At 30.9% G+C, this 57,671-nt stretch carries 63 protein-coding genes (2 of these 63 running past the window's edge); 38 read left to right on the forward strand and 25 right to left on the reverse strand.

Annotated elements, in window-relative coordinates:
- From H0I23_RS08480 to H0I23_RS08530, 11 genes are all read left to right on the forward strand, one after another.
- On the forward strand, positions 1-90 hold the final stretch of the coding sequence (locus tag H0I23_RS08480) for a shikimate dehydrogenase (protein WP_216782802.1). Its footprint begins 660 nt before the window's first position; 90 of the gene's 750 nt are visible here — the last part of the coding sequence; its start codon lies off the left edge, out of view; its stop codon occupies positions 88-90.
- A gap of 112 nt (positions 91-202) precedes the next feature.
- The gene (locus H0I23_RS08485) at positions 203-2,257 is read left to right on the forward strand and encodes a DUF349 domain-containing protein (protein WP_216782803.1); all 2,055 of its coding nucleotides are present in this window, start codon (positions 203-205) and stop codon (positions 2,255-2,257) included.
- Between the two features lie 27 nt (positions 2,258-2,284).
- Positions 2,285-2,773, forward strand: coding sequence for an ATP-binding protein (locus H0I23_RS08490; protein WP_216782804.1), 489 nt, complete (start codon positions 2,285-2,287; stop codon positions 2,771-2,773).
- A 156-nt stretch (positions 2,774-2,929) separates the two neighbouring features.
- Positions 2,930-4,261 carry a carboxypeptidase-like regulatory domain-containing protein gene (locus H0I23_RS08495; RefSeq protein ID WP_216782805.1) on the forward strand — a complete coding sequence of 444 codons (1,332 nt, stop codon included), beginning with the start codon at positions 2,930-2,932 and terminating at the stop codon, positions 4,259-4,261.
- A gap of 393 nt (positions 4,262-4,654) precedes the next feature.
- A complete protein-coding gene (locus tag H0I23_RS08500; protein ID WP_216782806.1) occupies positions 4,655-5,077 on the forward strand; it encodes an SMI1/KNR4 family protein in 423 nt (140 codons plus the stop codon).
- 226 nt (positions 5,078-5,303) lie between these two features.
- The gene (locus tag H0I23_RS08505; RefSeq protein WP_216782807.1) at positions 5,304-6,248 is read left to right on the forward strand and encodes a hypothetical protein; all 945 of its coding nucleotides are present in this window, start codon (positions 5,304-5,306) and stop codon (positions 6,246-6,248) included.
- A 223-nt stretch (positions 6,249-6,471) separates the two neighbouring features.
- The gene (locus H0I23_RS08510) at positions 6,472-7,041 is read left to right on the forward strand and encodes a Crp/Fnr family transcriptional regulator (protein WP_216782808.1); all 570 of its coding nucleotides are present in this window, start codon (positions 6,472-6,474) and stop codon (positions 7,039-7,041) included.
- Positions 7,042-7,102: 61 nt separating this feature from the next.
- Positions 7,103-8,116, forward strand: coding sequence for an NAD-dependent epimerase/dehydratase family protein (locus tag H0I23_RS08515; RefSeq protein WP_216782809.1), 1,014 nt, complete (start codon positions 7,103-7,105; stop codon positions 8,114-8,116).
- A 207-nt stretch (positions 8,117-8,323) separates the two neighbouring features.
- Entirely contained in the window at positions 8,324-9,166 is an 843-nt protein-coding gene (locus H0I23_RS08520) for an ankyrin repeat domain-containing protein (protein WP_216782810.1), read from the forward strand.
- Between the two features lie 243 nt (positions 9,167-9,409).
- Entirely contained in the window at positions 9,410-10,411 is a 1,002-nt protein-coding gene (locus H0I23_RS08525) for a hypothetical protein (protein ID WP_216782811.1), read from the forward strand.
- A 239-nt stretch (positions 10,412-10,650) separates the two neighbouring features.
- Positions 10,651-11,715: an ankyrin repeat domain-containing protein gene (locus tag H0I23_RS08530; RefSeq protein WP_216782812.1), complete on the forward strand. Its 1,065-nt coding sequence runs from the start codon at positions 10,651-10,653 to the stop codon at positions 11,713-11,715.
- A 57-nt stretch (positions 11,716-11,772) separates the two neighbouring features.
- On the opposite strand, the gene H0I23_RS08535 is transcribed toward H0I23_RS08530, so the two are convergent.
- Complete coding sequence (locus H0I23_RS08535) at positions 11,773-12,744, reverse strand: IS110 family transposase (RefSeq protein ID WP_216782813.1); 972 nt, start codon at positions 12,742-12,744, stop codon at positions 11,773-11,775.
- Positions 12,745-13,149: 405 nt separating this feature from the next.
- Between H0I23_RS08535 and H0I23_RS08540 the strand changes: the two genes are divergently transcribed.
- The 4 genes from H0I23_RS08540 (at position 13,150) to H0I23_RS08555 (ending at position 15,272) form a co-directional block, all read left to right on the forward strand.
- Positions 13,150-13,668, forward strand: coding sequence for a hypothetical protein (locus H0I23_RS08540; protein WP_216782814.1), 519 nt, complete (start codon positions 13,150-13,152; stop codon positions 13,666-13,668).
- A 199-nt stretch (positions 13,669-13,867) separates the two neighbouring features.
- On the forward strand, positions 13,868-14,722 hold the full coding sequence (locus H0I23_RS08545; protein WP_216782815.1) for a hypothetical protein: 855 nt from the start codon (positions 13,868-13,870) through the stop codon (positions 14,720-14,722).
- A 225-nt stretch (positions 14,723-14,947) separates the two neighbouring features.
- The gene (locus H0I23_RS08550) at positions 14,948-15,127 is read left to right on the forward strand and encodes a hypothetical protein (protein ID WP_216782816.1); all 180 of its coding nucleotides are present in this window, start codon (positions 14,948-14,950) and stop codon (positions 15,125-15,127) included.
- 7 nt (positions 15,128-15,134) lie between these two features.
- On the forward strand, positions 15,135-15,272 hold the full coding sequence (locus H0I23_RS08555) for a hypothetical protein (protein WP_216782817.1): 138 nt from the start codon (positions 15,135-15,137) through the stop codon (positions 15,270-15,272).
- 141 nt (positions 15,273-15,413) lie between these two features.
- On the opposite strand, the gene H0I23_RS08560 is transcribed toward H0I23_RS08555, so the two are convergent.
- Positions 15,414-16,457 carry an NAD(P)/FAD-dependent oxidoreductase gene (locus tag H0I23_RS08560; RefSeq protein WP_216782818.1) on the reverse strand — a complete coding sequence of 348 codons (1,044 nt, stop codon included), beginning with the start codon at positions 16,455-16,457 and terminating at the stop codon, positions 15,414-15,416.
- 574 nt (positions 16,458-17,031) lie between these two features.
- Between H0I23_RS08560 and H0I23_RS08565 the strand changes: the two genes are divergently transcribed.
- Positions 17,032-17,433: a hypothetical protein gene (locus H0I23_RS08565; RefSeq protein WP_216782819.1), complete on the forward strand. Its 402-nt coding sequence runs from the start codon at positions 17,032-17,034 to the stop codon at positions 17,431-17,433.
- Positions 17,434-17,580: 147 nt separating this feature from the next.
- Positions 17,581-18,018, forward strand: a complete 438-nt coding sequence (locus H0I23_RS08570) for a DUF3995 domain-containing protein (RefSeq protein ID WP_216782820.1) — start codon at positions 17,581-17,583, stop codon at positions 18,016-18,018.
- 621 nt (positions 18,019-18,639) lie between these two features.
- Here the strand turns inward: H0I23_RS08570 and H0I23_RS08575 are convergent.
- A complete protein-coding gene (locus tag H0I23_RS08575; RefSeq protein WP_216782821.1) occupies positions 18,640-19,281 on the reverse strand; it encodes a protein-L-isoaspartate(D-aspartate) O-methyltransferase in 642 nt (213 codons plus the stop codon).
- Positions 19,282-19,398: 117 nt separating this feature from the next.
- On the opposite strand from H0I23_RS08575, the gene H0I23_RS08580 reads away from it, so the two are divergent.
- From H0I23_RS08580 to H0I23_RS08615, 8 genes are all read left to right on the forward strand, one after another.
- Positions 19,399-20,358: a Gfo/Idh/MocA family protein gene (locus H0I23_RS08580; protein ID WP_216782822.1), complete on the forward strand. Its 960-nt coding sequence runs from the start codon at positions 19,399-19,401 to the stop codon at positions 20,356-20,358.
- Positions 20,359-20,367: 9 nt separating this feature from the next.
- A complete protein-coding gene (locus tag H0I23_RS08585; RefSeq protein WP_216782823.1) occupies positions 20,368-21,258 on the forward strand; it encodes a 3-hydroxyacyl-CoA dehydrogenase family protein in 891 nt (296 codons plus the stop codon).
- A 14-nt stretch (positions 21,259-21,272) separates the two neighbouring features.
- Positions 21,273-21,923: a YggS family pyridoxal phosphate-dependent enzyme gene (locus H0I23_RS08590; protein ID WP_216782824.1), complete on the forward strand. Its 651-nt coding sequence runs from the start codon at positions 21,273-21,275 to the stop codon at positions 21,921-21,923.
- A gap of 113 nt (positions 21,924-22,036) precedes the next feature.
- Positions 22,037-23,407, forward strand: a complete 1,371-nt coding sequence (locus tag H0I23_RS08595; protein WP_216782825.1) for an exonuclease domain-containing protein — start codon at positions 22,037-22,039, stop codon at positions 23,405-23,407.
- Between the two features lie 3 nt (positions 23,408-23,410).
- Complete coding sequence (locus tag H0I23_RS08600) at positions 23,411-24,265, forward strand: ion transporter (RefSeq protein ID WP_216782826.1); 855 nt, start codon at positions 23,411-23,413, stop codon at positions 24,263-24,265.
- Positions 24,265-25,173, forward strand: coding sequence for a tRNA (adenosine(37)-N6)-dimethylallyltransferase MiaA (miaA, locus tag H0I23_RS08605; RefSeq protein WP_216782827.1), 909 nt, complete (start codon positions 24,265-24,267; stop codon positions 25,171-25,173). The genes H0I23_RS08600 and miaA overlap by 1 nt, the downstream gene beginning before the upstream one ends.
- Positions 25,166-25,669 carry a gluconokinase gene (locus tag H0I23_RS08610; RefSeq protein ID WP_254073579.1) on the forward strand — a complete coding sequence of 168 codons (504 nt, stop codon included), beginning with the start codon at positions 25,166-25,168 and terminating at the stop codon, positions 25,667-25,669. Before miaA ends, H0I23_RS08610 begins: the two co-directional genes overlap by 8 nt.
- Positions 25,669-27,003: a GntP family permease gene (locus H0I23_RS08615; RefSeq protein ID WP_216782828.1), complete on the forward strand. Its 1,335-nt coding sequence runs from the start codon at positions 25,669-25,671 to the stop codon at positions 27,001-27,003. The genes H0I23_RS08610 and H0I23_RS08615 overlap by 1 nt, the downstream gene beginning before the upstream one ends.
- 56 nt (positions 27,004-27,059) lie before the next feature.
- Here H0I23_RS08615 and H0I23_RS08620 read toward each other — a convergent pair whose 3' ends face one another.
- The 13 genes from H0I23_RS08620 to H0I23_RS08680 form a co-directional block, all read right to left on the reverse strand.
- Entirely contained in the window at positions 27,060-27,776 is a 717-nt protein-coding gene (locus H0I23_RS08620) for a response regulator transcription factor (protein ID WP_216782829.1), read from the reverse strand.
- A 9-nt stretch (positions 27,777-27,785) separates the two neighbouring features.
- Positions 27,786-29,381 (reverse strand): sensor histidine kinase KdpD, encoded by a 1,596-nt coding sequence (locus H0I23_RS08625; RefSeq protein WP_216782830.1) that lies wholly within the window; start codon positions 29,379-29,381, stop codon positions 27,786-27,788.
- Positions 29,382-29,460: 79 nt separating this feature from the next.
- Entirely contained in the window at positions 29,461-30,048 is a 588-nt protein-coding gene (gene coaE, locus H0I23_RS08630; RefSeq protein WP_216782831.1) for a dephospho-CoA kinase, read from the reverse strand.
- Positions 30,045-31,004, reverse strand: coding sequence for a CdaR family protein (locus tag H0I23_RS08635; protein ID WP_216782832.1), 960 nt, complete (start codon positions 31,002-31,004; stop codon positions 30,045-30,047). Before H0I23_RS08635 ends, coaE begins: the two co-directional genes overlap by 4 nt.
- A gap of 9 nt (positions 31,005-31,013) precedes the next feature.
- Positions 31,014-32,018, reverse strand: coding sequence for a glycosyltransferase family 2 protein (locus H0I23_RS08640; RefSeq protein WP_216782833.1), 1,005 nt, complete (start codon positions 32,016-32,018; stop codon positions 31,014-31,016).
- A gap of 68 nt (positions 32,019-32,086) precedes the next feature.
- The gene (locus tag H0I23_RS08645) at positions 32,087-32,899 is read right to left on the reverse strand and encodes an enoyl-ACP reductase (protein ID WP_216782834.1); all 813 of its coding nucleotides are present in this window, start codon (positions 32,897-32,899) and stop codon (positions 32,087-32,089) included.
- A gap of 94 nt (positions 32,900-32,993) precedes the next feature.
- On the reverse strand, positions 32,994-34,649 hold the full coding sequence (gene recN, locus H0I23_RS08650; protein WP_216782835.1) for a DNA repair protein RecN: 1,656 nt from the start codon (positions 34,647-34,649) through the stop codon (positions 32,994-32,996).
- 119 nt (positions 34,650-34,768) lie between these two features.
- Positions 34,769-35,662 (reverse strand): DUF4835 family protein, encoded by an 894-nt coding sequence (locus H0I23_RS08655; protein ID WP_216782836.1) that lies wholly within the window; start codon positions 35,660-35,662, stop codon positions 34,769-34,771.
- The gene (coaBC, locus tag H0I23_RS08660; protein ID WP_216782837.1) at positions 35,655-36,860 is read right to left on the reverse strand and encodes a bifunctional phosphopantothenoylcysteine decarboxylase/phosphopantothenate--cysteine ligase CoaBC; all 1,206 of its coding nucleotides are present in this window, start codon (positions 36,858-36,860) and stop codon (positions 35,655-35,657) included. Before coaBC ends, H0I23_RS08655 begins: the two co-directional genes overlap by 8 nt.
- Positions 36,861-37,196 (reverse strand): DNA-directed RNA polymerase subunit omega, encoded by a 336-nt coding sequence (locus tag H0I23_RS08665; RefSeq protein WP_216782838.1) that lies wholly within the window; start codon positions 37,194-37,196, stop codon positions 36,861-36,863.
- Between the two features lie 13 nt (positions 37,197-37,209).
- Complete coding sequence (locus tag H0I23_RS08670; RefSeq protein ID WP_216782839.1) at positions 37,210-38,034, reverse strand: outer membrane protein assembly factor BamD; 825 nt, start codon at positions 38,032-38,034, stop codon at positions 37,210-37,212.
- A 129-nt stretch (positions 38,035-38,163) separates the two neighbouring features.
- Positions 38,164-39,054 (reverse strand): 4-hydroxy-tetrahydrodipicolinate synthase, encoded by an 891-nt coding sequence (gene dapA / locus H0I23_RS08675; protein WP_216782840.1) that lies wholly within the window; start codon positions 39,052-39,054, stop codon positions 38,164-38,166.
- Between the two features lie 2 nt (positions 39,055-39,056).
- Positions 39,057-39,593, reverse strand: coding sequence for a hypothetical protein (locus H0I23_RS08680; protein WP_216782841.1), 537 nt, complete (start codon positions 39,591-39,593; stop codon positions 39,057-39,059).
- 68 nt (positions 39,594-39,661) lie between these two features.
- Here H0I23_RS08680 and H0I23_RS08685 point away from each other — a divergent pair, with 68 nt between their 5' ends.
- From H0I23_RS08685 to H0I23_RS08700, 4 genes are all read left to right on the forward strand, one after another.
- Positions 39,662-40,429, forward strand: coding sequence for a 5'-nucleotidase C-terminal domain-containing protein (locus H0I23_RS08685; protein WP_216782842.1), 768 nt, complete (start codon positions 39,662-39,664; stop codon positions 40,427-40,429).
- 5 nt (positions 40,430-40,434) lie between these two features.
- On the forward strand, positions 40,435-41,343 hold the full coding sequence (locus H0I23_RS08690; RefSeq protein ID WP_216786053.1) for a bifunctional UDP-sugar hydrolase/5'-nucleotidase: 909 nt from the start codon (positions 40,435-40,437) through the stop codon (positions 41,341-41,343).
- Between the two features lie 14 nt (positions 41,344-41,357).
- A complete protein-coding gene (locus H0I23_RS08695; protein ID WP_216782843.1) occupies positions 41,358-41,804 on the forward strand; it encodes a GNAT family N-acetyltransferase in 447 nt (148 codons plus the stop codon).
- A 100-nt stretch (positions 41,805-41,904) separates the two neighbouring features.
- Positions 41,905-42,096 (forward strand): cold-shock protein, encoded by a 192-nt coding sequence (locus H0I23_RS08700; RefSeq protein WP_216782844.1) that lies wholly within the window; start codon positions 41,905-41,907, stop codon positions 42,094-42,096.
- A gap of 58 nt (positions 42,097-42,154) precedes the next feature.
- Here the strand turns inward: H0I23_RS08700 and H0I23_RS08705 are convergent, their stop codons facing one another.
- Positions 42,155-42,448 (reverse strand): hypothetical protein, encoded by a 294-nt coding sequence (locus tag H0I23_RS08705; RefSeq protein ID WP_216782845.1) that lies wholly within the window; start codon positions 42,446-42,448, stop codon positions 42,155-42,157.
- On the reverse strand, positions 42,448-43,683 hold the full coding sequence (locus H0I23_RS08710; RefSeq protein ID WP_216782846.1) for a sodium:proton antiporter: 1,236 nt from the start codon (positions 43,681-43,683) through the stop codon (positions 42,448-42,450). Before H0I23_RS08710 ends, H0I23_RS08705 begins: the two co-directional genes overlap by 1 nt.
- 161 nt (positions 43,684-43,844) lie before the next feature.
- Here H0I23_RS08710 and H0I23_RS08715 point away from each other — a divergent pair, with 161 nt between their 5' ends.
- The gene (locus H0I23_RS08715; protein ID WP_216782847.1) at positions 43,845-45,194 is read left to right on the forward strand and encodes a TrkH family potassium uptake protein; all 1,350 of its coding nucleotides are present in this window, start codon (positions 43,845-43,847) and stop codon (positions 45,192-45,194) included.
- Here the strand turns inward: H0I23_RS08715 and H0I23_RS08720 are convergent.
- Positions 45,183-46,187: a sugar kinase gene (locus tag H0I23_RS08720; RefSeq protein ID WP_216782848.1), complete on the reverse strand. Its 1,005-nt coding sequence runs from the start codon at positions 46,185-46,187 to the stop codon at positions 45,183-45,185. The two genes, H0I23_RS08715 and H0I23_RS08720, sit on opposite strands and share 12 nt — an antisense overlap.
- Positions 46,188-46,399: 212 nt before the next feature.
- Between H0I23_RS08720 and H0I23_RS08725 the strand changes: the two genes are divergently transcribed.
- Positions 46,400-46,567, forward strand: a complete 168-nt coding sequence (locus H0I23_RS08725) for a lmo0937 family membrane protein (protein ID WP_158979400.1) — start codon at positions 46,400-46,402, stop codon at positions 46,565-46,567.
- A gap of 81 nt (positions 46,568-46,648) precedes the next feature.
- Here H0I23_RS08725 and ligA read toward each other — a convergent pair whose 3' ends face one another.
- Genes ligA through H0I23_RS08740 form a run of 3 tightly spaced genes read right to left on the reverse strand, consistent with a single transcriptional unit; the run spans position 46,649 to position 50,046 of the window.
- On the reverse strand, positions 46,649-48,649 hold the full coding sequence (gene ligA / locus H0I23_RS08730; RefSeq protein WP_216782849.1) for an NAD-dependent DNA ligase LigA: 2,001 nt from the start codon (positions 48,647-48,649) through the stop codon (positions 46,649-46,651).
- 51 nt (positions 48,650-48,700) lie between these two features.
- Positions 48,701-49,552, reverse strand: a complete 852-nt coding sequence (gene prmC, locus H0I23_RS08735) for a peptide chain release factor N(5)-glutamine methyltransferase (RefSeq protein WP_216782850.1) — start codon at positions 49,550-49,552, stop codon at positions 48,701-48,703.
- Positions 49,553-49,557: 5 nt separating this feature from the next.
- Complete coding sequence (locus H0I23_RS08740) at positions 49,558-50,046, reverse strand: GNAT family N-acetyltransferase (protein WP_216782851.1); 489 nt, start codon at positions 50,044-50,046, stop codon at positions 49,558-49,560.
- Positions 50,047-50,089: 43 nt separating this feature from the next.
- Here H0I23_RS08740 and ribD point away from each other — a divergent pair, with 43 nt between their 5' ends.
- Genes ribD through H0I23_RS08760 form a run of 4 tightly spaced genes read left to right on the forward strand, consistent with a single transcriptional unit; the run spans position 50,090 to position 53,212 of the window.
- The gene (ribD, locus tag H0I23_RS08745) at positions 50,090-51,142 is read left to right on the forward strand and encodes a bifunctional diaminohydroxyphosphoribosylaminopyrimidine deaminase/5-amino-6-(5-phosphoribosylamino)uracil reductase RibD (RefSeq protein ID WP_216782852.1); all 1,053 of its coding nucleotides are present in this window, start codon (positions 50,090-50,092) and stop codon (positions 51,140-51,142) included.
- Positions 51,135-51,737, forward strand: a complete 603-nt coding sequence (locus H0I23_RS08750; RefSeq protein WP_216782853.1) for an HAD hydrolase-like protein — start codon at positions 51,135-51,137, stop codon at positions 51,735-51,737. The genes ribD and H0I23_RS08750 overlap by 8 nt, the downstream gene beginning before the upstream one ends.
- Positions 51,738-51,740: 3 nt before the next feature.
- Positions 51,741-52,601, forward strand: a complete 861-nt coding sequence (locus tag H0I23_RS08755; RefSeq protein ID WP_216782854.1) for a DMT family transporter — start codon at positions 51,741-51,743, stop codon at positions 52,599-52,601.
- A complete protein-coding gene (locus H0I23_RS08760) occupies positions 52,601-53,212 on the forward strand; it encodes a YigZ family protein (protein ID WP_216782855.1) in 612 nt (203 codons plus the stop codon). Before H0I23_RS08755 ends, H0I23_RS08760 begins: the two co-directional genes overlap by 1 nt.
- A 4-nt stretch (positions 53,213-53,216) precedes the next feature.
- On the opposite strand, the gene H0I23_RS08765 is transcribed toward H0I23_RS08760, so the two are convergent.
- Positions 53,217-53,633, reverse strand: coding sequence for a thioesterase family protein (locus H0I23_RS08765; protein ID WP_216782856.1), 417 nt, complete (start codon positions 53,631-53,633; stop codon positions 53,217-53,219).
- Between the two features lie 207 nt (positions 53,634-53,840).
- On the opposite strand from H0I23_RS08765, the gene dnaA reads away from it, so the two are divergent.
- From dnaA to H0I23_RS08780, 3 genes are read left to right on the forward strand one after another with little or no spacing between them, the layout of a single operon-like run.
- On the forward strand, positions 53,841-55,265 hold the full coding sequence (gene dnaA, locus H0I23_RS08770; RefSeq protein ID WP_216782857.1) for a chromosomal replication initiator protein DnaA: 1,425 nt from the start codon (positions 53,841-53,843) through the stop codon (positions 55,263-55,265).
- Between the two features lie 8 nt (positions 55,266-55,273).
- Positions 55,274-55,738, forward strand: a complete 465-nt coding sequence (locus H0I23_RS08775) for a low molecular weight protein-tyrosine-phosphatase (protein ID WP_216782858.1) — start codon at positions 55,274-55,276, stop codon at positions 55,736-55,738.
- 7 nt (positions 55,739-55,745) lie between these two features.
- Positions 55,746-56,462: an SAM-dependent methyltransferase gene (locus H0I23_RS08780; RefSeq protein WP_216782859.1), complete on the forward strand. Its 717-nt coding sequence runs from the start codon at positions 55,746-55,748 to the stop codon at positions 56,460-56,462.
- Between the two features lie 44 nt (positions 56,463-56,506).
- Here the strand turns inward: H0I23_RS08780 and H0I23_RS08785 are convergent, their stop codons facing one another.
- Positions 56,507-57,136 carry a hypothetical protein gene (locus H0I23_RS08785; RefSeq protein ID WP_216782860.1) on the reverse strand — a complete coding sequence of 210 codons (630 nt, stop codon included), beginning with the start codon at positions 57,134-57,136 and terminating at the stop codon, positions 56,507-56,509.
- A 147-nt stretch (positions 57,137-57,283) separates the two neighbouring features.
- Positions 57,284-57,671, reverse strand: partial view of an endolytic transglycosylase MltG gene (mltG, locus tag H0I23_RS08790; RefSeq protein WP_216782861.1) — the final stretch only. Its footprint extends 656 nt past the window's final position; the window shows 388 of its 1,044 coding nt (coding positions 657-1,044); its start codon lies off the right edge, out of view — the gene reads right to left on this strand; its stop codon occupies positions 57,284-57,286.

The raw sequence follows: 57,671 nt of genomic DNA on the forward strand, positions 1-57,671 counted from the left end.
GAAGGCGAAAAAAGAGGCGCTCAAATAAAAAATGGTGATAAAATGTTAGAATTACAGGCAGAAAAATCTTGGGAGATATGGAATAGCTAATACTTAAATATTTTTACACATTATTCTAAATAAGTTTAACATATTTTTTTGGTATTCACGAGGTTGTTACTATATTACCAATGAATTAGGCAAATAGCCAAATACGTACATAATGTTGGACGAGAAAGACGAAAAACTACCGTTGGGTAGTAGTGATGAAAACAATAGCGATACTACTGAAAAAACAGAAGAAACGACTATTGAAGAACAGACAGAATCTTCAAACGAAGAGGTTGCAAAAGACGATACTTCAGAAACTATTGAAGCCGAATCTAATACAGAGCAAAAAGCAGCTGTTGATGAGGAAGATGTTGTTTTGAATGAAATAGACGATTCTAACGCAGAAGATGCTGAAGATGAAGACAATCGTGTACGGCACACTATTCCTGTTTTAGACTATCATTCGATGTCTATCGAAAATTTAGTAGGTGAATTACAGCGCTTAGTAAAAAATGAAAAAGTACAGGCTATTAAAAAGCATGTTGATGATATCAAATCTGAATTCGATTTAAAATTTCAAGAATTTTTAGATGAGAAAAAAGAAGAATTTATCAGCAACGGTGGAAACGAAATAGACTTTCATTATAATTCGGTAACGAAAAGACAATTTAATGAAGTTTATACTGAGTATAGAGAAAAGAAAAATCAATATCATAAAAGCTTAGAAAAAAGCTTAAAAGATAATTTAGCAACGCGTTTGCAAATTATTGAAGATTTGAAAGGTCTTGTATCTATTGAAGAAGATATTAATGCTACTTATAAAAACTTCAAAGATCTTCAAGAAAAATGGCGTCAAACTGGCCCTATCCCAAGAAATAATTATAATGATGTATGGCGCACATACCATCATCATATTGAAATATTTTACGATTTTCTTCATTTAAATAGAGAGTTACGTGATTTAGATTTTAAACGTAACCTTGAAGAAAAAGAAAAATTAGTTGAACGTGCTGAAGCTTTAGAAAAAGTAGAAGATTTAAATGTAGCTTTCCAAGAATTACAAACATTACATAAAATTTGGAAAGAAGATATCGGCCCTGTAGATAAAGATCATAGAGAAGCAATATGGGATCGTTTTAGTAATGCAACAAAAGCATTGCACAACCGAAGACAAGGATATTACCAAGAATTAGAGAAAAAATTTGAGGCGAACCTTGTTAAAAAACATGAAATTATTGAAGGTATAAAAGCCATTACTATTAAAGTTGCGGCAAACCATAAACGCTTACAACAACAAATTAAAGAAATTGAAGCTTTAAGAGATAGTTTCTTTAAAGCTGGTAAAGTTCCTCAAAAAGTAAATGAGAAAACATGGGCTTCTTTTAAAGAGAACGTTCGTGAATTTAATAGAAAAAAGAACTCATTTTATAAAGATCAGAAAAAAGAGCAACAAGATAATTTAGATAAAAAAAGAGCTCTTTTAGAACTTGCTACATCATTAAAAGACAGTGAAGATATTGCACATGCAACTCCTGAGATGAAGCGTATACAGAATGAATGGAAAACTATTGGACATGTACCAAGAAAATTTTCTGATAAAATCTGGAAAGAATTTAAAGACGCATGTAACCATTATTTTAAAAGATTACACGCTCATAAAAATGAAGCCCAGAAAGATGAGTTAGAAAATTTTGAAAAGAAAAGTGCGTGTTTAGAACGTATACAAGCTTTTGAACTATCTGGCGAAAGAAGTAAAGATTTAAGTGCTATTAAGCAATTTGTTGCCGAATGGAAATCGCATGGTAGAGTACCTTTTAATAAAAAGAGTATTAACGTTAAGTTTAATAAAATTTTAGATGCTTTATTTAAAAAATTAGACGTTGACAGGCAAGAAGGCGAAATGTTGAAATATGGCAACAAAATTCAACAATTAAAACAAAGTGAAGACACTGATTATGCTTTACAAAAAGAACGTACTTTTATTAGACGTAAAATTGATGAAAGCAATACCGAAATCAGACAGTTAGAAAACAACCTTCAGTTTTTCTCTAATGCATCAGAAGATAGCCCAGTGGTTAGAGATGTTATTAAGAAAATAGATGGTCATAAAAAAGACTTAGAAACTTGGAAAGAGAAACTTAAAAGTCTTAATATTTTAAAGAATAATTTAAATAAAGAATCAGAAGAGACTGAAGAAACAGTTGAAGAAGATTCTGAAGAAGCATAAAACCTTTTAAACTTTAAGTTTTGTTATATGATACATTTAATCGTTGGCAACACAGGATCAGGTAAAACAACATACTCGAACCAACTTAAAGAAAAAACCAAAGGTGTAATTTTTTCAATAGATACTTGGAATGCCGTTTTATTTTTGCCTGACAAAAGCAAAAATGACGGCATTACTTGGTTTTTAGAACGAATTGAACGTTCTGAAACTTTGATTCAGAAACTTATTCTTCAGCTCAAACATTCTAACGTAGATGCTATTTTAGATTTAGGCCTTTCTAAAATTACTCACAGAGCCAAATTTATTGCATTTGCTAATCAACATAAAGTAGAATACCAAATACACTACTTAAATATTTCAAAAGAAATTAGACGCGAAAGAATTTTAAAAAGAAACACTGAACAAGGAGACACTTTCGAATTTGAAGTAACAGATGAAAATTTTGAATTTATGGAAACTTGGTTCGAAAAACTTACCAAAAAAGAGCTAAAAAATGCTCTGGTTATAGAAGAATAGCTTTATAACTCCCACAACCCTACTCCTTTATTTCTTAAACAATACCTAACCTACTTTTTAAAATCGATTACCTAATTAGCTGTATTTTAGTTTTTTAACAGTCTATTATTCTTTAAATCACTAACTTAAGAAACAACTCAGCTAAATTTATTAATCATGATACAAAAAAACATAAAAAACGTAAACAAATTCTTAATTTTTGTATTTTCAACACTGTTACTTATTGGAGTAACAACAAAAGTTAATGCTACTGTATTTTTACAAGAACAAGAAGAAAACTTCAATCAGTTTAAAGGCAAAATTGTTGCCGATAAATCGAATAAAAAATTAGTATTTGCAACACTTTCATTAGAAGGTACAAATATTACTACAGTAACAAACTCAGAAGGTGAGTTTTCATTAAAAATACCTGCCTCAATTAAAAAAGGTAGTATACAGGTTAGTTTTTTAGGGTATAAGTCTAAAAACATTCTATTATCAGAATTAAAAGCAAACGATAATAAAATTACACTAGAAACCTCTATCGTAGCTTTAACGGAAGTTAATGTAACAGTACCTAAAAGCGCCGAAGCACTTGTTAGAGCTACATTAAAAAATAAAGGCGACAATTATTTTGAAGACCCTACATTAATGACTGCTTTTTATAGAGAAACGATTAAGAAAAGAAAAAAGAATGTATCTCTTTCTGAAGCGGTGGTTAATATTCACAAAACACCCTACTCATCAAAAATGCGAGATAATGTAGAGTTATATAAGGCGCGAAAAAGTACAGATTATAGTAAGTTAGATACATTAGCACTAAAACTACAAGGTGGTCCGTTTAATACGTTATTTGTTGATCTTATGAAATACCCTGAATATGTATTTACACAACAAACAATTCCGCTTTACAATTTCTCTTTTGATCATTCTACTAGAATAAATGATAAACTTATTTATGTAATTAACTTTAACCAAAAAGAAGAATTTAAAAACGATCAGCTATATAAAGGAAAACTATTTATAGATGCTGAAAACAAAACATTAACCAGTGCTATTTATGCTTTAAATATTACAGATAAAGATGCTGCTTCAAAAATGTTTGTAAAGAAAAAACCTGCTAAAGCAAACGTGTACCCTACAGAGGTTGCTTATAGAGTTGATTACAGAGAAAAAAATAACAAGTGGTACTATGGTTATAGCAATGTAATGCTTGAGTTTAAAATTAATTGGGATGATAAACTTTTTAATTCTGTATATAGTATGACATGTGAAATGGCTGTTACTGATTGGGAAAAGAACCTTACAAGCTCCTTAAAAGGAAAAAATAGATTACGTCGAAATATTATTCTGAGCGATGAAGCCATCGGTTTTTCAGATCCAGATTTTTGGGGTCAATATAATATCATAGAGCCAGAAAAGTCGATAGAGTCTGCAATTAAAAAAATACAACGTCAATTACGAAAAAATAAAATAGGTGGCGGTGCTGTTGCTAGCTTAAGACCTTAAAAAACAGCATCAATAAAACAGAATGTAAAAGACCACAATTTGTGGTCTTTCTTTTTTACATGTAGCTACATAAGAGTGATTACACCGTTATTTATACGCTATATCTAATTGTATTTATAAATGAAAAAGTATAAATTATTGTTTAGATGTACTTAAATAAGTATCTCAATTTATTCTTTAATTTGAGATACTATTAAAATTTAAAATATACTATTTTACAATTAAAATGCATTAATTAAATAGTTTTTATATTCATTATTATCTAGAGGTTATTTAATTATATACTGCTATCGTATTTTTTCTTAAGTTTATAATCTATATACCAATAAAACAGAAATAACCGTAATTGTACGGTTATCCGTACGTTGTAAGCAATTTAAAAAATCATTCGAGGTGAAATTAAAAAATCTGACAATAGCTCCAAGAACTGGAAATAAAAGTATCGAATATTTAGAGAATATCTTAGAGGATAAATTAACTGATAATTTCAAAATATTTATGAAAAAGTATGCTGGACTTTCAGTAATTGAGGATTTTTATGAAGACAAGAACGGAAATCAATGGGAATTACAAACCTTTGATGGAATAATGTCGATGGCTCAATTAACTAAAGAGTTTAAGGAAAATGGTTGGGGTTCAAAAATGCCTTTTGCATATGACCCCGGAGGTTGGCATTATTGTATAAGTTATGAAGTAGAAAGTTATCATAAAATAATAGTTAATCGTTGGAATGACCATCTACCAGAAGAACAATTCCTGATTATAGCAGATTCATTCGAGGAATTTATAAACGGACTTCACGCAAAACACAAGTAAAAACTGCTTACAACAAAACCTATAAACAATACGGGTTTTCGGCTTAATCGAAAGATTTGCGTATTTTTATGAAGTCCGCAAAATCTTTTGGATTTTGCTTTAAACAAGAAAAGAAAAAATAAAACAAAAAGATTTTGCTATGTGCTTGGTGGAAAGTAAACGCTAGTTTGCTCCCGTACTGTTCATAGCCAAATCGTTAGCCACAATATTGAAAAAACCCTAATAAATGATTAAGTATTTTAATATTGATGGAATCTCAACTAATGAAGAAACTGACAAAACTGTTGTTACAGAATGGAATAATCAATTTTCCATTAAGAATGATGATATCTCATCTGATATGGATTTTAAGTTAATAAATTTAACTTTCAAATCAGCTGATATTCTGTTTGGAAGTGTTCAAAATATGTACAACATTTTGATGACTAAATCGACAATGACTTCATATGCTGGAATCAATGCTGAAATAAAAATATCAAAAGACGAATTTGAAAAGTGGCTGAATGTGAATAAGTCAACTGAAACACATAAATTTCTATATTATTATGATTTTCAAAGTTTAGTCGGCTCTTTGCAAAACTTAATATCTGAGTCCAGATTTCTACTATGTGATTTTTACAAGACCTTAAATGAGAATTCATTTATGATAATCGAAAACCCAAAAAATGTTGAAGGACTTATGTTCGCATCAGGAAGACTTGTAACAAGTATATTCGCAAAAATAAATCACCTATTCATAAATTTAAATAGCCAATTAGATTTTATTACTAAGATTGCATATGAACTTGAGAATATTCCAAAAGATTTTGATGTTTATCCAAAAATGAAATCGAATAAAATTTTGTTTGGAGATGCGAAAAAAATTAAGAATAGTAAGTTAAAAAACACCATTTTTGACAAAACAGATAACACTAAATTGATAATCAGTTTAAGGAATGAAATAATTCATAACGCATCGTTTGAAAATATCCAAAAAGTTTATCAACTGTTTTCGAATAACATTATGACCGAAAAATTTATATTAATACCTGATAATACAAATGGTAATTTTGATTCATATAAAAATAGAAATCGGTTTTTCAATAATGACATTAAATTAAACGAACTTTTACCAAACATAGTCACAGAATTTTGGAAAGAAATGGAAACAACAATAATCAAACTGGCATAAATACTGTGGCTAACAATGTATATAAAAAATAGCGCGAGCATTTGCAAACACAGAGGTTCGGGCAATTTTTCGAGGTCGCCAAATTTTTAAATTTGGCTATTTGAGAAAAGAAAGATAAATAGAAAAATTTAAAAATTCGGCTTGAGTTCAACCGAATGGTTAGCGCACTTTTTCAGCGCTACTTTTCATATACTCGACCGTTATATACCATTACCACTCAACAATGAAAAATCTAATTAATTACATACAATCAAGAATTGCCTTAACTCAAAATGATATTGATTTAATCAAAAAGTATTTCGTTTCTGAACAAATCCCAGCTCAAATTAATCTTTTAGAACCAGGAAAAGTTGAGAGGTATATTTATTTCTTAGATACTGGAATTGTAAAGGGATATCAAAATACTGACGGAAAAATTGTCGTACAGCACCTTGTAGCGGAACAAGATTTTTTTACATCATTAGATAGTTTTATGACAGAAACACCTTCATTAGATTATTATGAAACTATCACAGAGTCTAGAGTTCTAAAAATATCTAAACCTGATTTTGATATTTTACAAAAGGAAACGACATTTTGGGCAATATTTATTAAAGAAGTAACCAACGAACATTTAAGTTGTAAATTAGAACGTGTTAAAGATTTTCAAATTTTAACAGCAAAAGAACGTTATCTAAAATTTGTAAATCAGAATCCAAAATTAGCTTTAAATGTATCTATTGACAATATCGCTTCTTTTTTAGGAATGGAACCTCAATCTTTAAGTCGTATCAGAAAACAAATCGTTTTCTAACAAATGTTATTTCTAACCGCTTAAAAGGTGTCGAAATTTGCTCAAACAAAATTTAAGAATTATGAGCAACGAAATTTCATTAGTAACTGGCGGAAATGGACATTTAGGAAACAACCTAATTAGGCTTTTACTTTCCGATAACCAAAAAGTAAGAACAACTGTAAGAAATATTAATAATACTGAACCGTTTAAAGGGTTAGACTGTGAAGTTGTTCAAGCTGATATTACCGACAAAGAATCCCTAAAAAAAGCTTTTCAAGGAGTTACAAACTTATATGCAGTGGCTGCAAATTTCAGTATGTGGGCCAAAAACCCCAAAACTGAAATTTATGATAATAATATGCAAGGAACTCAAAATGTGTTTGACATTGCTAAAGAATGTGGCGTCAAAAATATCGTTTATGTAAGTTCAGTAGCTAGTTTGGATTTTACAAAATTGCCTGCTAATGTGGACAATGGATATAACAAAGACAGACGAAACTGGTATTATAATTCTAAAAATGATTCTGATAAACTCGCATTAGAATTAGGAAAAAAGTATGGTATTAGAACTGTTCTTGTTTTACCCTCTGCTATGATTGGGTCTAAAGCTTATAAGTTAAGTTATTCTAACAAGCTTGTATTACAAGTTTTAAATGGTGAAATACCCGTAGACACTAATGTAACTTTAAATTGGGTAGACGTAAAAGATGTAGCGTTAGGAACCTATAACGCAATGACAAAAGGTAAAGACAACGAAAGGTATATTTTATCTAACGAAAAACATACTACGTTACAAGAAACGGTAAAAATAGCAGCTGATTTATACCCTGAACTAAAGCTGAAAACACCTAAAAAAGTATCAAAATGTTTATTGTACTCTGTTGCAGGTTTAATGGAATTTAGTAGTAAACTGACAGGTAACGAACCTCTGTTACAGAGACATTACTTGGATATGTTTTATGGCTTAAAACAAGATTATGATATAAGTAAATCAAGACGAGAATTAGGTTATAATCCTAAACCATCAAAACACGCTTTAGAAAATGCTTTAAAATATTTGAAAACCGATTGGAAAAAAGAAAACGGTATATAACAATGTATAAAAAACATAGGGCATTTGCGCTAAACCGAAAGGTCTGTCCATATTAATAAAGTCCGCTGAATATAAAATTTGGCATTTATAGTAGAAAAGATAAAAGCAAAATATTTATATTTAGCTAAGTAACAAACCGAAACAATAGTGCTTATCACCTGCCCTACGTTTCTTATACTTAACGTTAGCCCACATTTAAAAAAAACTATGAGCTTAAATACAGATTTAGTAAAAGCAACGAAAGAAGGAGATTTAAAAAAAGTGTCTGAATTGATTGAATCTGGTGCGAACTTAAATACAACTGTAGGAGATAGTGATAAACGAAATTTACTTCATCACGCTTCCCAAAAAGGACATCCAAAACTGATTGAATTTCTTATTGAAAAAGGAATTGATATTAATAGTTTAGATTATAGAAAAAGAACGCCATTATATTTAGCTTGCTATGATTACAAAGTTAATTCAGCCAAAACACTTGTTTCAAAAGGAGCTATAATAAATCTAAGTGGCGAATATAATCCACTCGATATGGCAAGTTCTAATTCATTTTACGGAACTGAAATAGTTGAATTATTACTTGAAAACAATGCTGATGTAAATCTTATTTGCAGAGGAACAAGTGTAACACCTTTAATGGGTGCTTTACACCAAAAGAAAACTGATGCCCTTAAATTACTATTAAATGCAGGAGCGAATACAAATCATATTGACGCTAATGGAGAATCACCATTAGGAAGAATTTCAGTTTTTGAATTTCCTGAACAAATAAATTTATTGTTAGATTACAAAGCCAAAATAAACTTTCAAGATAGAAAAGGAAATTCTGCTTTACATTTAGCAACAGAAAGAAAAAACAAAAAAGTAATCGAAATTCTAATTAAAAGAGGAATTAAAGTCAATCTGAAAAATAAGAATGGAGAAACAGCAAAAGATATTGCCCAAAAAAACAGTCCTGAAATATTCTCACTAATTTGCGAATTAATAAATGTTAATCCAAAAGAGAATAATCAAAGTGGAATATTCTCTAAAATCGGAAAATTGTGGAGATAAAACGTGGGCTAACAATGGCTATAATTAATACGGGGTTTGGTACTTAATCCAAAGTTTTGGACTTTTAACCAAGTCCGCCAAATCTTTTTGATTTGGCTTTATAAATGAGAAGATAAAACAAAATATTTATATTTAGCTAAGTAATAAACCGAAACGATAGTGCTTATCACCTGCCCTACGATTTCTTATACTTAACGTTGTAGGTAATGCAAACAAAATCATACTATAAAAAAAAATTCGATAATGAAAAGAAATTTATTAGTCTTCGTTTTAACTCTTTCCTCAAACATAATATTTTCTCAAACCGACAAGTGTAAGCCAATTTTGCAAAAGGATTTTATAGACAAAATAAAAGACTACAAGGCAGCTGATTTAGTTCCATACAATGTTGTAAATGATAGTTGGCAAGAAAAATGGGGGTTGATGGACAAAACAACGAAAAAAAAATTGACTGAACCTTTAATGAATTATGCTTCAACATTCAATCCGAATATTTCTTTTTTCTATGAGGAATGCGATGTTAAAATTAATAATAATTATGAATTAAATGCAAAAGATTTGATGGTTACTGTAATAGAAGGTGATGACTCAGTTGACCAAAAAATACAAGTCTTAGATTCTATAAATGGATATAAAGGTTTCAAAGTCGATGATAATGGTAATTTGATTGCCTATTCAAAAGCCTACTTTAGGGACAATTGGCATAGTTGGAATATCTCAAAACCTTTCCTATATAAAAATAATTATTATGCAATAGTGCAAAACAAAGAGGGCAACAAAACAATTATCAATACTGAAGGTGAAATCAAAAAGGGTTTTGTTTATAAGTCACTCAGATATACTGATTATCAGCATAAGGGAGAAAATTTACTTTATGCAGAGGACTTTAAGGGAAAAAAAGGATTCATCACTTTATCCGGTCATAAACTTCATTACGGTAAATTATTAAAAAGTCCATTTTACAGTAATGAACTTTTTGGTTACAGCATACAGCACGATGGAATTAGAGGAGCTGGAACATATCAAGATTCGATTTCAAAATCTGGAATTTTAGACTTATCTACAATGAAGTGGCTGATAAAACCTAAAAAAGGACTAAAACTAATCGATATGGTATATACTTCTGAAAGTGTTGCTAAAACTGATTATACGAATCGCAAAAATGTCAATATCTATTTTGTAGTTTTAGAAGATAAGTTTAGATATTTAATTGATGAAGAAGGCAACAAGTATATTGCGAAATAAAAAAGCACTACCTACAACAAAGCCTAAACGTAATGCGGACTTTTGGGTAAAACCGAAAGGTCTGCGTATATTTATAAAGTCGTTAAATCTTATGGATTTAGCTTTGGACAAAAAAAGAAAAAGCGAAACCAAAAGCTTTAGCTTCGTGCGCAGACGGAAACGTAAGGTTTCCTTACTACCGCACTACGCTTAGCCGAACCGTTGGTGGCAATTTACACGAAAATCGAACAAAGAAAAAAATGGCAAAAAAAAGAAAAACTCTTCCAAAAACTTTTGAGGCATTAATTGAAGCAAAAGATATAAAAAGCCTCAAAAAAATGTTTGATACGTGCGAAGTTGATGCAAGAGGTGGTTACGGAAAATCAACAGCTCTGAGTACTTATTTTATTCCCAATGAACTTGTACGCTGGTTAGTGGAAAAAGGAGCAGATATTGATGCTGTTGATATTTATGGATGTACTGCACTTCATAGACACGCAAGTTTTCATAGTGGAGATATAAGCATCCTTTTAGAACTTGGAGCAAATGTAAATGCGAAGAACAACAATGGCGAGACACCACTTCATTATGCCGCTGGAGGTGGTTTTAAAGTAGATGATGTAAAAAGGTTAATTGAAAATGGAGCAAAAACAGAAATTGTAAATAAAAATGGACAAACGCCATTTGATTATGCTCTGAAACGTGCGAATAACATCAACCTTATTGAATTGGTCGAAGTTTCAAAGGTCTTTCTTAAAATAAACAGTGAAGTAACACAAGTTATGAAAGATTCGATTCATCGATTAGGAGAAAATTTTGAATTTCATAGAGAGAATTTTAATAAAGAATCTCTAGCTGAAACAGACGAAGCTCTGAGTGCACTTTATGAAATGTTTAATGTTATCCCCATTAAAAAACGAATTATGCACGATGGTGTTTCTACTATTTGTGTACAAGATAGCACATGGGAAAAACAATATGAGGAATTATGGGATTTTTTAATTCCTTCTAGCGGTAGTGCAAAAACCATACAAGGAGAAGTGGTTCGTATTTCAGGAAAAGTTAGGGATGAAATTTATAGAAATGGTGGCGGAAATTGGAATACAGACTTTAAAAAAATGTTAGATGCCTTTTTTAGCTATCTATCCTTAAATAATTCGCTAAATAATGAAGACCTTGAGAAAATAGGTTTTCTTATAAAAGATATTCGAAAAAACGGAGACGCAGAAACTGAGGAACTTAATTACTTATGTGAATTGGCAACAAAATGGGTGTTACTTAATCCAAACCCAATTATTTTAGATAAGCCAAATTATAAAAGATAGAATTGAAGAAAAACTACCACCAACAAAGAACTGTGGTAAAAAACAAGTGATTTTTACTTAATTTCTAACAAGTACACTTCTATATCCATCATTGTATATCAACCCTGATTTAGCTATGGCAAAAGCTTGTTTTAGCAGCTTATTACATACTGCAATTAGGGCTAGTTTTTTACTGTTTCCTTTGGCTACTATTCGGTCATAAATGGCCTTACATGCTTTGTTGTATTTACAAGCATTAAAACTGCACATAAATAGTAAATTCCTAAGCTTTTGATTGCCTATTTTACTTATTCGTGCTCGACCATTTACACTGCTTCCACTCTGTCTTATTATCGGCGTTAAGCCAGCATAACTACATAGCTCACTTCCTCTTGTAAAACGATCAAATCCATCCGTTAAAACAACTAACATAATCGCTGTCTTATCTCCTATTCCGGGTATACTTTTTAAACGTGTTAAAATATCCTGATGCACTTGCTTTACTAAATCTAATAATTTGTCTTCTATTGTCTTTATTTCTTGCTGTACTTGTTTTAAAATACGTCTTATAGAACTAACAACAGCTTTACTTGGATTACCCAATACAGATTCTCCGTGTAATTTATTTTTAAGCATCGTGCTCTGTTTTGTCAGCCTTGATAGTAGCCTTGTCATTTGCAGGCATTCTATTTGATGTTTAGAATTTCCTTGCCATAACTTTAAATCTACCTGTTCTGCATAAGAACAAATCAGTTTTGAATCACTTTTATCGGTCTTTATCTTAGATAACTTCATCTGTATAAAACGCTTTACTGATAAAGGATTTTCTACCGATACTTTTACTCCTGATTCAAGTAAATGATAAGCCAATTGATAATGATAGTATCCTGTAGCTTCCATTACACAATGGCTCTCTTTACTTAAGAGTTTTACAAACTTATTAAAACCAGTTACAGTATTTTTAAACTGATAGTATTTACCATCGGAATCTGTAACATCAAATACTAAATGACTAATGTCTATCCCAAAATATTTAATATCTTTATTCATAAGAAAATGTTTTTTTTGAAAGGACAAACTACGCGAGTTTCAACAACTTAAAATCGAGGTCAAAGCCTCATAGAACTGTACGAAATCTGTGTAGAAAAGAGAGGGGATTTTCAATGTTGACGAGATCTGTAGTCTCTACGTATAAAATAATCTTATTCCTCTCTTTTGTTCTTTCTGTTTATCTTTCTAATTTAATGAATTACAAACTTAAGAGGTATATAGTTCATAGCTAATAAGTTGCTTAATCGGAAGGTCTGTGAATATTAACAAAGTCCGCCAAATATAAAATTTGGCATTTTCAATAAAAAAGATAAAAGCAAAATATTATATTTGGCTTAGCACCAATCCGAAACGTAATTGCTTATCACCTGCCCTACGCTTCTTATACTAAACGTTATCTACAATATGAAAAAACTAATACCCAGAGAAGAAAGAAATGAAAAATTGATTAGCTGTGGTATCCCAGAACAATTTTTATCTAGTATTGGAAACATTGATGAATTAGATTTCATGGTTGAAGACCCTAAAGGAGCGTATTTCTATTTCCCTACAATGGATTATAAAATATTTTCTGGGTTTGAGGTAACTCCCATTTTCAATTGCGGAGAAGAATTCTATGCCTTATTTGAGAAAAATGACATTAGAAAAATTGTTAGATTCGAACTTGAAAATGATGAAATATACTCGGATTATGGATTAAATTGGAATCTACTCCTTATGGATATTTTATGGCGTTATTTTGACTTAGCTTTAGAAGAAGACGATAGTATGTCTTTGTTTTGTTCGGTTGGAAAAAGGTTAGGTTTTTTATATTCTGAAAAACTATATCAATGTCTTAATATTCCTAGTGATGAAATTTCAATTAAACTCGAGAATAAAAAAAAATGGAAAATTGAAGTTGCTGAAAAAATAAAAATACTGTAGATAACAAAACCTAAATGTAATGCGGACTTTAGGGCTAAATCGAAAGGTCTGTGTATATTTATAATGTCGCTAAATCTTATGGAATTAGCTTTGTACAAGAAAAAATAAAACTAAACAATAAGCTTTAGCTTCGTGCGCAGACGGAAACGAAAAATTTCCTTGCCTCCGCACTACGCTTAGCTCAAGCGTTAGCGAACATATGAATAAATTTTTTGCATACATATTAATTTTAGGAACAATTGTTCAGGTATGTGGCCAAAGCTCAGACATTCTGATTTGGAAAAAAGATACTCTAAACCTTTATTCAAATCCCTTAGAAAAAAGAACTGATTGGCAAAAAATAAATCAATCCATTTCAAAACAGATTGAAGAACATTTACTTGCTACAAGTAACGATTCAATAATTGAAATTTCATCTTTCCTTCAAAACTATAAGACAGAATGGAGAATTGAGAAAGGGAATTTGTATCTGAACAAAATTACAAGCTTTGAAAATTTAGAATTAAGTATCGATTTAATAACAAAATCTAAGAACACAGAACTTCCGATATTTGCCGAATGGCTTACTGACTCATTGATTATTTTTAAGGGTAATTGTATAGTCTGTGAATCTAACCATTTAAAAAACACTTCAATTTATCCGAACGAATTGATACTCGAATTTAGAAAAGGAACATTTGTAAATAAGTCGAAATATAAAAATCGAGTTTTAAAAAAATCTAAACTATCAGATTTAGACCCAAATCAATATCTCGAATATATTTATAGTAAAATCAACTGGAGTCAATTAGATAAAATGGATAAGAATATCCAAGCCTTTGTAAGCATTGAACCTGATAAAAATGGTAAACTAAAAAAAATTGATTGGGAATACACTTATCTGATTTCTGATAACAACATAATAACAAATAAACAGAACAGATTTTTAAAAGAAGCTGTCCGAATTGCTAAATACATTCCCGACTGGACAGTGATTTTAAGGCACGAAAAGATTATGAACCAAGACTTATCGATTATATTTAGCCCAGAAATAAAAGAAAAATACGCTCGCTAACACTGTGTATATAACATAGCTAATTAAGTGCTAAACCGAAAGTTCTGTGCATATTAACAAAGTCCGCTAAATATAAAATTTGGCGTTTATAATAAAAAAGATAAAAGCAAAATATTTATATTTAGCTAAGTAATAAACCGAAACGATAGTGCTTATCACCTGCCCTACGATTTTTTATACTTAACGTTACCTGCAAGCTCAAAAAAAGAAAATTCCACAAAATGAATGATTGAAAAGAAAAAAATATTAACAATATCTGGTAGTATTAGCCGAAATTCAGCAAACCTTTACACCCTAAAAATAATAGCCGAATTAGGACAATCTAGTTCTGATTTAAATATACTAGATGATTTAAACGAACTGCCACATTTTAAAACTAAACTGACCGAAAAAAAATGTACCTGAAAAAATTGTGAAATTTCGTAATGGAATTGCCAATGCGGACGGAATTATAATATGTACACTTCTATATTCACCATCATATAACAACCCTGATTTAGCTTTTAAGACAGAAGAAATGCCTGGGAGGTTAGAATTTCTATACTCTTAACTATGATTCTTGCTAGCTTAAAAAGCATACAAGAACGCTTAGAAAATCCTTTTTATTCAAATTGATGAAGATGATATTAAGTTTAACGTTGACAAGTTTATAGAACGTTTAAACTACAAACTCGCCTACAACAACTAAAAACTAGTCATTATCTTGCATAACACTTGCCAAGTAACTAGCATCTTTAGACACACCACCTAAAGTAGCAGAACCACGTGTAAACATCCAAGGTAAGCCAATAAAAAACAAGCCTGTAATATTACTAACGCCTCTGTAATTTTTAGGGTAGCTATCTGCATCTAGTTCTAAACCTTCAATCCACTTAAAATTGGGTCTGTAGCCTGTTGCCCATACAATGTTTTTAATACTAGAAACTTTTTTGGTTTCAAAAATAACCTCGTTTTGCAAGGCATCTTTTGTTCTACCAACCGATATTACATTTTTTCTAGAAAGAATTTCTTTAACATCTGTACCAATAACTGGTTGGGTAGATGAGTTTATTTTTTTCCCGATCCAACTATACTTGCTGTAGCTTAAAAACCCCACCAATGTAAACCACCACCAAATTGTTTTACCCAAAAAATGTTGTGGTATAGATTTTACTGTAGTATCACCAGAAAAATAAACTGTTCTAGAAGCATCTTTAGAGATCTCGTTTAGTATTTGGTATCCAGAATCTCCACCACCGACAACTAAAGCGTCACCGTTTTGCAATTGATGTACACCTTTGTAGTAGTTGCTATGCATTTGTAATACGTTGTCTGCTATTTTTGTATTGCAAGGCGGCGTATATGGTGTATGAAAAGGCCCTGTGGCAATAACTACATTCTTAGCCTCTAACTCGCCATCTTTATGGGTAATAAAAAAACCTTTTTCTGTTTTGCGTACCGCAGTAACCAATGTGTTTAACTGTATCGGTATAGCAAACTCTTTTACATATAATTTAAAGTAATTGGCAACCTCTACTTTGGTTGGGTAATGGCCTTTGGCCGCATTAAATTTTAAACCTGGTAAGTGATTATATTGGGTTGGTGTAAATAATTTTAAAGAATCCCATCTATTTAACCAAGAAGCGCCAATTTCTTGCTCGCCGTCTAGCACAATAAACTTTTTTTTCATCATTTTTAAATGGTACGCCATAGCTAACCCAGCTTGTGCACCACCAATTACTACATAATCTAACATTTAAGCTCTTTATAATTTCATGTAAAAGTAGAAACAAATACAGGACTAGTTTATAGATCTGTGTATAATTTTAATTAGTGTAAAAATACATTTACTATTCTAAGCTGATAAATTCAAAAAAAGTAGGGTTCTACAAGTATATAAGACCTTTAAAATTTAAATATAAGCTGAATATAGATTGATTTTTTAAATTGTTTTTAGCGTTTTTAAGAAATATTACAAATTTTGATAAATTAGATTTAATTAGTATATTGTATTTATGATTTTAGAAAAAATAAAGAAACTTATATTAAAGGCTAGAACTAATTCTGGAGCATTTCAATTTGCTTTTATTTTAGTAGGTTTCATAATCTATTTTATAGTTTCTTTATTGATATTATAACTCTATTCTTCATAATTATCATCTTTTCACATATCAATTGAGTCTTTGAATATTGAGCTAATATATTAAAAATCACTTCAATAAAAATTTAAACAATAAGAGCCTTCTTTCTGCCTAGATAAAAAAGAAGTAGCTAAAGAGCTAGATATAGCAAGCAACTACTAAAGTTAAGGTTGTTTATATTTATAAAGAATGAAAATCATAGCATTTATAATAGCAACGTTTATTGTATTTTCAAGTCTTATCTTTTTAAGATATCGGATCGTTTATACTAAAAAAATTAGTGGTGAATCTGAATTGAAGTATAAAATGATTGATATAGGAAAGAATGACTTTTTAAGATATTCGTTTGAATCTATGTTTAGAAAAAAAAGAGTATACTTAAAAAACAAACTAGAAAATATTGAATGGATTTATATTGGAGAAAAAGATTTCAATACTCTTTATCCTGAAAGTCCTTTAAAAATGAAAGAGAAAAATTATACTATAAAATTCAAATTTGAAACAAAATATTTAGTTTTCGGTGGTACTGCTTTTACTAAAATCACTTCTTTTGAAAAAATAGATCATAGTCCTGAAGTGGTTAAATCTTAAAAAATTCACTATAAAAAATATTTAAACTCAAGTTTTACGTAATTTTAAAGAGTTTGCTAAATTTTTGATATAGCTTTAAAATAAAAAAGTTAGCGCTATTAAAACACATTATACTTCACATATTAAACATAGGCCTCAATTACAAAAATGAAGTTAATATTATCTGTAATTTTAATTAGTATATTTTCTGGGCTTGCCATAGTTCACTTTTATTGGGCTAGTGGTGGTCAATTTGGGTTTACCACTACGTTACCTGCAAATGAACAAGGAGTTGTAATACTTAACCCAACACCGATTGACAGTATATTAGTCGGCATAGGCTTGTCTTTATTTGGCCTATTCTACTTTTTCGTATTAAAATCATATAAAAATAAATTTCTAATATTTGTTAAAAATGTTGGCCTTTGGGTTATCCCTACAATTTTCACTTTGAGAGCTTTGGGTGATTTTAAATATGTTGGCTTTTTTAAACAGATTAAATCGACTGAATTTGCCAATTTAGATACAATATTTTACTCACCACTATGCATGTTAGTGGCTCTAATTGGATTTAGTATAATAAAAATAAAAAATACTCATAATTAATGTCATAAATAAAAGAATGAAAAAAATAAGCATAAATAATTGCTTAGCTTTAGCCTAATGGTAAGTTCGTTCAGAATTTTCTCTGAATTATTTCATTTTTACTAAATTATATACATGAGTACTTTTCCTGAAATTTTCAAACCATATCAGCTTAAATGACAAAAAAATATTTATTGAATATTTGGTTGAAAACATTCATAACGAGTACAATTTCAACTTTTATATTAGTCCACTTAATTGAAGTAAATCGAGATATTGATTTTAGGTGTTATATGCCCTATTTTACAGAACTAATATGTACTATTATTTCTATTATTTTATCATTCAGTTTTTTAACATTATTATTTAATTTGAATGAAAGAATAGTTCAAAACAAAAATCTGAATTTGCTTTCTTTTTTCCTTGTTCCAGCAGTTTTTGTTCTAACAATCACATTTATATTTTTATATCAAAATAGTAGTGACATAAAATATTTATTTGCTATAATATTTCCTTTTTTAACAGCTATCTGTTTTTCCTATTATAATTTCAGAAAGCTTATGAACGAAAAAAATAAGAACTAAAACTGTTATTATACATCAAAAAAGAATAGATATAAACATTAATATATAGTTTCTATCTCTAATTTTTATCTTCTAGCATTGGCACAAATCTAAAAGAACCAAACTCTTTTTTCTCGAATTCTTTTTCAGATGTACGCGTAAATAAAGTCATTATTTGCTCATCAAGACCTACAGGTATTACAAGCTTACCTCCTATTTTTAACTGAGCCAATAAAGGATTAGGAACAAAAGGTGCCCCAGCAGTAACAATTATACTATCAAAAGGCGCTTCAGTTGGTAAGCCTTTATATCCATCACCAAAAATAGTTTTTTTAGGCCTATATCCCATTTTAGTAAAAAACCTGCTTGTTTTTTTAAACAATTCTTGCTGTCTCTCTATAGTATATACCTTTGCTCTTAAATGTAATAAAACAGCGGTTTGGTACCCACTCCCCGTGCCTATTTCTAGTACTTTATGATCTGGTTCCACTTCTAAAAGTTCCGATTGAAAAGCTACCGTAAATGGCTGTGAAATAGTTTGTTCCGCTCCAATAGGGAAAGCCTTGTCTTGATAGGCGTGATCCTCAAAACTACTATCTAAAAATAAATGCCGAGGTATTGTTTTAATTGCTTCTAAAACTTTAGTACTCACAATGCCTTTATCAGCTAATATATTAGCTAATTTGTTACGCATTCCTTTATGCTTGAGGGTATCTTTCAATTTGGTTTTGGTTTGAATGGCTAAGTTAAAGAACAGAATTGCAATTCGAAAAAAAACTTTTGAACCACTACCTTAATTTACTTGTAAAGTATCCTTATTTTTGAAAAAATATTTTTTATGCTGAAGGTTGGAGTTCTTGGTGCTGGGCACCTTGGAAAAATACACTTAAGATTATTAAATCAATCTGAAAAATACACTTTAATTGGGTTTTACGACCCAGATGCTATCAATGGCAAAAAAGTAGCTGATGAGTTTGGTTACACTTATTTTGATAACATCAATACATTGATTGATGCTGTAGATGTAGTAGATATTGTTACTCCTACGCTTTCTCATTTTGATTGTGCTAAGAAAGCTATTGAAAAAAGGAAACATATTTTTATTGAAAAACCTATCACAAATACAATTGAAGAAGCTGAAGAATTGCTTTTTCTAGAAAAAAAATACAATATAAAAGGGCAGGTTGGTCACGTAGAGCGCTTTAACCCTGCTTTTGCAGCTGTAAAAGACAATATAAAAAACCCAATGTTTATTGAAACACATAGGTTGGCTGAGTTTAACCCAAGAGGTACTGATGTGCCTGTGGTGTTAGATTTAATGATACATGATATTGATGCTATTTTAAGTGTTGTTGATTCTAAAGTAAAAAATATAAATGCTAGCGGTGTATCAGTAATTAGTAATTCTCCTGATATTGCAAATGCTAGAATCGAATTTGAAAATGGTTGCGTGGCTAATTTAACAGCTAGTCGAATTTCATTAAAAAACATGCGTAAATCTCGATTTTTTCAGAAAGATGCCTATATATCGGTAGACTTTTTAGAGAAAAAAGTTGAGGTTGTAAAAATGAAAGATGCTCCTGAAAATCCTGGAGATTTTGATATGATTTTGCAAAATGCTGAAGGCGTTAAAAAACAAATCTATTTCGAAAACCCTGAAATTGATAACAACAATGCTATTTTAGATGAGCTAGAAACGTTTGCTGATGCTATTGAAAATAACACGACACCAATTGTTAGCTTAGAACAAGGTACCAATGCGCTACGTGTAGCTTTACAAATTATCGCATCTTTTTAAATAGAAACTATGAAAAACATTGCAGTTATAGGTGCAGGCACAATGGGTAATGGTATTGCTCATGTTTTTGCTCAGAATGGGTTTAAAGTAAATTTAATCGATATTTCACCTGAATCGTTAGAAAAAGGTATAGCTAACATTACTACTAATTTAGATAGAATGATTGCTAAAGAAAAAATATCTGAAGCTGATAAAACTGCTACTTTAAATAATATCAGCACATTTACAAGCCTACCTGAAGGTGCTAAAAATAGAGACCTAGTAGTTGAAGCTGCTACAGAAAATATAGATTTAAAGTTAAAAATTTTCAAAAACCTAGATGAAATTTGTGACGTTAAAACAGTTTTAGCAACCAATACATCTTCTATTTCTATAACGCATATTGCATCGGTAACTAACAGACCAGAAAAAGTAATAGGAATGCATTTTATGAACCCTGTTCCGATTATGAAACTGGTAGAAATCATTAGAGGCTATATCACTTCAGACGAAGTTACTGAGCAAATTATGAATCTTTCACAACAGTTAGGTAAAACACCTACTGAAGTTAATGATTACCCTGGTTTTGTGGCTAACCGCATATTAATGCCAATGATTAACGAAGCTATCGAAACACTTTATAATGGCGTTGCTGGTGTAAGTGAAATTGATACTGTAATGAAATTAGGTATGGCACACCCAATGGGTCCTTTACAATTGGCCGATTTTATTGGTTTAGATGTTTGCCTATCTATTTTAAATGTAATGCACGACGGGTTTAAAAACCCTAAATATGCACCTTGTCCCCTTTTAGTAAATATGGTTATGGCTAAAAAGCTAGGCGTAAAGTCTGGCGAAGGTTTTTATGATTATTCTGAATCAAGAAAAGCTGAAAAGGTTGCGAAAAGTTTTTCTAAATAATTAAAAAATATCAAATGTCTATTGCCGACAATCTAAATAAAATAAAAGCTACTATACCTGATACTGTTACTTTAGTTGCTGTTTCTAAAACGAAACCAAATAACTATTTAACAGAAGCTTATAATGCTGGTCAGCGTATTTTTGGTGAAAACAAAATACAGGAAATGACCCAGAAATGGGAAGATTTACCAAAAGATATCGAATGGCATATGATTGGTCATGTGCAAACGAATAAGGTCAAATATATGGCCGAATATGTATATTTAGTTCATGGCGTAGATAGTTTTAAACTGTTAAAAGAGATAAATAAACAAGCTAAAAAACACGACAGAACTATAAAATGTTTACTACAAATACACATTGCTGAAGAAGACACCAAATTTGGACTTGACGAAAGAGAGCTTTTTGAAATTTTAAATTCTGATACATTCAATAGTTTAAAAAATATTGAAATAACAGGACTAATGGGTATGGCTACTTTTACAGACCAAACAGACCAAGTTCGAAGAGAGTTTAAAGTTTTAAAATCGTTATTTGATAAAACAAAAGAAAAATTACCAAATAGCAATACACTATCAATGGGTATGAGCGGCGATTATAAGCTTGCAATCGAAGAAGGTAGTACTATGGTAAGAATTGGGAGTAGTATTTTTGGTAGTAGATAAAAATAGTACTTAGGTTTTTTATTTGTTACATTTGAAATACTACCTTAAAAAAAATTAATAAAACATTATCCGATAGGTTAAAAACGGGTAAATTAGAACCCTGAACTATATACATGTACGCAGTATTAGATATTGAAACTACTGGAGGAAAATTCAACGAAGAAGGTATTACCGAAATTGCTATTCACAAATTTGATGGCCATAAAGTAGTAGACCAGTTTATAAGTCTTGTTAACCCTGAAAAAGATATACAGCCTTTTGTAGTTAACCTAACAGGTATAAGCAACAAAATGCTTACGACAGCGCCTAAATTTCACGAAGTAGCAAAACGAATTATAGAAATCACTGAAGACACTGTACTTATAGCGCATAATGCACAATTTGATTATCGCATTTTAAGAACTGAGTTTAGACGTTTAGGCTATAATTTTGAACGTAAAACAATTTGCACGGTAGAACTGTCTCAGAAATTACTTCCAGAAGCAGAGTCGTATAGTTTAGGTAAACTTGTACGTTCTTTAGGCATACCTGTAAGTGATAGACATAGAGCAAATGGCGATGCCCTTGCAACCTTAAAGCTTTTTAAATTATTACTTTCTAAAGACGTTAATAAGGAAATTATTAAAACTGTTATAAAAGCAGAAACACTAGGTGAATTATCTCCCAGACAACTTGATATTGTAGAAGAATTACCTTCAGAAGTTGGTGTTTTTTATATGCATAATAAAGATGCCGAGATTATACTTTTAGCCAAAAGCAGTAATATTAAAAAAAGAGTAAACCAATATTTTACAAACAATGGTAATAGGGCTCGAAAAATTCAGAAAGAAACAAGAAGTGTAACTTTTGAAAAAACTGGAAATGAACTTATTGGTTTATTAAAAGAAAACGAAGAGCATATTAGAAATAAACCCAAATACAATTCTAACTACAAAAGAAAACTTTTTTCTTTTGGTATTTATTCTATTCCTGATTCAAATGGATATTTACAATTAAAGGCTGAAAAGCTGAATAATAGTATTCATGAGCGCATTGCTACGTTTAATAGCATAGTTAGTGCTGAGAACTTTTTACATGCTATTCGTGAAGAATTTACCCTTTGCAATAAAATAAACGGTTTATCGCATGCAAAATCTAATTGCTCTAAGTATGATGATGGTAAATGTTTAGGTGCCTGCATTCAAAAAGAAAATGTTGAAGATTACAACAAAAGAGTTTCTGATGTTATTACCAAATACAGCCTTAATGACAAGAATATTGTAATTGTTGATAAGGGTCGAGATCTAGGCGAAAAAAGTGTTATTTTAATTAAAAACGGTATCTTTAAAGGGTTAGGCTTCTGTGATTTAAACTATCAAATAAACAATTTGAATATTCTTGAAACTATAATTACACCGATGGACGGAAATGCAAATACCAACCATATTATAGAAACGTATTTGAGAAAAAGAAAAGTCCAGAAAATAATAGATCTAAATATTTAAAGCTTGAAAGACGAAAAACCTGAATTAGGGTGGAAAAATAGAGTTCACGAAATTATATACGAAGCAGACACCCCTATGGGTAAACTGTTTGATATTGTTTTGTTTATCTTAATTATAATTAGTGTTATTCTTGTAATGCTAGAAAGCGTTAAAGAAATAGATGCACAATACCATGAGTTGCTATTTACTTTAGAATGGGTAATTACAATTTTCTTTACCATTGAGTATATTGCAAGATTAGTAAGTATCAAAAAACCACTTAAGTATGTCTTAAGTTTTTATGGTATAATAGATATTTTATCTACCATCCCGTTATACATCTCATATATTTTTGCCGGCTCACAAGTATTGTTAGCTATTAGAGCTCTACGTTTACTTAGAGTTTTTAGAATTTTAAAACTTGTTCGTTTTTTAGGTGAAGCATCTCAGCTTAAAAACGCATTAAAAGCTAGTAGGGCAAAAATTACTGTATTCCTTTTTGCTGTATTGATTGTATCTGTAATACTTGGAACTCTAATGTATATTGTAGAAAGTGAAGAAGCTGGCTTTACAAGCATTCCTATAAGTATCTATTGGACTATTGTTACCTTAACAACAGTTGGCTATGGTGACATTGCCCCTATTACACCACAAGGGCAATTAATAGCTACAATTATTATGCTAGTTGGTTACGGAATAATTGCCGTACCAACAGGAATTGTAACTGTAGAATTTGGAAAACAATCAAAAGAAAAAACAAACACTAGTGCTCAAGCAGGCACTTATGTTCATGTAAATACTCAGGCCTGCCCTTCATGCGCATCAGAAGGCCATAGAGATGATGCTACGCATTGTTATAATTGTGGAAGTACTTTGTAATGAAAAAAACTTTAATTACAGTTATTGGACCTACAGCCATTGGAAAAACAAGGCTCGCAATAGAGTTAGCAAAGCATTACAAAGCCGAAATAATTTCTGCAGATTCTAGACAGTTTTTTAAAGAAATGAAAATAGGTACTGCTGTTCCTTCTAATGAGGAATTGGCTGCCGCAACACATCACTTTATTCAACACAAAAGCATACAAGAACATTATACTGTAGGTGATTTTGAACGAGAAGCGATGACCTTAACAGAAACATTATTTCATAATAATAATATTGCTATATTAGTAGGTGGCAGTGGCTTATATATCGATGCCGTAACTAAAGGTTTAGATTACTTCCCTGATGTAGATCCTGAAATTCGAGTACAGTTAAATCAAAAAATAGAGGAAGAAGGCTTAGAAAACCTGCAAACACAATTAAAAGAATTAGACCCTATTTATTTTGATAAGGTAGATATTCATAATCCACATCGAGTTATAAGAGCCTTAGAAATATGTATCGGTAGCGGCAAGCCCTACTCTTCATTTTTGAATAAAGATAAAAACAAAAGACCTTTTCAAGTTATATCTGTTGGTATTGAAGCTGATCGTGAGGTTATATATGACCGAATAAACCGCAGAGTAGATATTATGATTGAAGATGGTTTACTAGAAGAAGCTAAATCATTAGAAAAATATAAGGAGCTAAACGCTCTGCAAACCGTTGGATATCGTGAATTATTTAACTATTTTAACGGAGAGTGCACTTTAGAGTTTGCTATATCTGAAATTAAGAAGAATACGCGTCGTTTTGCTAAACGCCAACTAACTTGGTTTAAAAAAACAGAAAATGTAATATGGGTGCCTTTTAATGCCGATATAGATGCAGTTGTTCAACAAATAGAACTTATTAAAGATGAGTAAAGAAAAAGAAAGTGTGTTTTTTATAATGGGTGTTTCTGGTACAGGAAAAAGTACTATCGGAAAACTACTTTCTAAATCCTTGGGTATTCCTTTTTTTGACGGTGATGACTATCATCCAGCAGCTAATATCGAAAAAATGGCTTCTGGAAAATCGCTAAATGATGAGGATAGACATGATTGGCTTTTAAAGCTAAATGAAATAGGAATTGCACATAAAGATAAAGGAGTTATTATTGTTTGTTCTTCTTTAAAAAGAAAGTATAGAGACTTATTAACCAAAGAAATCAGCAATCATTCTTTTATTTACCTAGAAGGTTCTTTCGAACTGATTTACAAAAGATTAAACTCCAGAGACAACCACTTCATGCCTGTTGAACTATTACAATCTCAATTTGATACTCTCGAGGCGCCCGAACCACCTGAATCGGTAATTAAAATACCAATTAGCTTAACTCCTGAAGAAATAATTAAAGTAATCCTAAAGGACATCAACTAGTGGAAACTCAACTTATTTTAGCCGTTATATTAGGCATAGCTATATTACTATTCTTGATTTTAAAATTGAAGATTAATGCTTTTATCGCGTTATTGATTGGTAGTATAACTGTTGGCTTAGTTGCTGGTTTAAATGCTGAAGAAATAATGAATACGGTTAAAACTGGAATGGGCGGAACACTAGGCTTTGTAGCCACGGTTGTTGGCTTAGGCGCTATGTTTGGTGCCATATTAGAATTTTCTGGTGGAGCAAAAACTATTGCAAATTTTATGGTTTCTAAATTTGGTCTCAAAAATGCTCCTGCTGCAATGGTTATTTCTGGCTTTTTAATTGCTATCCCTGTTTTTTTTGATGTTGCATTCATTATTTTAGTTCCGATGATTTACGCGCTACAGCGTAAAACAAAAAAATCACTTTTACTATACGCTATTCCTCTATTAGCTGGCTTAGCAATTACTCATGCTTTTATTCCGCCTACACCTGGCCCTATTGCTGTTGCTGACATTATTGGCGCAGAATTAGGTTGGGTAATTTTAATTGGCTTTATTGTTGGTATTCCAACTGCTTTAGTAAGTGGTTTACTTTTCGGAAAATACATCTCTAAAAAAATACATATTAACGCTCCCGAAGAAGCTACTGATAAAGAAGAAATAGCTTTACCACCAATTACAACCACCCTTTTAATTATTAGTGTTCCCATTTTTTTAATATTATTAAACACTTTTTTAACTAGTGGGCTTATACCTGAAATTAACCCTGCCATAACTAATATCATTAAGCTTATAGGGCATCCGTTTTCCGCTCTTATTATTGCTAATATTTTAGCTTGGTATTTTTTTGGAATTAAAAGAGGACTTTCTAAAGAAAAATTATTTAAAATTACCAGTAAGTCTTTAGAACCAGCGGGTACAATTATACTACTTACAGGTGCTGGTGGCGTTTTTAAGCAAGTATTAACTGATACAGGTGCTGGCGAATTACTAGCTAACTCTCTAACCAACGTAGGCTTTCCTGTGCTAGCTTTTGCCTTTGTTAGTGCAGCAATTGTTCGTATCATTCAAGGATCATCTACAGTTGCTATGATAACTGCTGCTGGACTTGTTGCCCCACTTTTAGTAAACTTAGATTTAGGTAGTGCTCAATTGGCTTGCTTAGTAATCGCCATTGCCTCTGGAGCCAGTATTTTTTCACATGTTAATGACAGTGGCTTTTGGCTGGTGGGTCAGTACTTAAGAATATCAGAAAAGGATACTTTCAAATCATGGACGATGATGACGACCATTTTAGCTATTACAGGCTTTATAAGTGTCTGCATTATTAATGCATTTTTATAAAACAGAAAAACCATCCGATTTCTCGAATGGTTTTTAATATATTAAAATAATATAATTTACTTCTCCTCTTCTGTTTTAACAACTAATCTAAATCCTTCACCATGTATGTTTAAGATTTCAACAGAATCATCAACTTTAAGATACTTTCTTAATTTTGCGATATATACATCCATACTTCTAGATGTAAAGTAATTGTCATCTCTCCAAATTTTTGTTAAAGCTAATTCTCTTGGCATTAAATCATTTTCATGCAATGCCAATAAACGCAATAACTCATTCTCTTTTGGAGATAATTTTATTGCATCTTGATCTTTATATTTCAAGAAACGCAATTTAGAATTTAACTGAAACTGACCTATAGTAAATTCAAATTTACGACTGTCAGCCAGTGTGCTAGATGCCTTCCTCTGAAGAATAGCTTTAAGCTTCATTAATAACACTTCTGAATCAAAAGGTTTATTCAGATAATCATCTGCACCTGCTTTATACCCTTTTAAAACATCTTCTTTCATCGTTTTCGCTGTTAAAAATACGATAGGAACATTTTCGTTCTTCTCACGTATTTCTTTAGCTAGTGTAAAACCATCTTTATAAGGCATCATAACGTCCAAAATACAAATGTCATAATTGTCTTTCTTGAACTTTTCGAACCCTTCCATTCCGTTTTTCGCCAAAACAACATCAAAATCGTTCATAGACAAATAATCCTTAAGAACTATTCCAAAATTCGGATCGTCCTCTACCAAAAGTATTTTCTTGTTAACTGTCTCCATAATTACTATTTATATTAAAGGTAATTTTATGTAAAAAGTACTTCCTTTTCCTTTCTCACTTTCCACATAAACTTCACCTTGGTGATCTTCTATTATTTTTTTTACATAAGCCAAACCTAAACCATGGCCTTTAACATTATGTATATTACCTGTATGCTCTCTGTAAAACTTTTCAAAAACCTTTTTCAAAACTGCTTTACTCATTCCTAAACCTTGATCTTTAACCTTTATAATAATATTATTATTTGCTTTTTCAGTATATACATCAATTTTAGGCTCTTCTGGCGAATATTTAACTGCGTTATCTAACATATTCACAATTACATTGGTAAAATGCATGTCGCTAGCTAAAACTTCGCTTCTCTCTGCTTTTAAATGTAAATTAATATAACCACCTCTATCTGCTACAATTAATTCCACATGTGCCATTGCATCATGTATTATGTCGTGAACATCTACTCTATCCTTACTAATATCTAATTGATTTTTTTCTAATTTAGATATTCGCAATACATTTTCAACTTGAGCATGCATTCTTTTATTCTCATCTTTAATCATTGTAAGGTATCTATTTACCTTTTCTTGATCTCCAATAATCTTAGGGTTCCTTATCGCTTCTACTGCTAGATTTATAGTTGCAATAGGCGTTTTAAACTCATGAGTCATATTATTTATAAAATCTGACTTAATCTCTGATATTTGTTTTTGCCTGATTAATTGATAAATAGCACTTGCATATGCTATTATAATTACTAGCGTAAACAGTAAAGATAATATTGCCATTGGCAGAATTGTCTTTATCAAATATTTTTTCTTTGCGGGGAAAGTCACTAACAATTTATAGTTCGTTTCTCCATCCGTATCTTTAAAAATAGGATATGGATAAAGCTTCGTTTTCGAGAACTTAAATTTACGAGACTTTACTTTTGTCGGTAAACTGTTACTATAAATTCCGTATTCAAAACCTGTTTCAATATTCCTGTTTTTAAGCTCCTGACTTAACAAAAGCTCAATTTCTTGCCTTGTAACTCTTTTATGTATAGGTTGTGTTCTTGCCTTTTCTCTAAAAACATCTTCGTAAGCAACTTTATCTAAAGCAGTTAAACCACCTATTTTCTCAATTTTCTGTACAGGTGTTAGCGATAATGATTTACCATCTAACCCATACTCCTCTTTAAAAATTGTTTTATTACGTATACTTGTAAAGTTTTTTACTAATGTCGAGTCTGCGCTTGAACCAAAGTTATTATTATCAAAGAACGTTGAGGGTATATTATAATTCTCTTCTAAAATACCATGTGAATAATAGGTAATTTCATTAGAATTAACATCTCTTTCTATAAAGAATAAATTCTTTAACAGCTCAGGTGTTTTTGCATGACCACCAATGCTATCTTTAATTTTCAAAAGTTCACTTGTATAATCTGCAAGCTCTCTTTTTTCAATCTTATCAGCAACCTTACTCAAAACCTCCATCACCATTCCGGAAAATTGCTCTTCCTTATCCTCTACCGATTGTTTTATCCAGTATCCTTGAACAAAAATTATCCCTATTAAAGAGATACTCATTAAAACAACGAGAAGAATAAATAATCTTTTATTCATCGGGGTAAAATTAAAAATTTAACAGTTAGTAGTTAATGCGTTTAACCTAACCTTAACAAAATTGTTAAAATCAAGCAGCTTAAATCGAAATTTTAAGAAGTTCTTTATGAATTTCTTTGACTCTTTTTTGTGTTTTCTTTAAATCTATATTTAGAATAACATAATCTGACAGCTCTACTTTACGATCATCAGGCCATTGATTTGCAATCCGTTCTTTAATTTTTTCTACACTTGTAGTATCTCTAGAGCTCACTCGCTCTATACGAATTGCTTCTGGTGCTGTTACCAAAATGATATAATCGTATTTTGATTGAGAGTCATTCTCAAAAATGATAGCTGTTTCTTGTATAATATATGAAGTATCCTGTTTTTCTGACCATTCTAAAAAGTGATCTCTTACTGCCGGATGTACAATTTTATTCAACTCAGAAAGTAATTCAGGGTTTGCAAAAACCTTATCCGCAATGTATTTTCTATTTAAAACCTTTTTTTTATAAGATCGTTCTCCTAAAAGTGCTTTAATTTCTTTTCTTATTTTTTTTGAATTAACCATTAAAAGTTTAGCTTCTCGATCTGAGTTATAAACAGGCACTCCTGAATCTGCAAACATTTTTGCCACTGTAGTCTTACCACTTCCTATACCTCCTGTCAAGCCAATTACTTTCATTTACCTTTACGCTTTAGAATATAAGTTACGCTTTTTTCTGTTAGTTTAACTGAATTTATCTCTTTTGGCTTCGCCTTTACGAATAAAGGAATCACTTTTTGATCTTTGTTAGAAATCTTATTATAATCAGCAATTACAGTAATATCAGAATTTGAGAGACTTTTTAAATCATCTATTCTTCCCTTACACAAAACTGATATTGTTGTTGGTACTATTTTTATTTCATACCCTTCTTCTAAATTGATAACAGTTACTGGCACTTTTAATACTTTTTCAGAAAAACGCACTACCTGAACTGACACATCTACTTTACTATTAGAAAATTTAGTGTTCAAAAGATTTTTAGGCTTTAATAATGGTAAACTTTCTGAAAAATTATTTGAAATATTTTTCACTTTCTTTAATTCTGTTTTAATAAATGAAATCTGTTCTACTTCTTTCTTAGGGCCTGTAAGAACTATGCTATCTGGTGTAATTTTCAAATCATCATCTAACATATAATTTTGAGCAAGTTGAATTCTCAATCCAGAGATAACAGGTATTTTTTTCTTAAATAACGGGTAGATTTCCAAATTTATATCATCGCCATCTATCATTAATAAATCCATAGATTTCGACAATTGTTTTTCTACTTGAAGTTGATATATACTTTTAGGAACTATATAGTCTTCCTTATCTTTTAAAGCTTCAGCAACATCTATTTTAACAATTTCTCTCTCAAAATTAAACCCTAAAAAAGCAAAACCACTTGCCTTAAGCTTTACATCTATTTTTTGTTTAGATGCACTTACAAAAAGTAAACTATCAGGCACATTAATGTATTCTAAATCAAAAACTGCCCTATTTGTATAATCGTCAGATAGTTTACTTATAAACCAAGCTAAAGATGAAAACAAAAGAAAAATCAAAAAAATATTTAATTTTCGCTTTTGATACTTAGTTTTAACTTTCTTCATTATATATACTTACTTTTTAAAAAATAATTTAGGAAAAACCTCTTGAGGTTTCTTTGAACTAAAGTTAAGCAACAAAGTTGATTTTAAGAAACCAAACCCGTAACCAACAAATTGAATACAAACAGCTGCTATAGATAATAATGCAATCGCTAAATTTTTATTTTTAAGGAGTGAATCTATAAACAGTAATAAAAAATACAAGCTATACAAATACATAGGATAACCAACTCCTAATATTACAATTAAAACAGAAAATATAAAACCTAAACAAAAAATTGTAGGAAACCAGTATGTTATTTTTTTTGTTTCAGGATGCCACTTATTTAAAATAGGCCTAACCATACCAAATTTATTTACTTGCACGTAAAATTTATTCCAATCTATTCTTCGCTTATGATAAACAAAAGCTTCTGGTATTAATTTAGTTTTAAAACCTGCATTCCAAATTCGTATCGTCAAATCAGGGTCTTCCCCTGGGTGAATGTTACCATAACCGCCTGTAGTTTTAAAAGCTTTTTTAGATAAGCCCATATTAAAACTTCGAGGCTGAAATTTATCTACTGCTTTTTTACCTCCTCTAATACCTCCTGTCGTTAAAAAAGAAGTCATCGCGTAATTTATTGCTTTTTGAACCAAAGTAAAGCTTTCATGAGCAGTATCAGGCCCTCCGTAACAATCAACATACTCTTTTTCTAAAGATGCATTAGCTTTTACTAAATACTGCGGTGGAATAATACAATCTGAATCTAAAACAATAAAATAATTCCCTCTAGCTCTTTCCATTCCATAATTACGAGAATCTCCAGGGCCACTATTCGGTTTTTTTAAATATGTAATATTTAATTTAGATTGATACTCTAAAATTAATTCTTCAGAGCTAATTGTAGAACCATCTTCTACAATTACAATTTCGAAAGGCTCAGTATAGGTTTGTTCTAACAAACTATCAAGCAACTCTTTAATTTCATTAGGCCTGTTGTAAACAGGAACTATAAAAGAAAAATCTAATTTCATCTGAAATGAGTATAAACATAAAAGCCATTCGAAATAACGAATGGCTCTCGATTATAATAAGGTAATTTTTACTTCGTAAAGTACTCTATAACTTCTTGACTTACACCTGTATTAGAGAAACCTCCATCATGGAATAAATTCTGCATTGTTACTTTCTTAGTTAAATCAGAAAATAAAGAAATTGTATAATCTGCACAGTCTTGAGCAGTTGCATTACCTAACGGAGACATTTTCTCTGCATAGCTAATAAAACCATCAAAACCTTTAACACCTTGACCTGCCGTAGTTGGTGTTGGAGATTGAGAAATTGTATTTACACGTACATTTTTTTCTTTACCATAAAAATATCCAAAACTACGTGCTACAGACTCTAAATATGCTTTATTATCTGCCATATCGTTATAATCAGGAAAAGTACGCTGAGCTGCCATATATGTTAAAGCAACAATACTACCCCACTCATTCATAGCATCTGCTTTGTAAAGTGACTGCATTACTTTATGAAAAGAAAGTGCTGAAACATCCCATCCTTTAGCTGTAAAATCATATTTCTCATCCGTATATTTTCTTCCTTTACGAACGTTAACAGACATACCTATTGAATGTAAAACAAAATCTAATTTACCTCCTAAAATTTCAGTTGCTTTAGCTACTAAATTTGCTAAATCTTCTTCACTAGTAGCATCTGCAGGAATTATTTCAGAACCAGTTTTCTTTGCAAGTTCATTTATCTGCCCCATACGCATTGCTATAGGTGCATTTGTTAAAACAAAAGTACCGCCTTCTGCATGAACTGTTTCTGCTGTTTTCCAAGCTATTGAATTTTCATCTAAAGCTCCGAAGATTATTCCTCTTTTTCCTTTTAATAGGTTGTATGCCATTGTGTTTGTTTTTGTGTTCTTTTTATTGGTTCAAAGATATTAAAATTTGAATGGTTAAAATATCCGATAATTATATTTTTAAAAAATTGCTTATTTAGCCATTTAACAACTGTCTTGCATGTGCCAATGCTGAATCAGAAACATCTTTACCACCCAACATTTCTGCTAATTCTGATACACGTTCTTCTTTAGTTAATTTTTTCATTTTAGTATGCGTAACAGCCCCTTCATCTTCCTTATAAACTTTAAAATGATGTACACCTTTTGATGCTACTTGAGGTAAATGCGTAATAGAAAACACCTGCATTGTCTTACTCATAGACTGCATAATATCACCCATTTTATTAGATATTTCTCCAGAAACACCTGTATCAATCTCATCAAACATCATCGTTGGCAATTGCTCATACCTAGCTAAAATAGATTTAATAGTCAGCATAATACGAGACAACTCACCACCAGAAGCTACTTTTTTTAAATCGCCATAATTAGAGCCCTTATTAGCCGCAAATAAAAATATCAATTCATCTTTACCTTGCGTATTAAAGGTTTTAGCAGGGTTTATTTCTATTTTAAAAGTTGCATTACCCATACCTAATTGCGATAAGCTTTCTGAAAGTTGCTTTTGCAATGTTGGTATTATTTTTTCTCTTCTTTTTCTTATTTCAATAGCAACCTTATTTAGTTCTTGTTCTTCTGTTGCTAACTCTTTTTCCTTTTTCTTTATATCAGATTCTACATTTTCAGTTGCACTAACTTTTTCAGATAACACTTCTCTTATTTCGATAAGCTCGCTAATAGTAGAGCTGCCATGCTTTTTTTGTAAATCGTATAAAGTTTGAAGTTTTGTATTTACTTCTTCTAATAAATTTGGGTTTGCTTCTGCTTTTTCCTGAAAAACTTCTAGTTCTGAAGATATATCGTCTATTTCTATAAAAACAGATTGAATACGTTCGTTTAAGCTTTCAAATTGACTTCCAAATGTTCCTAATTTGCTAGATACTAACTTCAACTCTGCCATTAAAGTAATAACACCAACTTGCTCATCATTTAAAAGCTGATATCCTTTAGATAGATGCTCTACAATACTTTCTACATTATTCAACTGCTCGTATTGCTCTTCTAACTCTTCAATAATACCTTCTTTTAAAGTTGCTTTTTCAAGCTCTTCAAGTAAATGGGTATTATAATCGTGTTCTTTTATTGCATTTTGTTGAAAATCTAAGAGTTTCTTAAGCTCTCTCTGTATTTTTTGATACCCAGTAAGCTTGCTTTCAAAACTCAACAATAGCTTTCTATTGTCTGCTAATGCATCAATAACCTTTAGTTGAAAATCATTTTCGGCTAATTGCAATGTTTGATGTTGGGAGTGAATATCGATTAAATTATCACCTAACCTCGATAAAACATCTAATGTTACAGGAGAATCATTGATAAAAGCTCTTGATTTACCACTTGGCAAAATCTCTCTACGAATAATTGTTCTTGCTTCATAGTCTAAATCGTTTTCTTCAAAAAAATCTTTTAGATGGTACTTTTCAATTTCGAAAATAGCTTCTATAATGCATTTTTTAGTTTCATCTCTAAGCGAGCTTAAATCAGCCCTTTTACCTAAAATTAAACCTAAGCCGCCTAGTAAAATAGACTTACCTGCTCCTGTTTCACCCGTAATGATTGTAAAACCATTATCGAAGTTTACATTCAATTGATCTATTAATGCGTAATTCTGTATGGAAAGTGAGTTCAGCAATTCTAAAATAGTATTAGTGCTGTAAAGATAAATTATATTCTTTGAGTTAGAAACATTTAAGCAACAACCCTTTAATATTATTATCTAAATTTTTAGTTGAAAATAAAAAAGTATTGATTTTAGTATTGAATTTCACTCCAAGTACTCGAATAAAAAGGAGCTATTCTATTCAATGTTTCTTTTAATTGTACAATATCAACCTTAGGGCCATCAGAAAAAACATTCTGAATCTCTTCTGATTTTGCATCGAAAAAGGTTTGCACTAGAAAAGCATTAGGGCGTCGTTTAACCAAAGTTTCTATTAAACGCATACTACCTGATATTACTTGTTTTCCTGTACTATTATTATCAGCAAGTATATCTAAGCCTTTTCTATGGTAATTGTACATTGTTACTCTGTATTCCTTGAAAGTGTTCGATAATAAATTATCAACTAACTCAAAACGAGTTCTATCACTGGAGTTCTGGCTCCAACCTGCAGCACTAGTACCTTGTGCCTGTGTTACAATATTTTGTGCTTTTCTGTAAAAATCTGTTCCGCCATTCAACTCAAATGTATCTGCATCAATACCCAACATTATATATGCGTAATATGCTATAACGCTTACCAAGTTTGATTCAAAAACGTTCTCACTATAAACAAGTGGCTGAAATTCAGTGTAATTAAAGTCAAATTGATTGTCTTTATAATTAAAAACGGGACTTTCGTATGATGTATTAAATACAGGTCTTGAAGATTGCAATTGAATACTAGCTTTAAAACTATCGTTTTGATATTCAGAAACCGTAATAAACATTCTCACATTTACTTTTTCGTTTTCTTTATAATTTCTATTTGTCCACTTTGTTTTATTTACAAAATCATTAAGTGAACGCTCTAAGGTTTTAAAAACCTGTTGGTTTGTCTGCCCTACCTGATCTGAATTAATAGTAATAATCGCATTTAATTCTTGTGCGCTTACACAAAAAGGAAATATCACCACCAAAAGAAGGATTAAAAGAGACTTACGCATTTATTCTTTTTATAATTTCATTTAAAATATCCAACGCCACCTCTGCCTTGGTTTTTAATTCAAACGTTTTTATATCTGAATTCTTATCTATAAATGAAATTTTATTTGTTTTCTTTCCGAAACCTGCCCCTGTATCATTTAAAGAATTAAGGACTATTGCATCTAAATTTTTCTTTTTAAGCTTACCAATAGCATTCTCAACTTCATTTTCTGTTTCTAAAGCAAAACCTACTATAAATTGATTCTTTTTTTGCTCTCCCATTGACAATAAAATATCTTTATTCTTTGTCAACTCAACAGTAAACTCTTCAGCTTTCTTCTTAATTTTCTGATCTGCTACAATTTTAGGCCTATAATCTGCTACCGCAGCAGCCGCTATAGCTATATTAACGCCATTATAATACTCGTGAACCTTATCATACATTTCTTTTGCAGATATTACACGGTGTAACGTAATTAAATCGTGATCAATACTTAAATGACTGGGACCTGATATTAAAATAACTTCTGCTCCGAAACTCGCAGCTGCTTTTGCAAGCTCAAAACCCATTAAACCAGATGAATGATTACCTATAAAACGAACAGGATCGATTGCCTCATAAGTTGGCCCTGCAGTAACTAAAACCTTTTTACCTTTTAGTGGCAATCCTTTCAAAATGTAATTTTTTAAAAATTGCACTATATCTTCTGGCTCTGCCATACGTCCTTCACCATGCAAACCACTTGCTAATTCACCAGAGGTTGCAGGTACCATAATGTTACCAAAAGATTGTAATTTTTCAAAAGAAGCTAAAGATGATGGATGCTTATACATATCTAAATCCATTGCTGGAGCAAAAAAAACAGGGCATTTTGCAGATAAATAAATAGCCATCAATAAATTATCACAAACACCATTTGCCATTTTAGACAATGTATTTGCAGTTGCAGGCGCTACAACCATATAATCAGCCCAAAGACCAAGTTCTACATGATGATTCCAAGAAATTTCATTGTTTTCATCTTTTACAAAAGAAGAAAGAACTGGATTTTTAGAAAGTGTAGCTAAGGTAAGTGGAGAAACAAAAGAGCTGGCACTATCTGTTAAAATAACTTTAACATTAGCACCAGCTTTAATAAGTAAGCGAACTAAAAATGTTGTTTTATAAGCGGCAATACCTCCTGTAATACCTAATAGGATGTTTTTTCCGCTCAACATTTATTCTAGATCTTTCGCTGTATTTCTGTGATAAATTTTATCATCTAACCACTCTGTAACTGCTAAAGCGTGTGGCTTAGGTAATTTTTCGTAGAATTTAGAAACTTCAATTTGCTCTTTATTTTCGAAAACTTCTTCTAAGCTATCGCTGTAAGTAGCAAACTCTTCTAACTTTTCTAATAACTCTTTTTTAATTTCAGAGTTAATCTGAACAGCTCTTTTAGAAGCAATTGCTATTGCTTCATAAATGTTTCCTGTAGGAGCATCAAACTCATTCTTGTTGATGGTAACTGTCGAAACAGGAGCTTTTGAGTTTTTTAAATCGTTCATATTCATAATGAAAATGGTTTTACTTTGAATAATTTTGTAATTCTTTTTCTACTTTATCCATCAAATCACCCGCCTTCTTTTCATATTCGGTTTGAGGAAAATTCTTTTTAAGAGACGTATAAGCTGTTTTTGCATCTGCCAAACGTTCTTGCTTTTTATTCTCTGTACTATTTAAAGCTAAAATTGTTGTAGCCTTTACTTTATAATATAAAGCTTCTTCTTTATAAATAGATCCAGGATAATCTAAAACAAAATTATCTAAAGCCGCAATTGCAGAAATAGAATAATTAAGAGTATAAAACTCCCCTAGTTTTGCAAACTGCTTTGCTATTTCTAAAGCTTTTAATTCTTTTTTCGATGTCAACTCTTTTGCCATTGCATTTGCTTCTGGCATAAACTCTGAATCTGAGTATGTGTTAATAAAAGTTTGTAATTTCTGAAGTGCTTTATCCGTATCTGTTTGATCTAAAGAATATTTTGGAGAAAGCATATAATAACTTTTAGCTCCTAAAAAACCCGCTTCTTGTGCTTTATCACTTTTTGGATACGATTTTATGAAACGCTCAAACTGATAACCTGCTGTACTATAATCTTTAATTTGAAATAACGAATTTGATAAAAAGAACATAACACGCTCTCCCTGAGGCTTACCTATATATTTAGGTGCAATTTGCTCTAATAGTCTATTTGCTCTTTTATAATCTTCGGCGTCATAATACTTTTCTGCCATATCATACTTTGCCTTTACATCATCATTTTTAAGTACCTTTTGATACTCACTACATGAGGTAAAAACTAAAGCTAAAACAAACACACTTAAAAAAGGTCGCATTTTTCTAAACATTCTGCAAAATTAGGGATTCTTAATGAGATTAAAAAACATTTTTCAAATGCTAAAATAACTTGTGTAATTACTTCCACAAATGCTTTTGGCTAACATTTAACGTAAAAACTTTAAAGTATCGTATTTTACTTAAGCAGAAACCTCATTTAAAGCAGTAACAAAATGGTTTATTTTTGATTTTAATGATGGCGTAGCCTCCATTAAAGGCAGGCGCACTATGGCTTTTGAGATTGTTAGTATTTCAAAAATAGCTTTGATACCCGCAGGGTTACCTTCTTCAAAAATAAGATTCATTCCTTCCTCTAAACTATGGTGTATTTCATAAGCTTCGCCAATTTCTTTTTGCATACCTAATCGTATCATTCTAGAAAATTCTGCTGGCAAACCTTGTCCAATTACAGAAATAACTCCTGCACCACCAGCTAAAACCGTTGGTAATGCTGTAATGTCATCACCAGAAATTAAAAGAAAATCTTCTGGTTTTTCTTTTAAAATCTCTCCAATTTGATTCATATCACCACAAGCTTCTTTGATTGCTACAATATTTTTAAAATCTTGTGCCAACCTAATTGTTGTAGACGCTTGCATATTACTGCCCGTTCTACCTGGTACATTATAAATGATTATAGGCTTTGGTGAAGCAATTGAAATAGCTTTAAAATGTTGGTAAATTCCTTCTTGAGTAGGTTTGTTATAATACGGAGAAACTGATAGAATAGCAGCAAACTCTGACAGATCAATAGTTTTCAACTCTTCTACAACTAAAGCTGTATTGTTACCTCCAACCCCTAATACTAAGGATAATCTTCCTGCATTAGTCTGTATTATTGTTTTTACAACCAACTCTTTTTCAGCCTGTGTAAGTGTAGCTGTTTCTGCAGTTGTTCCTAAAACCACTAAATAATCTACTCCTCCAGTAATACTGTGCTCAACGACACGTTGCAAGCCTGCTACATCAACCGAAAAATCATCATTAAAAGGGGTAACAAGTGCTACTCCTGTGCCGTATAAATGCTCCATATCTAATCTATTTCCTTAAAAATTTTAAGGTATTTTTTTAATTCTTTTTTAAATAATCCAAAATTTGAAATTGGCGTATTTAATATCAAATCATTTAAATTATTGTCAATATCGTTAAATCCTACTCTTATTCTTGCTTTTGAATTTAAAGTCATTAATTGTAAAAGTAAATTATCATCTGTATAATAATTCACCAATAAATCATACTCTCTGCTCATAAACTCTAAAGCGTAACTATTTTCAATTTTCCCATTCCAACCTAAATCTTTATCAGAAAAAACAGGCGTTGAATACGGTGAATTTTTATCATAAAATTCTTTATATCCAATTATTTTAACTGAATTTGGCCTTAATGAAAATTCTTCTACAAATTGATAAAACAAATTTGTATCATCAAACTTGTCTAAATCTACGATGCAACCAATAGACATAATTCCTTTACCACCGCTCCCCTTATCTAAAGGTTTACTAAACAGTTGTTTTAAGTGCTTACGACCTGATTTTAGTTTTAATTTTTGTTTTAAAGCTTTTAAAAACATGTATTTTTACATTTATTACAAATGTAAATAATATTCACAGCAATTATAGCACGAAGATAAACACTAAAATGATTTTAAAAATTAAACAAATTGTTATAATTATAACACTCATAAGTGTTACATCCTGTAAAGAAGAGCCTTTCAAGTTATCGGAAATAGCAGGTAAACAAATAGTTATAACAGATTCTATATCTGAAACAACTAAAATAAAAGATTTTATCGCTCCTTTTCAAAAGCATATTGACAAAGTTTTAGATAGCACTCTCGCATATGCACCATATAAAATAACAAAAGAAGACGGAGAATTTAACACCACAGCGGGTAACTTAATGGCTGATGCTGTTTTAGAATTAGTTCAACCTGTCTTTTTTAATAGAACAAGAAAAAATGTTGACTTTGTGCTTTTAAATCATGGTGGTATACGTAGTATTATATCTAAAGGTAATGTAACAACTCGCACAGCCTATGAAGTTATGCCTTTTGAAAATACAATTATGGTTGCGTCGTTAAAGGGTAAGGCTGTTAGAGAATTAGTAAATTATTTAATAAAATCTAAAAGACCACACCCCATATCTGGCATACAAATTATAATTAATAATGATGAAAGTATAAATGCTGTAAACATTCAGAATAAGCCTTTTGATGAGAATAAAGTATACTATATAGCGACATCAAATTATTTGGTTAATGGCGGTGATCATATGGATTTTTTCAAAGAACATATCTCGTTAACAGAAACAGATTACTTAATCAGAAATATAATGATTGATTATTTTGAAAAAAATGACACTATAGCCCCTATTGTAGATGATAGATTTGTAAAATTAGATAAATAATAATGATGGATAGAAGAAAATTTATTTCGAACACTACGGCTACATCAGCTTTTGTTGGCTTAGGAGGATTATCATTAAATTCTTGTTTATCTGATAATAGCAAAAAAATTACAATTTTGCACACCAATGATGTGCATAGTCATATTGATGCTTTTCCCAGCAGCCACTCCGAGTTTCCTAACATGGGTGGCTTAGCGAGGCGAGCAACTTTAGTAGATTCACTTAGAAAGGAAAACCCGCATACATTATTATTAGATGCTGGAGATATTTTTCAAGGCACCCCCTATTTTAATTTTTACGGTGGCGAGCTAGAGTTTAAGCTTATGAGTATGCTTAAATATGATGCTGCGACAATTGGTAATCATGATTTTGATAATGGTATTGGTGGTTTATATGCTCAAATACCTAATGCCAATTTTAAATTAATATCTGCTAACTATGATTTTTCAAACACAGTTATGGATGGACATTGTAAGCCTTATGAAGTATATATTAAAGATGGTATAAAAATTGGCGTTTATGGCATTGGCATTGAACTTAGTGGCCTTGTTAACAAAAAAATGTATAAAGAAACAGCTTATCTTGATCCTTTTGAAATTGCATTAGACACAGAAAGACTATTAAAAGAAGAGGAGAAATGTGACTTAATCATTTGTTTATCTCACCTAGGCTATCAATATACAAGTGATAAGCCCGACGACCTTAAGCTTGCCGCTAAAAGTAAATACACAAATTTAATAATCGGAGGACACACCCATACTTTCTTAAAAAAGCCAACGGTTATAAAAAATAGTGTTCAAGAAAATATTTTAGTAAACCAAGTAGGTTGTTTCGGAATAAACTTAGGTAAAATTGATTTTTATTTTGATAGTAAGAAAAACATTTCGGCTAATGGTGTAAGTATTGCTGTATAAACATTACTGATTAGATGAAAATTATTAAAACAGATTACAATAATAAAGATTACAAAGCTTTGGTTGTTGAATTAGATGCAGATTTAGCCATTAAAGATGGTGAGGATCACTCTTTTTATAATCAATTTAATAGCTCAGAAGGTATTAATAATGTAATTGTCATTTACAAAAACGACATTGCAGTAGGTTGTGGAGCTATAAAACCTTTTAACAGAGGTACTGTTGAAATAAAAAGAATGTTTGTAAAACCTGAACATCAAGGAAAAGGTTTAGGTTCTTTAATTTTAAAGGCTTTAGAAGATTGGGCAAAGTTACTCAACTATAGCGCATGTGTACTAGAAACAGGTATTAGACAACCAGATGCAATTGCACTTTATAAGAAAAATGGGTATCTTATTATTGAGAACTACGGGCAGTATATAGGAGTCGAAAATAGTATTTGCTTTAAAAAAAATATATAATATTTATCTTTTTTGAAAATAAAAACACTTAGAAATTGGAATATCTAATAAATGGCATCATCTTTGCTTTTTATATAGTATTAATAATTAATTTTTTAACATGAGTAAAGGCACAGTAAAATTCTTCAATGACACTAAAGGTTTTGGTTTTATCACTGAAGAAGGTGTGGACAAAGATCATTTCGTTCACATTTCTGGATTAATCGATGAAATTCGCGAAGGTGATGAAGTTGAATTCGATCTAGAAGAAGGTAAAAAAGGTTTAAATGCAGTAAATGTAAAAGTACTTTAATATATACTTTCAAGTTTTAGTAAAAATCCCGTTCATAACTGAACGGGATTTTTTTTGCTTAGATTATTGATACAACCATTTTCTTTAGCTCTTCTTTTAAACTTATTTTTGGGTACGAAGTTCCCGCCTTTCTATACCAATACTCTGCATTAAATTTATCTCCTTCTTTTCTATGTAAGTACGCATGTATCAAACTCCCTAACGGTGTTTGTAAATCTTGTGCAATATCATGTGAAGCATTCCAATCTCCTTTAGCATCAAACCACAAAGCCTTTAAACCTTCTGACCAATCAGGGTCTGGCATATCATTTTTTAATGAAACATCAAACTCGTTATAATTATTCAACTTCATTATGCCAATCTTTTAACTAGTTTACCCACCGTTAACCCTTGTACTAATATCGAAAACACTACAACTACATAGGTAATTACTAAAATTAAATCTCTATTCATTTCTTCAGACAAACTTAAGGCTAATGCTATAGAAATACCACCACGCAAGCCCCCCCACGTCATTATTAAATTTGTATTTGGCACAAAATCGAGTTTCTTTTTAAAAAAATTAATTGGCATTAATAAAGATAAATACCTACATACTAGTATTACAGGAACAGCCACTAAGCCTGCCAATACATATTCTACTTTAAAGGTTAAAACCAACAATTCCATCCCTATTAAAACAAATAGTAATGTATTCAACAAAATATCTAATAATTCCCAAAATTTATCTACGTAAACCTCTGTGGTTTCAGACATAGCATCACTTCTCAACGTATCATTACCAACAACTAAACCAGCTGTGACCATAGCTAATGGCGCTGAAAGATGAAACTTTTGAGCTATTACAGTACCTACCATAACTGTTGCTAAAGTAATTATAACCTCAATATCATAATCATCAATAGATTTTAATAATTTATAAGTTACCCAACCCAAAAGCAATCCTAACAATACACCACCTACAACCTCAACACCGAACAACTCTAATACATCTAAAGGGGTGATAGTTTCTGTACTCGGAGACGCAAATTTAAAAATGGTTAAAAAAACTACAACCCCAACACCGTCATTAAAAAGCGACTCCCCTACTATTTTAGTTTCTAATTTTTTAGGCACGCCTGCTTTTTTTAAAATACCTAAAACAGCAATTGGGTCTGTTGGAGAAATAAGAGAGCCAAATAACAGACAATTTATATATGCTATATCCAAATGAAAAATTTGTAATATGTAATACATTAATGTTCCTACCAAAAAAGTAGACACCAAAACACCCAATGTAGAAAAAGCAAAAATAGGCCAACGTTGTACCTTTAATTGCTCAAAATTAGTGTGTAGAGCCCCTGCAAACAACAAAAAACTAAGCATTACATCTAATAAAACAGTTTTAAAATCTATTTGAGTAATTATGAATTTCTCCGCATTCAATAATGTATCATCAAAATAACTTAATGCAAATACACCTAAGGTAAAAACAATCGAAATTAACATCAAACCAATGGTATTTGGCAATTTCAAAAACCTAACATTTATATAACCAAAAGTTGCCGAAAGAAATACAAGTACTGCGATGATAAAAAAATAGTCCATTGGGTTTTTTATTTAAATACAAAAATGCATTATTTACTTTAAATATGATTACAATTTCACAAGCTCTTTCTGGTTCAATTATCTATAATAAATTAATTTTGCTCAAGTTTAGCATTTATTATTTCCCAAAAAATACGCAACCTCTACTAAAGTAGATTAAAATGAAAAATAAATTTTTAAAGAAATTTCTAAATTCTTATAAAAAGTTTCAAGTAAGCAAATCTCCTCAACTAAATTTGGTTTGGGGTTTTTTCATATATACTTTCATTGGTTTTATTCTTTTATCGCTTCCAATTTTTCATATCAATAGCGTATCAATAATTGATAACTTATTTACCTCAACATCTGCAATTTCTACTACAGGACTTGCTACAGTAAGTTTATCTGAATCTTATAATATCTTCGGGCAAGTATTAATTATTTTATTAGTACAGATTGGAGGTGTTGGATATATGACTTTAACGACCTATTATTTATTATTAACAACTCGAAGAATAACAAATTGGCATCAAAAAATTATTGGAGCTGAATTTACCATACCGAATACACTTAATATTGTCGATTTTTTAAAAAGCGCCTTTATTTTCACTTTTATAATGGAATTTATTGGAGCAATTTGTTTTTATTTTGCTTTTAAAGATTCCGGAATGGAGTCCTCTAAAGCAATTTGGTACGGAATTTTTCATAGTACATCTGCTTTTTGTACTGCTGGATTTGGACTTTTAAATGACAGCTTCATAAGCTATCAAAATAACAATTACATAAATGCAATTATATCAATACTCGCTATAGCTGGATCATTAGGTTTTATTGTTGTTACCGATTTATGGTATCGTATTTCAGGAAGATCAAAAAATATATCTTTCACAACTAAAATAATAATTTATGGCTTTAACTTATTACTCTTTTTAGGTACCATTATTACTTATTTTACAGAACCTTTAGTCGATAATAAAGATAATGCTCTGATGACATCATTTTTTCAAGCCATGACAGCAATAACTACCGTAGGCTTTAACACTACAAATACAGGCCTATTATCTAACCCAATACTATTATTACTTATATTTTTAATGTACATAGGTGCTTCACCCTCTGGTACTGCAGGCGGAATGAAGGTTACAACACTAACAGCTGTATTAGCTGTTATAAAAAGCAGACTACTCGGTCAAAAGAAAGTAACCTTTATGAAAAGAAAAATACCTATTGATAGACTTTACGTAGCTACTTCTACATTTATACTCTACACTTGTTTACTTTTTCTTTTTAGTTTTTTACTGACTTTTACAGAAAAAGATTCTTTTGAAAATATTCTTTTTGAAGCTGCATCAGCCCTAGGGACAGTTGGATTAAGCACTGGTTTAACTAGTAACTTAACTTTAACAGGTAAAATACTAATTATTATACTCATGTTTATAGGTAGAGTTGGCGTACTTACTTTCGGGTTCGCCTTACTTTCTAAAAAAGATCATAAAGAAATAAAAATGATACAAGAAGATTTAGCGGTTTAATCTTCCCGTAGTATTCCCCTCTAAAATTGCCATAACTTCCTTAACGGTTGCAAAATTAACATCACCCTCATACGTATGTTTTAAAGCACAGGCTGCACTGGCAAACTCCATAGACTTATAATCATCAAACTGTTGTAAACCATAAATTAAACCTGCAGCAAAAGCGTCTCCAGTTCCTATTCTATCTACAACATGAGTTATATCTAAGTCTTGAGTTTCTCTAAACTCCTGACCATTCCACATTCTAGCACGAATTTTATGCCATGAAGAATTTACTGAAGTTCTTATTTTATCAAACACCTTTGTTATTGATGGAAAGCGAAGTATCAATTGTTTACTTGCCTCTATAAAATCATCATTAGAATATGTAAAATCAGTTCCTAATACTTCATTAATCTCATTAATTCCCCCTATAAAAATGGTAGAATACTCTAGTAACTCACATAGAGCTTCTTTTGGTTCTTGACCATATTTCCATAATCCATTTCTATAAGTCGGATCTGCTGTTACAGTAATTCCTTTTTTACGAGCTAATTTTAAACCCTCTCTAAGAGTATCAAAACCACCTTGACATAATGCTGGTGTAATCCCTGTCCAATGAAACCAATTAGCATCTTCTAACGATTTCTCCCAATTCACCATCGCTGGTTGAATTTCAGAAAATGAAGAATGCGATCTGTTGTATGATATAGAACTCGGACGCATAACTGCTCCTACTTCTAAAAAATACACTCCTAACGGCCTGCTTGAGCGTACTATAGAAGACGTATCAACATCAAACTTATTTAAGTAAGATATAGCTGTATCACCAATAAAATCATCTGAAATACATGTAATATGCTTTACTTTACCACCGAAATTAGAAATAGAGATTCCTACATTAATCTCTGTACCTCCAAAGTAAAACTCTAATGTATTTGATTGTATGAATTTTTTATTCCCTTCTGGGGATAATCGCATTAATACTTCTCCGAATGTAATTATTTGACTCATTACGCAAACGTTTGATTTACTGTAAATTTAACTAAGATTATCTCCTTTTAATAGAAAATAGCAATTATTAACAAATAGCGGTTAAATTGACTACTAACTAAACTCAATTACATCTATAAAGAAAATGAATTGTGTTACTTATTTAAGTATTTAAGGTATTCTATAATTAACAAAGCTAGTATTTTTGAAATATAACTTAAAATCAAAAAATCATGAGAAGTCTTCTTTGGCTTGTAGCCGTTATTTGCATCATTGTATGGCTTTTAGGAATGCTAGGTGTTGTGCCTGGTATAGGCACCAATAGTTTAATTCACATTCTTATAGTCATTGCTGTTGTAGTAATACTTTACAATATTATTTCTGGTAGAAAACCACTATAGTAAAATATAAAAACGAATACACAAAAAAGCCAGCTTTATTTAAATAAAGCTGGCTTTTATTATTTTACCTACTTGATATACTTAAGAAGGTATAAATGCTAAAAAATCATCTTCTGTGATTATTGCAACACCCAACCCTTCTGCTTTTGTTCTTTTACTAGGCCCCATTTTATCGCCTGCTACTAAATATGTGGTTTTAGATGATACTGATGAACCTACTTTACCTCCATTATCTTCTATTAATTTTTTAAGCTCATCACGACTTACTTTTTCAAAAACACCAGACACTACGAAGGTTTGCCCTTTTAAAGCTTCTGTTTGGTTCTCTAATTTATCAGCAGAAAGTTCGAATTGAACTCCATATTCTTTTAAACGTTCAATAATCAATTGATTTTCTTCTGCTTGAAAAAATTCAACAACACTATTCGCTATACGCTCTCCTATTTCATCAACAGCAATTAACTCTTCTACAGTTGCTATTTTTAAAGAATCAATATTCTTATAAGCTTTAGCTAATTTTTTAGCTACAGTTTCTCCTACAAAACGAATACCTAATGCAAAAAGAACACGTTCAAACGGAATAGCTACAGAAGCTTTAACACCACTAACTAAATTCTCTGCTGATTTTTCTGCCATACGCTCCAAAGGCATTACTTGCGCTTTAGTTAATGTATATAAATCGGCATAGTTAGTAATTAAACCTTCTTTAAATAACAACTCTACAGTTTCACCCCCTAGCCCCTCAATATCCATTGCTTTACGAGAAATATAGTGTTGAATACGGCCTGTTATTTGTGGCGGACAACCATAAAAATTAGGACAATAATGTTTTGCATCACCTTCTGTCCGTTCTAAAACTGTTTTACATTCAGGACACTGACTTATATAAACTGTTGCTTCTGAATCTTCAGGGCGTTTAGTGAAATCTACTCCAATAATTTTCGGAATAATCTCTCCTCCCTTTTCAACAAAAACAGTATCTCTTTCTCTAATATCAAACTTTGCTATCTGATCTGCGTTATGTAATGATGCCCTTTTCACCGTAGTTCCGGCTAATAAAACAGGTTCTAAATTTGCTACTGGTGTAATTGCCCCTGTTCTACCTACTTGGTAAGTAATTTCATGTAACTCAGTAGATACCTGTTCTGCCTTAAATTTATAAGCCATTGCCCAGCGTGGAGATTTTGAAGTATAACCTAACTCTTCTTGGTGCTGCAAATTGTTTACTTTAATAACTACACCATCAGTTTCATAAGGCAGTTCATGTCTATGAATATCCCAATGCTCAACAAAAGCCATAACATCTTCTGTTGATTTACAAAGTTTTGCAATCGCAGGTACTTTAAAACCCCACGCTCGTGCCTTTTCAAGCATTTGAAATTGAGATTCTACGCCTGTTTTCTCCCCTACAATACCATACAGCAAACACTCTAAAGGGCGCTGAGCCACCAAAGTACTATCTTGTAATTTCAAACTTCCTGAAGCCGTATTTCTCGGGTTCATATACGGTTCTTCTCCATTTTCAATACGCTCTACGTTCATTTTAGCAAAACCTTCAAATGGCAGAACAATTTCTCCTCGAATATCAAACCTCGGAGGATAATCACCTTTTAATTGTAATGGAATCGATTTTATAGTTTTAATATTATTAGTAACATCATCACCCTGAAAACCATCACCACGTGTTAATGCTCGAACAAGCTTTCCGTTTTCATACGTAATACTTATCGACGCCCCATCATACTTAAGCTCGCAAGTAAACGCTACTTCAACATCTCCCAACCCCCTTTGTATTCTTTTTTCCCAATCTTCTAAATCTTCTTTAGAATAACTATTATCCAAAGAATACATACGACTATCGTGCGCTATTGTTTCAAAATTTTTAGTAACCATACCTCCAACACGTAAAGTTGGCGATGTAGGGTCATGAAATTCTGGATGTTCAACTTCTAACACTTGCAACTCTTTTAATTGCATATCAAAATCGTAATCAGATATTGTTGGAGTATCTAATACGTAATAATTGTAATTATGCTCTCTAAGAGATGTTCTTAAGTTTTCTATTTTTAGTTTGATGTCCATTTCAAATTCTTATTCATATGTAAATTAACTTTTAAGATTAAAATCTTTAACTCAAGCCAATTTACCTTTTAACATTCTATCATTGCCAAACATATCTTGGCGTAGTTCAATATCTGAAAAATTAGCTTCTTCTAAAAGCTGTTGCGTTTCTTTTCCTAAATATTGATTAATTTCAAAATATAATACGCCCCCTTTTTCTAAATTATGAACCGCAAACTCTGTTATCTTTCTATAAAAAAGCAAAGGGTCTTCATCAGTAACAAAAAGCGCTAACTCAGGTTCATGTTTTAAAACATTACCATTCATTTTTTTCTTTTCCAACTCACGAACATAAGGTGGGTTTGAAACTATAATATCAAATTTCTGGTGAAGCTTATTTATTTCTAAAATACTAGCATGTACAAACTCTACTTCAACCCTATTAACCTTTGCATTCTCTATCGCTATTTGCAAAGCATTGTCAGAAATATCTACCGAAGAAACATTTGCTTTTGGTAAGTTTTTTTTAATTGAAATAGGTATACAACCACTACCTGTACCTATATCTAAAATCTTTAAATCTGTATTATCATTTAACACATCATCTAAAATCCAACGTACTAATTCTTCTGTTTCAGGCCTTGGTATTAAAACATTTTTACTTACTTTAAAATCCAAGTCCATAAAATGTGCCTTTTCTATAATATGTTGAATAGGAATCTCTAATTTCAACCTACTTAAGGCATCAAATAACGGAGTTTCTTCTTCTTTACTTATTACCAAATTAGGCTCTAATGCTAAAATAAAACGCTCTAGCTCTAAATAGTGCTCTATAAGCATGTAGAAGAAACTGTTTACTTCTTCTTTACCGTATACTACATCAAGCTCTAAATGAAATATGTTCTTAATTTCTTTTAAATACATTTGTATTATTTAAGTTCTTTAAGCATCCAAACTGGACACGAGAAATGACCTGTATCTCCCATTGGAGCTTCTAAATATTCGAAACCAGATTTCTTGTACAATTTTTGTGCTGCCTCCATATAAGGCATAGTTTCTAAATACATTTCATTAAAACCATATTCTTTTGCCTTCTCTATACAAGTATTAATCATTTGTTCCCCTATTCCTTTTCCTCTTGCCTCTTCTAAAAAGTACATTTTCTGAAGTTCACACACATTACCATCGTAATTTTCTAATTGAGCAACACCACAGCAACCAATAATCTTTTCATTTTCTTCAACTACAAAATAGGTAGCTTTAGGAACATTATAATTCTCATACATATAATTTAGGGCTTTATCCTCATAAGCTGTTCCTACTTTTGGCACGCCTAAATCAACCAACACCTTTCTAACAACTTCTGCTACAGCTGAATTATCTTTTTGTTGAATTTCTCGAATTACAATACTTCCCATAATTTCTTAAAATGATATCTATTTAATATCCTATTTTTGCGATGTGAAGATACATGAATTTTATATTTTACGCTGCATTCAAATTGCCCAAAACGGTTTAGGTACTACAGCGCCCAACCCAATGGTTGGCGCTGTAGTTGTTCATGAAAATAAAATTATTGGAGAAGGTTACACTAGTCCATATGGTGGAGCACATGCAGAAGTAAATGCAATCGAATCTGTAACCAATAAAGCCTTATTAAAAGAAGCTACTATTTATGTAACTCTTGAACCTTGTTCTCATTACGGGAAAACACCACCTTGTGCTGACTTAATAATAAAACACCAAATACCTAAAGTAATAATCGGCTTACTAGATCCTCATGAAAAAGTTGCAGGCAAAGGTGTTCAAAAATTAAAAGATGCTGGGTGCGAAGTTTCTGTGGGAATTCTTGAAAAAGAATGCAGATTACACCACAAACGCTTTTTAACTTTTCAAGAAAAGAAAAGACCATATATTATTTTAAAATGGGCAGCAACTGCTGATGGTTTTATTGCCCCAAATAAATCACTCAGAAATGATATTAAAGAGCCTTTTTGGATTACAAATGCATACTCTAAACAATTGGTTCATAAATGGCGCTCTGAAGAGCAAGCTATATTGGTAGGTACAAATACCGTTTTAGAAGACAACCCTAAATTAGATGTTCGCAATTGGAATGGAAAAAATCCAACTCGAATAATATTAGATAGGAGCTTAAAAACTAATTCTTCTTTTCATGTTTTAGATAAAAGTGTAAAAACTATTGTTTTTACAGAAGTTAAAGATGAATCTAAGCACCTAAAGGGGGTTGATTATATATTAATAAATTTTTCAACAGCAGTTGCTTTACAAATTTGTAACGCACTCCACAAATTAAATATACAAAGCTTATTTATTGAAGGTGGGGCACAAACTTTACAATCGTTTATCGATGAAAACTTATGGGATGAAGCAAGGGTCTTCAACGGGGTTTCATCTTTTAAAACAGGAACTAAAGCACCTACGCTAAATGTAAAAATGATTTCATCAGAGCAAATAGAAACAGATACACTAAAAACTTTTTTAAATGATTAAAAATATTGTTTTCGATTTTGGAGATATATTTATAAACCTAGATAAGCCAGCCATTTTTAAGGAGTTAGCGAAGTTTGGTTTTACCGAGGTTTCCCCTGAGTTAGATACGATATTAAAATCGTATGAAATGGGCTTAATGTCTTCTGCTGATTTTATAGCAAAATTAAATCTGATATTCCCTACTGCTAAGCCTGAAGAAATTAAAAACGCATGGAATTCAATTCTTCTAGATTTTCCTGAATATAGATTAGAATTTATTGAAAAGTTAGCTGCTGAAAAACAATATCGTTTATTCCTGCTTAGTAATACAAACGAAATTCATATCGATTATGTCATAAATGACATGGGATCTGAGCGTTTTAATAGATTCAAAACCTGTTTTGAGCAATTTTATCTTTCTCATGAAATGAATTTAAGAAAGCCTAATATTAATATCTATAAATATGTTTTATCAGAAAACAAACTACTTGCTGAAGAAACTTTTTTCATTGACGATACTAAAGAAAATACAGATGCATCAGCGTCAATAGGAATAAAAAGCTGGAATTTACAAGTTGGAAAAGAAGATATCATAAAATTAAGTGAAAAATTATAGCATATGGATTTAGCTTTATGCATCATATTTTCCAGTTCACTATTTGTAATTTTTAAGTTATTTAACAACTATAAAATTCAAACTCTTTATGCAATAATAACTAACTATTTTATAGCTTTTCTTTTTTCTATTTTTTTTTATAACGGAAAATTAAATTTAATAGAAATCACAGAAAAAGAATGGTTTATACCTACTGTATGTCTAGGGCTTTTATTTTTAACTGTATTTTATATTACCGCAAGAACATCTCAAGAGATTGGTGTTTCAGTAGCATCAGTAGCTTCAAAAATGTCTTTAGTAATTCCAGTAATGACAGGTGTTTTGGTTTATAAAGAAGATATAAGTACATTTAAAATAATAGGTATAGTATTATCATTAATAGCCGTATATTTTGCCTCTTTAAAAGATAAAACTATCACAGTAAAAACAGGAACTCTTGTTCTTCCCATTTTATTATTTCTTGGAGCAGGGTTAATAGATACTAGCATAAAATATATACAAACTACATATGTACCTAAAAATGAATTCTCGCTGTTCTGCGCTGTGGTATTTGGTTCTGCAGGTATATTTGGTGTTCTATTTATTAGTATACGATCTTACAAAGTACCATTGAAAATTAATTTCAAAAATGTTTTAGGTGGTGTTTGTTTAGGTTTCTTCAATTATTTCACATTATTCTTTTTATTAAGAGCATTACAAAATGATGTTTTTGATAGTTCATCTATTTTTACAATCAATAATGTGGCTGTTGTATTATTTTCAACATTATTAGGCATATTATTGTTTAAAGAAAAATTGATTCCTAAAAACTGGATAGGAATCGGACTAGCCGTAATAAGTATTATTTTAGTAGCTTTATTTTAATGGAATTAGCCACCGATACTTACAGAACATTATCAAAACCTTCTGAAGAAATACTTTTTAAAGAAAAAAAAAGTAAATTTTTTGGTTACGCTTTCCCTATTACTTCAGAAGAAGAGGTTAAACCAATTATTGAAGAACTCAAAAAAAAACACCATACGGCTGGTCATGTTTGCTATGCGTGGCAACTAGGCATAGACAACACGAATTATAGAGCTAACGATGACGGAGAACCTAACAACTCCGCAGGAATGCCTATTTACGGACAAATACAGTCGTTTGAAGTTACAAACGTATTGATTGCTGTTGTAAGAATTTTTGGAGGCACTAAATTAGGCGTTGGAGGCTTAATAAGTGCATACAGAACAGGTGCCCAAATGGCACTAGAGACAGCAGATATAATAGAAAAAATTGTTCAAAAACAATTTGAACTATCATTTGAATATGCGGACATGGATAAAATTATGCGCATAATAAAGCAAGAACATTTAAATATTGTTTCTCAAAGAATGGAGCTAAACTGCTCACTTATTTTTTCTGTAAGGAAAAATGATGAAGAAAAAACAAAAACAATTTTCAAGAAAATACATACTATCAAAATAAAAGAAAAATAGCCTATTATTTTCTTTCTTGCAGGTAAGAAGTTATTTTTTCATTCAAGTCATCAGGACATCTCATTGGTTTATTCTTTTTTGAATCTATAAATGCTAAAACGGTATGAGCTTCGATTAAAAGATCATTTTGTTCGTTATAAATTTTATAATTAAATTCTATCTTAACTGAAGGTGTTTTTTTCAATATTGTCTCTACAGTAATTAGATCATCATAAAGCGCTGATTTCTTATATTTAATAGACAAAGAAATGACCGGCAACATGATTCCGTTTTTCTCCATTTTTTTGTAAGAAAAACCTAACTTTCTTAGTAATTCAACTCTTCCCATTTCCAAGTATTGTGGGTAGTTACCATGATAAACCACTCCCATTTGATCAGTTTCTGCATATCGTACTCGAAAAGAAATTTTATTTAAATCCATATTTATTAAAGTAAAAATTATATATTTAAAGGCTACTCTTTTTTGAGAGCCTAACATGGTGAAAAAAAAACAAAAATTCAATACTTAATGATTTTTTTTTTAGTTTTTTTGTTCACATATTTGCCATCGCAAAGAACATAAGTGTCAATTGCCAAAGTATCGAGAAAACCTATATTTAATAATCTTTATTTAAGCTTAAAATAAAAAATGAGTGTTACTGCTATATCCGTATGGAGCAATTGTCTATCCTTTATCAAAGATAATATCCAACCGCAGGCATTCAAAACATGGTTTGAACCTATCAAACCAGTTAAATTATCTGAGAACGCATTAAGTATTCAAGTTCCTAGTAAATTTTTCTACGAATGGCTTGAAGAACATTATGTTAAACTTTTAAAGGTTTCACTTACAAAAGAATTAGGAGAAAGCGCCAAATTGGTTTACATAATAAAAATGGAAAACACATACGGTAATAGAGAACCTTTTACTGAAAAAATTCCTAGCTCAAATAGATCTACAGTTCCTGCACAAGAATTAGACGTTGCTGTAAAATCAAAAAATCCTCAATTAAAAAATCCTTTCGTAATTCCTGGAATTAGAAATATAAAGATTGAATCGCAATTAAACCCGAATTACAATTTTGAAAATTTCTTAGAAGGAGATTCTAATAGATTAGCACGTTCAGCTGGTATGGCTGTTGCTAATAAACCTGGTGGAACATCTTTTAACCCACTCTTAATTTTTGGTGGTGTTGGTTTAGGAAAAACACATTTAGCTCATGCTATTGGTGTTGAAATAAAAGACAAATATCCTGAGCGTACTGTTCTTTATATTTCTGCTGAAAAATTTACGCAACAATACATAGAGTCTGTAAAGAAAAACACAAGAAATGATTTTATTCATTTCTACCAATTAATAGATGTTTTAATCATTGATGATGTTCAGTTCCTTTCTGGAAAATCTGGAACTCAAGATGTATTCTTTCATATTTTCAATCATTTACATCAAAACGGAAAACAGGTTATCTTAACGTCAGATAAAGCACCTGTTGATATGCAAGATATAGAACAAAGACTTTTATCTAGGTTTAAATGGGGATTATCTGCTGAATTGCAAAATCCTGATTACGAAACCAGAATATCTATTCTAAAAAATAAATTATATCGAGATGGGGTAGAAATGCCAAATGATATAATTGAATATGTAGCAAAACATATTAAAACTAATATTAGAGAACTAGAAGGTGCTATTATATCTTTAATTGCACAATCATCTTTCAATAAAAAAGAGGTTACTTTAGATCTTGCTCAACAAGTTGTAGAAAAGTTTGTTAAAAATACGAAACGTGAAGTTTCTATTGATTACATACAAAAAGTAGTTTCTGATTACTTTGAAATGGACGTTGCTACTTTACAATCTAAAACAAGAAAGAGACATATCGTACAAGCAAGACAATTAGCTATGTTTTTCGCTAAAAAGTTTACGAAAGCATCTTTAGCTAGTATTGGTTCTCAGATTGGAAAAAGAGATCACGCAACAGTTTTACATGCTTGTAAAACTGTAGATAACTTAGCTGAAACAGATAAACAGTTTCGCAAATACATAGATGACCTTACTAAAAAATTCTCTTAAATAATATTATGAAGACTAAAATTCTAATGGTTTGCCTTGGTAACATATGCAGATCACCATTAGCTGAAGGTATTCTTAAAGACAAATTAAATTCTAAAGATTATTTTATAGATTCTGCAGGAACTGGAGGTTATCATATTGGTAATTTACCAGACCACAGATCTATAGCTGTTGCTAAAGAGCATGGTATAGATATTTTAGACCAACGTTGTCGAAAATTTGATATTAAAGATTTTGAAACCTTCGATTATATTTATGTAATGGATTTAAATAACTATGCCGATATAGTTAAACTGACTGATAATAAAGCCTACCAAGACAAGGTTACACTTTTACTACAAGAAACAACTCAAGACAAAAAGCAAGTGCCAGACCCATACCATGATGATAATGGATTTGAACACGTTTTTCAACTAATTGACGAAGCTTGTACTATTATTGCAAATAATTTTACTAAGTTTAAAGAAGATTAACCATTCTATGAACAGTAATAAATTAGGTAAGTTATTTTTAATACCAACAACATTAGGTGAAAATGAACCTTTAGAGGTTCTTCCTATTTCAATAAAAAGAACAATTGAAAACACCAATTACTTTATTGTTGAAAATGAGAAAACTGCTCGTCGATTTATAAAAAAAATAAGTTCAGGCAAATCACAATCTCAGTTAAATTTAGAATCTTTAAATAAGTTTACTGAACCTGAAATGATTCCTACTTTTTTACAACCTTGCTTAGATGGGCATGATGTGGGTATAATATCTGAAGCTGGTTGCCCAGGAATTGCAGATCCTGGTGCTGACGTTGTTCGCATAGCTCACGAGAAGAATATCCAAGTAGTGCCTTTAGTTGGCCCTTCCTCTATTCTACTAGCTTTAATGTCTAGTGGTTTAAATGGACAAAATTTCGCGTTTAATGGCTATCTACCTATAGAATCAGGAGAAAGAAAAGGGGCTATTAAAAGATTAGAAAAATTATCTAAAGACGCTAATCAATCTCAATTATTTATAGAAACACCATACAGAAACGAAAAGTTATTCGCTGAGCTCTGCAAAACACTAAATCAATTTACTAAAGTTTGTGTAGCATGCGACATAACCTTACCTACAGAGTATATAAAAACAAAAATGGTTAAAGATTGGTCTTCTGAAAACATAGACTTACACAAAAGACCAACAATATTTATCATACAAGCATAAAAAAGCCTCACATTATTTGTGAGGCTTTTTTTTAAACTAATACTCTAAATTCTAGCATTCTTTTTTGGAACTACAATCGAAAGATCATAACCAGAGAACAATTTCATGTAACGACTTATTGTCGTTCCATAATCATCGCTCACATCATTTAAACCTCCAGAACGTAAAAATTTCTTAACATTCCCCGGACCTGCTAAATGTGCTGCGGCAATAATACCTGACTCTGTAATATGAGAGTTCCCAACTTTAAAACCAGAATACCTTTTAATATCCTTTCTTAATATCCACATATTACGAGAAATATTGCTTTTAAAAGCTCTTTCTTGTAATTGCGGATTTCTTAAAAAATAATCAGCATTATAAATACCAACTAATTCTAAGGTACCAATTCCGAATTGATACTTTCCTAAATACCCCAAGGTATTTACAACTCCATATCTACCCTGCGATTCTTTAAAGCCAATAGCTTCTTTAAAACCAATATACGAACTACCAACAAAAGGTGGTAACTCAACAGGGTACTCATTTATAGTTTCGTCTTTGGGAAACGATACTAAAGTAGGTTCTTTTACTCTTAAAAAATCAGGAACACTTTTTTCTGTGTTTTTAAATCCATAACTACCTAAGGTAAAAATCACGATAAGAGGACAACTTACGTTTATCCACTTTCTCATACATTTAATTTCTTAAGACTTACGACTAAAAAATAGCTTGCTTAAATTATCGGGACAAAGGTAGCCCTGATAAAAAGACTATAATGTTGGGAAAGTCTTAAAATTTCCGTTTTTTAGATAAAGTGAAGTTAAAATCAGGTTATTTAACTACCGGCTTATCTTCTTACTATTTATCCAACGGATGTACTGTTCTTTATTTCGGTTGTGTTGCGATAAGGTTTTTGCAAACTTATGATACCCAAAATTTTCAACATTTGCTACAAAATAGTAGTAACCATGTTTTTCTGAATTTAGCACCGCATCAATAGCTGTAATATCTGGCATTGCAATTGGTCCTGGAGGCAAACCACCGTATTTATAAGTATTATAAGGAGAGTCTAATTCTAAATCTCTATACAAAACTCTTTTAATAACTTGATTAAAATCTCCAGTATGGAGCTTTAAAGCATAAATTACTGTTGGATCTGCTTGCAACAAAATACCATCTCTTAATCTGTTTAAATAAACACCCGCTACTCTTGGTCGCTCATCTACT

The organism is Cellulophaga sp. HaHaR_3_176 (genome assembly GCF_019021925.1).
Classification (GTDB): Bacteria; Bacteroidota; Bacteroidia; order Flavobacteriales; family Flavobacteriaceae; genus Cellulophaga.

Excerpts from the sequence above, each read along its gene's own strand:
- H0I23_RS08485 (WP_216782803.1), top strand. The coding sequence starts at position 203 with ATGTTGGACGAGAAAGACGAAAAACTACCGTTGGGTAGTAGTGATGAA.
- H0I23_RS08490 (WP_216782804.1), top strand. The coding sequence starts at position 2,285 with ATGATACATTTAATCGTTGGCAACACAGGATCAGGTAAAACAACATAC.
- H0I23_RS08495 (WP_216782805.1), top strand. The coding sequence starts at position 2,930 with ATGATACAAAAAAACATAAAAAACGTAAACAAATTCTTAATTTTTGTA.
- H0I23_RS08505 (WP_216782807.1), top strand. The coding sequence starts at position 5,304 with ATGATTAAGTATTTTAATATTGATGGAATCTCAACTAATGAAGAAACT.
- H0I23_RS08510 (WP_216782808.1), top strand. The coding sequence starts at position 6,472 with ATGAAAAATCTAATTAATTACATACAATCAAGAATTGCCTTAACTCAA.
- H0I23_RS08515 (WP_216782809.1), top strand. The coding sequence starts at position 7,103 with ATGAGCAACGAAATTTCATTAGTAACTGGCGGAAATGGACATTTAGGA.
- H0I23_RS08520 (WP_216782810.1), top strand. The coding sequence starts at position 8,324 with ATGAGCTTAAATACAGATTTAGTAAAAGCAACGAAAGAAGGAGATTTA.
- H0I23_RS08525 (WP_216782811.1), top strand. The coding sequence starts at position 9,410 with ATGAAAAGAAATTTATTAGTCTTCGTTTTAACTCTTTCCTCAAACATA.
- H0I23_RS08530 (WP_216782812.1), top strand. The coding sequence starts at position 10,651 with ATGGCAAAAAAAAGAAAAACTCTTCCAAAAACTTTTGAGGCATTAATT.
- H0I23_RS08535 (WP_216782813.1), bottom strand. The coding sequence starts at position 12,744 with ATGAATAAAGATATTAAATATTTTGGGATAGACATTAGTCATTTAGTA.
- H0I23_RS08540 (WP_216782814.1), top strand. The coding sequence starts at position 13,150 with ATGAAAAAACTAATACCCAGAGAAGAAAGAAATGAAAAATTGATTAGC.
- H0I23_RS08545 (WP_216782815.1), top strand. The coding sequence starts at position 13,868 with ATGAATAAATTTTTTGCATACATATTAATTTTAGGAACAATTGTTCAG.
- H0I23_RS08550 (WP_216782816.1), top strand. The coding sequence starts at position 14,948 with ATGATTGAAAAGAAAAAAATATTAACAATATCTGGTAGTATTAGCCGA.
- H0I23_RS08560 (WP_216782818.1), bottom strand. The coding sequence starts at position 16,457 with ATGTTAGATTATGTAGTAATTGGTGGTGCACAAGCTGGGTTAGCTATG.
- H0I23_RS08565 (WP_216782819.1), top strand. The coding sequence starts at position 17,032 with ATGAAAATCATAGCATTTATAATAGCAACGTTTATTGTATTTTCAAGT.
- H0I23_RS08570 (WP_216782820.1), top strand. The coding sequence starts at position 17,581 with ATGAAGTTAATATTATCTGTAATTTTAATTAGTATATTTTCTGGGCTT.
- H0I23_RS08580 (WP_216782822.1), top strand. The coding sequence starts at position 19,399 with ATGCTGAAGGTTGGAGTTCTTGGTGCTGGGCACCTTGGAAAAATACAC.
- H0I23_RS08585 (WP_216782823.1), top strand. The coding sequence starts at position 20,368 with ATGAAAAACATTGCAGTTATAGGTGCAGGCACAATGGGTAATGGTATT.
- H0I23_RS08590 (WP_216782824.1), top strand. The coding sequence starts at position 21,273 with ATGTCTATTGCCGACAATCTAAATAAAATAAAAGCTACTATACCTGAT.
- H0I23_RS08595 (WP_216782825.1), top strand. The coding sequence starts at position 22,037 with ATGTACGCAGTATTAGATATTGAAACTACTGGAGGAAAATTCAACGAA.
- miaA (WP_216782827.1), top strand. The coding sequence starts at position 24,265 with ATGAAAAAAACTTTAATTACAGTTATTGGACCTACAGCCATTGGAAAA.
- H0I23_RS08610 (WP_254073579.1), top strand. The coding sequence starts at position 25,166 with ATGAGTAAAGAAAAAGAAAGTGTGTTTTTTATAATGGGTGTTTCTGGT.
- H0I23_RS08620 (WP_216782829.1), bottom strand. The coding sequence starts at position 27,776 with ATGGAGACAGTTAACAAGAAAATACTTTTGGTAGAGGACGATCCGAAT.
- H0I23_RS08625 (WP_216782830.1), bottom strand. The coding sequence starts at position 29,381 with ATGAATAAAAGATTATTTATTCTTCTCGTTGTTTTAATGAGTATCTCT.
- coaE (WP_216782831.1), bottom strand. The coding sequence starts at position 30,048 with ATGAAAGTAATTGGCTTGACAGGAGGTATAGGAAGTGGTAAGACTACA.
- H0I23_RS08635 (WP_216782832.1), bottom strand. The coding sequence starts at position 31,004 with ATGAAGAAAGTTAAAACTAAGTATCAAAAGCGAAAATTAAATATTTTT.
- H0I23_RS08640 (WP_216782833.1), bottom strand. The coding sequence starts at position 32,018 with ATGAAATTAGATTTTTCTTTTATAGTTCCTGTTTACAACAGGCCTAAT.
- H0I23_RS08645 (WP_216782834.1), bottom strand. The coding sequence starts at position 32,899 with ATGGCATACAACCTATTAAAAGGAAAAAGAGGAATAATCTTCGGAGCT.
- H0I23_RS08655 (WP_216782836.1), bottom strand. The coding sequence starts at position 35,662 with ATGCGTAAGTCTCTTTTAATCCTTCTTTTGGTGGTGATATTTCCTTTT.
- coaBC (WP_216782837.1), bottom strand. The coding sequence starts at position 36,860 with ATGTTGAGCGGAAAAAACATCCTATTAGGTATTACAGGAGGTATTGCC.
- H0I23_RS08665 (WP_216782838.1), bottom strand. The coding sequence starts at position 37,196 with ATGAATATGAACGATTTAAAAAACTCAAAAGCTCCTGTTTCGACAGTT.
- H0I23_RS08670 (WP_216782839.1), bottom strand. The coding sequence starts at position 38,034 with ATGTTTAGAAAAATGCGACCTTTTTTAAGTGTGTTTGTTTTAGCTTTA.
- dapA (WP_216782840.1), bottom strand. The coding sequence starts at position 39,054 with ATGGAGCATTTATACGGCACAGGAGTAGCACTTGTTACCCCTTTTAAT.
- H0I23_RS08680 (WP_216782841.1), bottom strand. The coding sequence starts at position 39,593 with ATGTTTTTAAAAGCTTTAAAACAAAAATTAAAACTAAAATCAGGTCGT.
- H0I23_RS08685 (WP_216782842.1), top strand. The coding sequence starts at position 39,662 with ATGATTTTAAAAATTAAACAAATTGTTATAATTATAACACTCATAAGT.
- H0I23_RS08690 (WP_216786053.1), top strand. The coding sequence starts at position 40,435 with ATGGATAGAAGAAAATTTATTTCGAACACTACGGCTACATCAGCTTTT.
- H0I23_RS08695 (WP_216782843.1), top strand. The coding sequence starts at position 41,358 with ATGAAAATTATTAAAACAGATTACAATAATAAAGATTACAAAGCTTTG.
- H0I23_RS08700 (WP_216782844.1), top strand. The coding sequence starts at position 41,905 with ATGAGTAAAGGCACAGTAAAATTCTTCAATGACACTAAAGGTTTTGGT.
- H0I23_RS08705 (WP_216782845.1), bottom strand. The coding sequence starts at position 42,448 with ATGAAGTTGAATAATTATAACGAGTTTGATGTTTCATTAAAAAATGAT.
- H0I23_RS08710 (WP_216782846.1), bottom strand. The coding sequence starts at position 43,683 with ATGGACTATTTTTTTATCATCGCAGTACTTGTATTTCTTTCGGCAACT.
- H0I23_RS08715 (WP_216782847.1), top strand. The coding sequence starts at position 43,845 with ATGAAAAATAAATTTTTAAAGAAATTTCTAAATTCTTATAAAAAGTTT.
- H0I23_RS08720 (WP_216782848.1), bottom strand. The coding sequence starts at position 46,187 with ATGAGTCAAATAATTACATTCGGAGAAGTATTAATGCGATTATCCCCA.
- H0I23_RS08725 (WP_158979400.1), top strand. The coding sequence starts at position 46,400 with ATGAGAAGTCTTCTTTGGCTTGTAGCCGTTATTTGCATCATTGTATGG.
- ligA (WP_216782849.1), bottom strand. The coding sequence starts at position 48,649 with ATGGACATCAAACTAAAAATAGAAAACTTAAGAACATCTCTTAGAGAG.
- prmC (WP_216782850.1), bottom strand. The coding sequence starts at position 49,552 with ATGTATTTAAAAGAAATTAAGAACATATTTCATTTAGAGCTTGATGTA.
- H0I23_RS08740 (WP_216782851.1), bottom strand. The coding sequence starts at position 50,046 with ATGGGAAGTATTGTAATTCGAGAAATTCAACAAAAAGATAATTCAGCT.
- H0I23_RS08750 (WP_216782853.1), top strand. The coding sequence starts at position 51,135 with ATGATTAAAAATATTGTTTTCGATTTTGGAGATATATTTATAAACCTA.
- H0I23_RS08755 (WP_216782854.1), top strand. The coding sequence starts at position 51,741 with ATGGATTTAGCTTTATGCATCATATTTTCCAGTTCACTATTTGTAATT.
- H0I23_RS08760 (WP_216782855.1), top strand. The coding sequence starts at position 52,601 with ATGGAATTAGCCACCGATACTTACAGAACATTATCAAAACCTTCTGAA.
- H0I23_RS08765 (WP_216782856.1), bottom strand. The coding sequence starts at position 53,633 with ATGGATTTAAATAAAATTTCTTTTCGAGTACGATATGCAGAAACTGAT.
- dnaA (WP_216782857.1), top strand. The coding sequence starts at position 53,841 with ATGAGTGTTACTGCTATATCCGTATGGAGCAATTGTCTATCCTTTATC.
- H0I23_RS08775 (WP_216782858.1), top strand. The coding sequence starts at position 55,274 with ATGAAGACTAAAATTCTAATGGTTTGCCTTGGTAACATATGCAGATCA.
- H0I23_RS08780 (WP_216782859.1), top strand. The coding sequence starts at position 55,746 with ATGAACAGTAATAAATTAGGTAAGTTATTTTTAATACCAACAACATTA.
- H0I23_RS08785 (WP_216782860.1), bottom strand. The coding sequence starts at position 57,136 with ATGAGAAAGTGGATAAACGTAAGTTGTCCTCTTATCGTGATTTTTACC.